The sequence below is a fragment of the Pseudomonas sp. PvP009 genome (assembly GCF_017832995.1).
GTDB lineage: Bacteria > Pseudomonadota > Gammaproteobacteria > Pseudomonadales > Pseudomonadaceae > Aquipseudomonas > Aquipseudomonas syringae.
In genome coordinates this window covers 4,402,879-4,460,335 of sequence record NZ_JAFIBG010000001.1, presented here as the reverse complement: position 1 = coordinate 4,460,335, position 57,457 = coordinate 4,402,879, and the positions used below count along the sequence as shown (strand labels likewise).

The 57,457-nt window shown below is 58.8% G+C and carries 54 protein-coding genes (1 of these 54 cut by a window edge); 33 read left to right on the top strand and 21 right to left on the bottom strand.

Annotation, left to right across the window (positions count from 1 at the left end; translation table 11 throughout):
- The 9 genes from gcvP to gap all read right to left on the bottom strand — a co-directional run.
- A protein-coding gene (gene gcvP, locus JOE29_RS19195; protein WP_103363033.1) for an aminomethyl-transferring glycine dehydrogenase crosses the window boundary here: on the bottom strand, positions 1-785 show its start. The gene continues 2,080 nt to the left of window position 1, outside the view; the window shows 785 of its 2,865 coding nt (coding positions 1-785); it begins with the start codon at positions 783-785; its stop codon lies beyond the left edge, outside the window.
- Positions 786-795: 10 nt separating this feature from the next.
- Positions 796-1,179, bottom strand: coding sequence for a glycine cleavage system protein GcvH (gene gcvH, locus JOE29_RS19190; RefSeq protein WP_003316893.1), 384 nt, complete (start codon positions 1,177-1,179; stop codon positions 796-798).
- Positions 1,180-1,505: 326 nt separating this feature from the next.
- Positions 1,506-3,623: an EAL domain-containing protein gene (locus tag JOE29_RS19185; RefSeq protein ID WP_137984200.1), complete on the bottom strand. Its 2,118-nt coding sequence runs from the start codon at positions 3,621-3,623 to the stop codon at positions 1,506-1,508.
- A 9-nt stretch (positions 3,624-3,632) separates the two neighbouring features.
- On the bottom strand, positions 3,633-4,022 hold the full coding sequence (locus JOE29_RS19180; RefSeq protein ID WP_003341793.1) for a response regulator: 390 nt from the start codon (positions 4,020-4,022) through the stop codon (positions 3,633-3,635).
- Positions 4,007-5,737: a PAS domain-containing sensor histidine kinase gene (locus tag JOE29_RS19175; RefSeq protein WP_024649678.1), complete on the bottom strand. Its 1,731-nt coding sequence runs from the start codon at positions 5,735-5,737 to the stop codon at positions 4,007-4,009. The genes JOE29_RS19180 and JOE29_RS19175 overlap by 16 nt, the downstream gene beginning before the upstream one ends.
- Positions 5,738-5,907: 170 nt before the next feature.
- Positions 5,908-7,416, bottom strand: coding sequence for a sigma-54-dependent transcriptional regulator (locus JOE29_RS19170; RefSeq protein ID WP_004402903.1), 1,509 nt, complete (start codon positions 7,414-7,416; stop codon positions 5,908-5,910).
- Positions 7,417-7,660: 244 nt separating this feature from the next.
- A complete protein-coding gene (locus JOE29_RS19165; RefSeq protein WP_003341799.1) occupies positions 7,661-8,017 on the bottom strand; it encodes a DUF5064 family protein in 357 nt (118 codons plus the stop codon).
- A 98-nt stretch (positions 8,018-8,115) separates the two neighbouring features.
- Positions 8,116-8,574: a YbaN family protein gene (locus JOE29_RS19160; RefSeq protein WP_003314041.1), complete on the bottom strand. Its 459-nt coding sequence runs from the start codon at positions 8,572-8,574 to the stop codon at positions 8,116-8,118.
- 101 nt (positions 8,575-8,675) lie between these two features.
- Positions 8,676-9,677: a type I glyceraldehyde-3-phosphate dehydrogenase gene (gene gap, locus JOE29_RS19155; protein ID WP_003408944.1), complete on the bottom strand. Its 1,002-nt coding sequence runs from the start codon at positions 9,675-9,677 to the stop codon at positions 8,676-8,678.
- 219 nt (positions 9,678-9,896) lie between these two features.
- Here gap and edd point away from each other — a divergent pair, with 219 nt between their 5' ends.
- The 10 genes from edd to JOE29_RS19105 all read left to right on the top strand — a co-directional run bounded on the left by edd (position 9,897) and on the right by JOE29_RS19105 (position 21,891).
- Positions 9,897-11,723 (top strand): phosphogluconate dehydratase, encoded by a 1,827-nt coding sequence (gene edd / locus JOE29_RS19150; protein ID WP_003415262.1) that lies wholly within the window; start codon positions 9,897-9,899, stop codon positions 11,721-11,723.
- A complete protein-coding gene (locus tag JOE29_RS19145) occupies positions 11,720-12,685 on the top strand; it encodes a glucokinase (RefSeq protein ID WP_210079771.1) in 966 nt (321 codons plus the stop codon). Before edd ends, JOE29_RS19145 begins: the two co-directional genes overlap by 4 nt.
- A gap of 50 nt (positions 12,686-12,735) precedes the next feature.
- Complete coding sequence (locus JOE29_RS19140) at positions 12,736-13,473, top strand: response regulator transcription factor (RefSeq protein ID WP_003341820.1); 738 nt, start codon at positions 12,736-12,738, stop codon at positions 13,471-13,473.
- A 61-nt stretch (positions 13,474-13,534) separates the two neighbouring features.
- On the top strand, positions 13,535-14,941 hold the full coding sequence (locus JOE29_RS19135; protein WP_044312035.1) for an ATP-binding protein: 1,407 nt from the start codon (positions 13,535-13,537) through the stop codon (positions 14,939-14,941).
- 169 nt (positions 14,942-15,110) lie between these two features.
- A complete protein-coding gene (locus JOE29_RS19130; RefSeq protein WP_029573163.1) occupies positions 15,111-16,397 on the top strand; it encodes an ABC transporter substrate-binding protein in 1,287 nt (428 codons plus the stop codon).
- Positions 16,398-16,501: 104 nt separating this feature from the next.
- Complete coding sequence (locus JOE29_RS19125) at positions 16,502-17,410, top strand: sugar ABC transporter permease (protein ID WP_003314048.1); 909 nt, start codon at positions 16,502-16,504, stop codon at positions 17,408-17,410.
- The gene (locus tag JOE29_RS19120; protein ID WP_003433593.1) at positions 17,403-18,248 is read left to right on the top strand and encodes a carbohydrate ABC transporter permease; all 846 of its coding nucleotides are present in this window, start codon (positions 17,403-17,405) and stop codon (positions 18,246-18,248) included. The genes JOE29_RS19125 and JOE29_RS19120 overlap by 8 nt, the downstream gene beginning before the upstream one ends.
- 2 nt (positions 18,249-18,250) lie before the next feature.
- Entirely contained in the window at positions 18,251-19,420 is a 1,170-nt protein-coding gene (locus tag JOE29_RS19115; protein ID WP_210079770.1) for an ABC transporter ATP-binding protein, read from the top strand.
- A gap of 125 nt (positions 19,421-19,545) precedes the next feature.
- Positions 19,546-20,907 carry a carbohydrate porin gene (locus tag JOE29_RS19110; protein WP_057406408.1) on the top strand — a complete coding sequence of 454 codons (1,362 nt, stop codon included), beginning with the start codon at positions 19,546-19,548 and terminating at the stop codon, positions 20,905-20,907.
- Positions 20,908-21,015: 108 nt separating this feature from the next.
- A complete protein-coding gene (locus JOE29_RS19105) occupies positions 21,016-21,891 on the top strand; it encodes a D-hexose-6-phosphate mutarotase (protein ID WP_017277796.1) in 876 nt (291 codons plus the stop codon).
- Positions 21,892-21,937: 46 nt separating this feature from the next.
- On the opposite strand, the gene JOE29_RS19100 is transcribed toward JOE29_RS19105, so the two are convergent.
- Positions 21,938-22,804 carry a MurR/RpiR family transcriptional regulator gene (locus JOE29_RS19100; protein WP_002552324.1) on the bottom strand — a complete coding sequence of 289 codons (867 nt, stop codon included), beginning with the start codon at positions 22,802-22,804 and terminating at the stop codon, positions 21,938-21,940.
- 218 nt (positions 22,805-23,022) lie between these two features.
- Between JOE29_RS19100 and zwf the strand changes: the two genes are divergently transcribed.
- From zwf to JOE29_RS19085, 3 genes are read left to right on the top strand one after another with little or no spacing between them, the layout of a single operon-like run.
- Complete coding sequence (gene zwf, locus JOE29_RS19095; RefSeq protein WP_003314055.1) at positions 23,023-24,492, top strand: glucose-6-phosphate dehydrogenase; 1,470 nt, start codon at positions 23,023-23,025, stop codon at positions 24,490-24,492.
- Entirely contained in the window at positions 24,479-25,192 is a 714-nt protein-coding gene (gene pgl / locus JOE29_RS19090) for a 6-phosphogluconolactonase (protein ID WP_003314056.1), read from the top strand. Before zwf ends, pgl begins: the two co-directional genes overlap by 14 nt.
- A gap of 36 nt (positions 25,193-25,228) precedes the next feature.
- Positions 25,229-25,903 (top strand): bifunctional 4-hydroxy-2-oxoglutarate aldolase/2-dehydro-3-deoxy-phosphogluconate aldolase, encoded by a 675-nt coding sequence (locus tag JOE29_RS19085; protein ID WP_003314057.1) that lies wholly within the window; start codon positions 25,229-25,231, stop codon positions 25,901-25,903.
- 127 nt (positions 25,904-26,030) lie between these two features.
- Here the strand turns inward: JOE29_RS19085 and JOE29_RS19080 are convergent, their stop codons facing one another.
- On the bottom strand, positions 26,031-26,270 hold the full coding sequence (locus JOE29_RS19080) for a DUF3820 family protein (RefSeq protein ID WP_003341842.1): 240 nt from the start codon (positions 26,268-26,270) through the stop codon (positions 26,031-26,033).
- Between the two features lie 218 nt (positions 26,271-26,488).
- On the opposite strand from JOE29_RS19080, the gene JOE29_RS19075 reads away from it, so the two are divergent.
- A complete protein-coding gene (locus JOE29_RS19075; protein ID WP_003314059.1) occupies positions 26,489-26,959 on the top strand; it encodes a PA2169 family four-helix-bundle protein in 471 nt (156 codons plus the stop codon).
- A 70-nt stretch (positions 26,960-27,029) separates the two neighbouring features.
- On the opposite strand, the gene JOE29_RS19070 is transcribed toward JOE29_RS19075, so the two are convergent.
- From JOE29_RS19070 to JOE29_RS19050, 5 genes are all read right to left on the bottom strand, one after another.
- Positions 27,030-28,559 carry a sensor domain-containing diguanylate cyclase gene (locus tag JOE29_RS19070; RefSeq protein ID WP_003408978.1) on the bottom strand — a complete coding sequence of 510 codons (1,530 nt, stop codon included), beginning with the start codon at positions 28,557-28,559 and terminating at the stop codon, positions 27,030-27,032.
- Between the two features lie 205 nt (positions 28,560-28,764).
- Positions 28,765-30,129, bottom strand: a complete 1,365-nt coding sequence (locus tag JOE29_RS19065) for a heavy metal sensor histidine kinase (protein WP_003408980.1) — start codon at positions 30,127-30,129, stop codon at positions 28,765-28,767.
- Entirely contained in the window at positions 30,119-30,796 is a 678-nt protein-coding gene (locus JOE29_RS19060) for a heavy metal response regulator transcription factor (RefSeq protein ID WP_003421813.1), read from the bottom strand. Before JOE29_RS19060 ends, JOE29_RS19065 begins: the two co-directional genes overlap by 11 nt.
- Positions 30,797-30,806: 10 nt before the next feature.
- Positions 30,807-33,911, bottom strand: a complete 3,105-nt coding sequence (locus JOE29_RS19055; RefSeq protein ID WP_003421814.1) for a multidrug efflux RND transporter permease subunit — start codon at positions 33,909-33,911, stop codon at positions 30,807-30,809.
- Positions 33,908-35,074 (bottom strand): efflux RND transporter periplasmic adaptor subunit, encoded by a 1,167-nt coding sequence (locus JOE29_RS19050; RefSeq protein WP_044311899.1) that lies wholly within the window; start codon positions 35,072-35,074, stop codon positions 33,908-33,910. Before JOE29_RS19050 ends, JOE29_RS19055 begins: the two co-directional genes overlap by 4 nt.
- Positions 35,075-35,354: 280 nt before the next feature.
- On the opposite strand from JOE29_RS19050, the gene JOE29_RS19045 reads away from it, so the two are divergent.
- From JOE29_RS19045 to JOE29_RS19015, 7 genes are all read left to right on the top strand, one after another.
- Complete coding sequence (locus tag JOE29_RS19045) at positions 35,355-35,747, top strand: hypothetical protein (RefSeq protein WP_161421190.1); 393 nt, start codon at positions 35,355-35,357, stop codon at positions 35,745-35,747.
- Positions 35,748-36,077: 330 nt separating this feature from the next.
- Complete coding sequence (locus JOE29_RS19040; protein ID WP_003314067.1) at positions 36,078-36,662, top strand: fimbrial protein; 585 nt, start codon at positions 36,078-36,080, stop codon at positions 36,660-36,662.
- A 63-nt stretch (positions 36,663-36,725) separates the two neighbouring features.
- Positions 36,726-37,478, top strand: coding sequence for a molecular chaperone (locus JOE29_RS19035; RefSeq protein WP_210079769.1), 753 nt, complete (start codon positions 36,726-36,728; stop codon positions 37,476-37,478).
- Positions 37,479-37,680: 202 nt separating this feature from the next.
- The gene (locus JOE29_RS19030) at positions 37,681-40,143 is read left to right on the top strand and encodes a fimbria/pilus outer membrane usher protein (RefSeq protein ID WP_210080025.1); all 2,463 of its coding nucleotides are present in this window, start codon (positions 37,681-37,683) and stop codon (positions 40,141-40,143) included.
- On the top strand, positions 40,140-40,925 hold the full coding sequence (locus JOE29_RS19025) for a molecular chaperone (protein WP_103364954.1): 786 nt from the start codon (positions 40,140-40,142) through the stop codon (positions 40,923-40,925). Before JOE29_RS19030 ends, JOE29_RS19025 begins: the two co-directional genes overlap by 4 nt.
- A gap of 1 nt (position 40,926) precedes the next feature.
- Entirely contained in the window at positions 40,927-41,925 is a 999-nt protein-coding gene (locus tag JOE29_RS19020) for a fimbrial protein (RefSeq protein ID WP_210079768.1), read from the top strand.
- Between the two features lie 93 nt (positions 41,926-42,018).
- Positions 42,019-42,243: a hypothetical protein gene (locus JOE29_RS19015; protein ID WP_003415292.1), complete on the top strand. Its 225-nt coding sequence runs from the start codon at positions 42,019-42,021 to the stop codon at positions 42,241-42,243.
- 18 nt (positions 42,244-42,261) lie between these two features.
- On the opposite strand, the gene JOE29_RS19010 is transcribed toward JOE29_RS19015, so the two are convergent.
- The 3 genes from JOE29_RS19010 to JOE29_RS19000 all read right to left on the bottom strand — a co-directional run bounded on the left by JOE29_RS19010 (position 42,262) and on the right by JOE29_RS19000 (position 44,558).
- Positions 42,262-43,017, bottom strand: coding sequence for a YkgJ family cysteine cluster protein (locus JOE29_RS19010; RefSeq protein WP_003341865.1), 756 nt, complete (start codon positions 43,015-43,017; stop codon positions 42,262-42,264).
- A gap of 117 nt (positions 43,018-43,134) precedes the next feature.
- Positions 43,135-43,596 carry a GNAT family N-acetyltransferase gene (locus JOE29_RS19005; protein WP_103363096.1) on the bottom strand — a complete coding sequence of 154 codons (462 nt, stop codon included), beginning with the start codon at positions 43,594-43,596 and terminating at the stop codon, positions 43,135-43,137.
- Positions 43,597-43,661: 65 nt separating this feature from the next.
- Positions 43,662-44,558 carry a chemotaxis protein gene (locus JOE29_RS19000; protein ID WP_003408993.1) on the bottom strand — a complete coding sequence of 299 codons (897 nt, stop codon included), beginning with the start codon at positions 44,556-44,558 and terminating at the stop codon, positions 43,662-43,664.
- Positions 44,559-45,165: 607 nt separating this feature from the next.
- Here JOE29_RS19000 and JOE29_RS18995 point away from each other — a divergent pair.
- The 10 genes from JOE29_RS18995 to JOE29_RS18950 all read left to right on the top strand — a co-directional run bounded on the left by JOE29_RS18995 (position 45,166) and on the right by JOE29_RS18950 (position 53,951).
- Complete coding sequence (locus JOE29_RS18995; RefSeq protein ID WP_003314076.1) at positions 45,166-45,675, top strand: disulfide bond formation protein B; 510 nt, start codon at positions 45,166-45,168, stop codon at positions 45,673-45,675.
- 251 nt (positions 45,676-45,926) lie between these two features.
- Positions 45,927-46,127, top strand: a complete 201-nt coding sequence (locus JOE29_RS18990; RefSeq protein WP_003314077.1) for a hypothetical protein — start codon at positions 45,927-45,929, stop codon at positions 46,125-46,127.
- Positions 46,128-46,137: 10 nt separating this feature from the next.
- Positions 46,138-47,079, top strand: coding sequence for a ubiquinol oxidase subunit II (gene cyoA / locus JOE29_RS18985; RefSeq protein WP_003421829.1), 942 nt, complete (start codon positions 46,138-46,140; stop codon positions 47,077-47,079).
- A 3-nt stretch (positions 47,080-47,082) separates the two neighbouring features.
- Positions 47,083-49,095 (top strand): cytochrome o ubiquinol oxidase subunit I, encoded by a 2,013-nt coding sequence (cyoB, locus tag JOE29_RS18980; RefSeq protein WP_003341876.1) that lies wholly within the window; start codon positions 47,083-47,085, stop codon positions 49,093-49,095.
- A 3-nt stretch (positions 49,096-49,098) separates the two neighbouring features.
- Entirely contained in the window at positions 49,099-49,731 is a 633-nt protein-coding gene (locus tag JOE29_RS18975; protein WP_003421830.1) for a cytochrome o ubiquinol oxidase subunit III, read from the top strand.
- A complete protein-coding gene (cyoD, locus tag JOE29_RS18970) occupies positions 49,731-50,063 on the top strand; it encodes a cytochrome o ubiquinol oxidase subunit IV (RefSeq protein ID WP_002552345.1) in 333 nt (110 codons plus the stop codon). The genes JOE29_RS18975 and cyoD overlap by 1 nt, the downstream gene beginning before the upstream one ends.
- Positions 50,064-50,073: 10 nt before the next feature.
- A complete protein-coding gene (cyoE, locus tag JOE29_RS18965; protein WP_003314082.1) occupies positions 50,074-50,961 on the top strand; it encodes a heme o synthase in 888 nt (295 codons plus the stop codon).
- Between the two features lie 255 nt (positions 50,962-51,216).
- The gene (locus JOE29_RS18960) at positions 51,217-52,101 is read left to right on the top strand and encodes a glycosyltransferase family 2 protein (protein WP_003341880.1); all 885 of its coding nucleotides are present in this window, start codon (positions 51,217-51,219) and stop codon (positions 52,099-52,101) included.
- A gap of 37 nt (positions 52,102-52,138) precedes the next feature.
- Positions 52,139-52,780, top strand: a complete 642-nt coding sequence (locus tag JOE29_RS18955; protein WP_003314084.1) for a CatB-related O-acetyltransferase — start codon at positions 52,139-52,141, stop codon at positions 52,778-52,780.
- A 151-nt stretch (positions 52,781-52,931) separates the two neighbouring features.
- Complete coding sequence (locus JOE29_RS18950; RefSeq protein ID WP_003314085.1) at positions 52,932-53,951, top strand: branched-chain amino acid aminotransferase; 1,020 nt, start codon at positions 52,932-52,934, stop codon at positions 53,949-53,951.
- Positions 53,952-54,007: 56 nt separating this feature from the next.
- Here JOE29_RS18950 and JOE29_RS18945 read toward each other — a convergent pair whose 3' ends face one another.
- Complete coding sequence (locus JOE29_RS18945; RefSeq protein WP_210079767.1) at positions 54,008-55,006, bottom strand: ATPase; 999 nt, start codon at positions 55,004-55,006, stop codon at positions 54,008-54,010.
- Positions 55,007-55,123: 117 nt separating this feature from the next.
- Positions 55,124-55,912, bottom strand: a complete 789-nt coding sequence (locus JOE29_RS18940; protein ID WP_210079766.1) for a transporter substrate-binding domain-containing protein — start codon at positions 55,910-55,912, stop codon at positions 55,124-55,126.
- Positions 55,913-56,058: 146 nt separating this feature from the next.
- Between JOE29_RS18940 and JOE29_RS18935 the strand changes: the two genes are divergently transcribed.
- Together JOE29_RS18935 and JOE29_RS18930 are read left to right on the top strand one after the other, a co-directional pair.
- Positions 56,059-56,367 carry a winged helix-turn-helix domain-containing protein gene (locus tag JOE29_RS18935; RefSeq protein ID WP_017277782.1) on the top strand — a complete coding sequence of 103 codons (309 nt, stop codon included), beginning with the start codon at positions 56,059-56,061 and terminating at the stop codon, positions 56,365-56,367.
- Between the two features lie 63 nt (positions 56,368-56,430).
- Positions 56,431-57,441, top strand: coding sequence for an NAD(P)-dependent alcohol dehydrogenase (locus JOE29_RS18930; protein WP_210079765.1), 1,011 nt, complete (start codon positions 56,431-56,433; stop codon positions 57,439-57,441).
- Positions 57,442-57,457: the final 16 nt, after the last annotated feature.

The window sequence follows — 57,457 nt, the reverse complement described above, 5'->3', positions numbered from 1 at the left end:
GCGCCGAACTCGCCTGGCGGGGTCAGCAGGGTCAGGGCCAGCAGGTCGGCAGCCACGGCGACCAGTGCATTGGCCGCGTGGAAGCGTTCGACCAGTTCGCGGTAATCGAACACGTCACCATTGCTGGCCGGGTATTGCAGCAGCGCGCCGAAGTAATCGCTGACATCGCCCAGCTCGTGCTCATCGGCCACGACCACGGTGATGCCCAACGGCTCGGCGCGAGTACGCAACACATCCAGGGTCTGCGGGTGGCAATGGCTGGACGCGAAAAACTGCTGGCTAGCCTTGTTTTTGCTCAAGCGTTTGCAAAAGGTCATTGCCTCCGCGGCTGCGGTGGCTTCGTCGAGCAGAGAGGCGTTGGCAATCGGCAGGCCGGTGAGGTCGCTGATCAGTGTCTGGAAATTGAGCAGTGATTCCAGGCGGCCCTGGGAAATCTCTGGCTGATAGGGTGTGTAAGCGGTGTACCAGGCCGGGTTTTCCAGCAGGTTGCGCAGGATCGGTGCTGGCGTATGGGTGTTGTAGTAACCCTGGCCGATGTAGGTCTTGAACAACTGGTTCTTGCTGGCGATCGCCTTGATGGACGCCAGCGCATCGGCTTCGCTCTGCCCGGCAGGCAGGTTCAGAACGCTGGTGCCCTTGATGCTTTCCGGAATGACACTTTCGCTCAGCGCATCAATGGAATCGAAACCCAGCGTTTGCAGCATGGCCTGCTCGTCGGCCGCACGCGGGCCAATGTGCCGGGCAATGAATTCGTTGGCAGTGGTCAGTTCAATACGGTCAGTCATGGCGTGCTCCTCAGGCTTCGGCGTTGGCTTTGATCAGGCGGTCGTAGGCGTCCTGATCCAGCAGGCCGTGAATGGCGTTGGCGTCTTGTGGAATGAAGCGAAAGAACCAGCCCGCACCGAGGGCATCTTCATTGACCAGCTCGGGCGTGGCGTCGAGGGCGGAATTGACCTCGACGACTTCACCGTCCAGCGGCATGTTGATGCTGCTGGCAGCTTTCACCGATTCCACCACCGACACTTCAGCGTGTTGAGTGTAGGCCTGTAATTCCGGGAGCTGCACGAAGACCACATCGCCCAGCGATTCCTGCGCGTAGGGCGTAATGCCGACCGTAACGCTGCCGTCGGTTTCGGCACGCAGCCATTCGTGGTCAACGGTGAATCGCAAATCGCTCATACAAACTCCTCGGAGAACAGGGCTCGCGCAGCACGCGAGCAATATGAGTTATGACTTAGCAATTTAGCGGCCATGTTTTATTTTTATAATTAAATCAAAGGGTTGTGTGTTTTCTAGATGTGCCTGTCGATTCTGGCTGTAGCGAAATCGCTACAGTCTTCGGGTATTCGAAAATACCTGACTGATCAGGGCCTTGATACGTAGGGAGTGAGGTGTTTTGGAGCGAAATCGTTACGGTGGAGCGTTTTCGTTACGTTCAGATCGGAGTGATTGCATCTGGCGGGCACTGGCTATCGCCGCTAAACACAGCGGTAGCGCGTCGGCAGTTAGCCGACGCGGCTTTCCGGTGAGCGTAAAAACGTTTCGAGCTCGTCAAGCGGCAGCGGCTTGCTGATCAGATAGCCCTGGATTTGATCGCAATGGTTTTCGCGCAGGAACGCCAGTTGCTCGGGGGTTTCCACGCCCTCGGCGATCACCAGCAGGTCGAGGCTGTGAGCCAGTTCGATGATGGCTCTGGCGATGGCCGCGTCCTGTGGGTTGCTGGTCACTTCGCGAATAAATGCGATGTCGATTTTAAGCTTGTCGATAGGGAAGCGGCGCAGGTACGCCAGGCTTGAATAACCGGTGCCGAAATCGTCGATGGAAATACTCACGCGACTGGCCCGCAGCGCCCCGAGAGTGGCGATGGTGTGCGCGGTGTTTTCCATCAACGAACTTTCTGTCAGCTCGACCTCAAGCCAGTGCGGCGCAACATTGTGTTTTTCGAGTGCCTGGCGGATGTCGGCGACCAGGCTGCTGTTGGAAATCTGTTGCCCTGAAATGTTGACCGCGACCTGAAACGAGCCTAACCCGGAGCGTTGCCAGCGCGCGATCTGGGCGCAGACACTGTCGACGACCCAGTTGCCGACTTCACCGATCAGGCCGAGGCTTTCCAGCACCGGGACAAATACGGCGGGCGAAACGCCTGGATGGCCAGGGCGTGGCCAGCGCAACAGCGCCTCAAGCCCGCATATGCGGTCATTGTTCAGGTCCAGCTTGGGTTGGTAGACGATTTCGAAGGCCTGGTTGCGCACTGCTTCGCGCAGCGCGGCCTCAAGGTCCAGGCGGGCGGAAACGTCGGCGTTCATCTGCGGCGTATAGAACCGGTAGTTGTCCGGCCCGATCTTTCGCGCGCTGTTCATGGCGGTGTAGGCGTGCCTGATCAGTTCGCGCGAGTCTTCGCCGTCCTCCGGGTAGAGGGCAATGCCGATGCTGGCGGTCATGACCAGGCTCTGGCCTTCTATGTGGAAAGGCACTCGCAATGCGTTGCGGATGCGCTCTAGCGTCTGCCGGGTACCCGCCTGTCCGTCACGCAGCATCAGAATCATGGCGAACTGATCGCCGTCCACGCGGCCAAGGGTATCGCTGGCATTCAGGCAGTTGGACAGTCGGCGGCTGACTTCCAGCAGCACCTCATCGCCCAGCACATGCCCCCAGGTTTCGTTGATATTCTTGAAATCGTCGAGATTGATCGTCAATGCCGCCAGCTTCCAGCGACTGATGGCCGCCTGGGTCATGCCCATTTGCAGGCTGATAAAAAACAGGTCCCGATTGGGCAGGCCGGTCAGCGTGTCGTAGTGGGCCATGGTCAGCAGGCGTTGGTCGCTTTCCTTGCGCCGGGTGATGTCGCGCACGATACCGACGATGACCCAGTCTTCGCCGGTCCGGTAAGCCTGACGATGGATTTCCACCTCGACATCGCGGCCGCTCTTGTCGCGAATCTGGGTTTCCAGGGGCTCGCTGGGGCCTTTGCCGGCAATGATCCGGTCGTACACGACCTCAAGCTTTTCCATGGACGTTTCGCCCAGTTCGGCAGGCGTCTTGTGTGACAGCTCTTCGGCGGTGTAGCCCAGCAACTGGCAGGCCCGGCGGTTGAATTCGATGAGGCTCATGGTATTGCGGTTGATCAGGAAGATCGCGTCTTCGGAAGCGTCCATCACCGTGCGGAAACGCTCGAGATCGATGGTGCGCTGCTGCAATTGATCTTCGAGGATCAGGCTGTGGTTCTTCAGGTAGTCGCCGAACGCCTTGAGGCGCAGCATATTACGCACGCGCAGCCACAGTTCGGCACTGTCCACAGGCTTGTTGAGGTATTCCTCGGCGCCCGCTTCCAGTCCTGAAAGACGCGAGCTTTGGTCGTCGAGGGCCGAGAGCATGATGATCGGTATATTGGCGGTGTTCTTTTCGGCCTTGAGCTGGCTGGCGACTTCATAGCCGTCCATGCCCGGCATCATGATGTCCAGCAGGATCAGGTCGGGTGCCTGTCGTTTGATCATGGCCAGCGCCAGCTCGCCTGATTCCGCGGTCAGTGTCCGATAACCCTGGTTCTGCAAGAGCACCTCCAGCAGGTCCCGGACATGGACGTCGTCATCGATAATCAGGATGGTCGCGGCGCTCTGGGTCATATCGAATGCTCAGGTAATGGGCTGTTGAGGCAGATTTTTTTCCAGCAGTGTGTCGATGACCCGGTACAACTCCTTGTAGCGCAACGGCTTGATGACATAAGCGTTGCAGCCTGCCAGGCGGATCTTCTCTTTGTCTTCCTTCATGGCCATCGCAGTCAGTGCGATCACCGGGATCGCAGCTGTGCTGGCGTCTTTCTTCAACAGCGATGTGGCGGTCAGGCCGTCCATTTCCGGCAGATGGATATCCATCAGGATCAGGTCGGGCTGGCGCTCGCGAGCCAGTTTCAGGCCGCTTTCGGCATCGACGGCCGACAGCACAGCGTGCCCGGCGCTGGTCAGCAACAGCTCTGCCAGACGCATGTTCGCCGCATTGTCTTCAATGATCAGGATTTGGGCCATCGTGCCTCCGCTGATTCAGGTGAGCGGATGGGCAGCCAGACCACGAAGCGTGCGCCGAGGTCCTTCACGCTGGCGACTGCGACGCAGCCGCCGTGCAGTTCGGTAAGCTGCTTGACCATCGCCAGACCCAGTCCGGTGCCCTCGAATTTGCGTGCCAGGCCACTGTCGATCTGGCTGAACGCCTTGAACAGCTTGTTCATGTCGCTCTGGGCGATGCCGATTCCGGTATCGCTGACACTCAGTTCCAGAAACTGCTCACAGTCACCGGATGGAAGCGCAAACCCGTAGGTCGGCCAGTCACCGTCGATAAGACCTGCTTGTGAAGCCGGTACCAGACGCACCGCCAGCGTCACCCAGCCACCGGGCTCGCTGAATTTCACGGCGTTGGCCAGCAGGTTGTAGACGATTTGCTTGGTCTTGCGCCGATCAAGCTCAAGCTCACCAAATTCGGCCTCTGTTTCCAGCTTCAGCTGAATATGTTGCAAGGCGGCTTGCTCGCGCACGATCAGCAGGCTGTTGCTCAGCAGTTCGTCCAGATCGACCGACTCGAGCTCCAGCGTCATCATGCCGGCCTCGACCTTGGACAGGTCAAGAATGTCGTTGATCAGCGACAGCAGGTGCTGGCCGCTGTTGAAGATATCGCCGATGTAGCGTCGCTGGGCATCGGTCATGTCGCCGACCATGCCGTCCCTGAGTGCCTCGGAAAAACCGATCACGGCATTGAGCGGCGTACGCAGCTCGTGGGACATGGTGGCAAGAAACTCGGACTTCATGTGGCTGGCGTGTTCCAGCTCGATATTCTTTTCTTCCAGCGTCCGCTCGAAACGCTTGCGCTCGGTCACGTCGCGGGCTGCGGCGAAGACACCCTTGAGCTTGCGGTCCCGGTCATGAAAGGTCGCAGCGTTGTAGGACACCACGGTTTCGGTGCCGTCATAGGCGCGCACGGTGAGTTCGTAATCACTGACCTTGTGCTCGCTGAGCACGCGCTTGATCGCGGCATCGGCGCTCGCCGGGTCGGTGAAGAAGTTCTTGCAGGGCGCACCGATCAACTCGTCGCGGGTGCGTCCGGTCAGCGCCATCATCTGCTTGTTGACGTCGGAAATGATGCCTTGCGGATCAGTCATCATCAGCGCATCGATGTTCGACTCGATCAGCGAGCGGGTATAGAACTGTTGGTCCCGCAAGCGCTGATCGAGCAAGGCCTGAGCCTCTTCCTCCTGCTTGCGTGCAGTGTTGTCGGTGCCGATCAGCAGATAACCGATGATGGTTTCGGCGCTGTCGCGCAGTGACGTGACCGAGACCATGGCCGACAGTCGGCTGCCATCCTTGCGGATGTAGGTCAGTTCGTAGATGTCTTCAATGCCGCGCGAAGCCTTGAACACCAGCGCCTCGAAGCCCGGCGTGATGGGCGTGTTGAGTTCATGGCTGAGGGCTGCTGCGCGGATGATGAGCTCGGCGGGGTCGGAGATGTCCGCAGGTGTGATTTTGTCGACCACGTCCTCGGAGTGATAACCGAGCATGCGTTCGGCGCCGACATTGAATATCTGGATAACGCCGTGTTCGTCGGTTGCGATGCTTGAGAAGTAAGCGCTGTTGAAAATTGCATCCTGCAGTGCGCCGGTCTTGAGGAGGATTTTCTGACGGCGAGTTTCGACGATTTTTTCAGCGCGAGACTGAGCGTCGACGAGCGGGCGGTCCACTGGCGAGGTTGGCATATGACTTCCCGGTACTACCTGACCTTTTTGCCATTACGGCCGTAATAACACTACGGACATCCATTCAAATGGATGATAAGAGGTTTATGGACGATACCAGATCGTTATCGGCAGATTAGTTATTAAATGAAACTTTTCGGAATATATTTTCGAGACACGACATTAAGCGACTAACGCTTGTCGGGAATTCCATATTTTCGAAGGCGATGAGCGATGGCGGTGTGCGAAGTATGCAGGCGATTGGCCAGTTGGCGAGTGGAAGGGTAGTCCGCGTAAAGCTTTTCCAGCAGATTCCGCTCAAAGGCTTCGACGGCATTTTCGAGGCTGTCTATCGAGCTGTCGTTCTGACGAGCCACGGCAGTGCCGGCGATATCCAGGTCACCTATATCCACTTGAGTGTGTTCGCAGATGGCGGCCGCGCGAAAAATCACGTTTTGCAATTGCCGCACATTGCCTGGCCAGCGGTTGCCGAGCAGCGCAGGGTAGGTGCCGGGTGCCAGCCTGCAAACCGGGCGCTGAATCTGTGCGCAGGCCTGCTCCATGAAGTATCTGGCCAGCAACAGAATGTCCTGACCGCGCTCGCGCAACGGCGGAACCTCCAGATTGAGGACATTAAGGCGGTAGAACAGGTCCTCACGGAAGGTGCCTTCGCTGACCATTTTTTCCAGATCGCGGTGGGTGGCGCTGAGAATACGCACATTGACCCGCACTTCGCGATCGCCCCCGACGCGCCGGAAGCTGCCATCGTTTAGGAAACGCAGCAGTTTGGCCTGCAGATAGGGTGACATTTCGCCGATTTCATCGAGAAATACGCTGCCCTGGTTGGCCAGTTCCATCAGCCCCGGTTTGCCGCCGCGTTGCGCTCCGGTAAAGGCCCCCGGGGCATAGCCGAACAGTTCGCTTTCGGCGAGGTTTTCCGGCAGCGCTGCGCAGTTCAGAGCCAGGAAGGGTTCGCCGTGGCGAGCGCTGCTGGCATGACAGGCCCGGGCGACCAACTCTTTGCCAGTGCCGGTCTCGCCCTGAATCAGCAGCGGGGCGTCCAGCGCCGCCACCCGTTGCGCTCGCGCCTTTAGGGTGCGGATAGCGGCTGATTCGCCGAGCAGGGCGTCGAAACCTTCGGCGTGATCATGGTGCAATGCCGACAGGCGTTCGCCGATTCGGCTGGGCAGGTACAGGGTAATCAGCGCGCCGGCTTCGGTGATGGGCGTGGCATCCAGCAGCAGCGCTTCACCGTTCAGGGTGATCTCGCGCAGCGGCAGGCGAAAGCCGTTTTCCAGCAACGCGACGTGCAGGCTAGGGTCGCTGAACAGCTCACCGATGGACTCGCCCGCCGGCTCCCGGCCAATCAGCGCGATGAGTGCCGGGTTGGCCAGCAGCACATGCCCGGCGCTGTCGAGTGCCAGTACCGGGTCGGTCATGGCGGCGAGCAACGCGTCCAGCTGCAGGTGGCGACGCTGCCCCGGAAGGATATCGACCACAGTGATCGCTTCCACGCCTCGGACCCGAAACAGCGCGTCCTTGAGCTCTTCGAGCATCTGATGGCTGAGCGTTGGCGCATCGATGTACACGTTGGGCGGCACCATCTCCACCGCATCCAGATTCAGATTGCGTCCACCCAGAATCGCCAGCACTTCCTGGGTGATACCGACGCGGTCGATGAAGCTGACATGGATGCGCATGAGGCGTTGACGGTTCGCGAATGAGAAGGCGGCAAGTATGCCTTGTGGCGACAGGTTTGGTGAAATCCGCTGGTGTTCTTGCGCACGGCTATCGTTCCTCACGCTCCAGCGTGGGAAAGCCGTTCGTGACGCTCCGCGTCATGGATTCACGACGCCCCGCACATTCAGGAGAGGACGCAGAGCGTCCAGAACGGCATACCCACGCGTGGGCACGATGATCTTCTCCGGCCTCGACAGCGCTGGCTTACTCCAGATGCTCCGGCTTCACCGGGTCGCCTGACTTGGCGTGGAGTTTGTCGCGAATGTCCGCGAACATTCGGTCGTAGTCCTTGTGCTGGGCGATGGGCAGTGCGGCCGAGTTGGGCAAGCCGTGCCTTATCGCGATGCGACTCGCGTCGTGGGCGAAGTTGAAGGCAAGGTCACGGGGAAGCTGGAATTGCTCTTCAAACGACTTGCCATTGATTTCGCCCTGCATGGTGAAGTGCATGGACGTGCCTTGTTTGGGATCTTCCTCCACGTTGTAGCGCAAGTGGATGTCATAGCTGATATCCGACGGTTGGAGCGCCACGTGGGTGAGGTGCAGATGGCCTGGCTCGTACATGAAGTGACTCCATCAAGGGGTGAGTGTGCTCAGTCAGACACTGACCGCGACCTTACGGTTCAGCCTTGCGCAGGGTGCCGCGCACCGCATGCCTGCGCTCAACGGTCGATCTTGTCCGGTTCCGGCCTCGACCAGATCCATAGATTGCCCAGCGCCATCCCCGTGAGTGCCAGGTACAGCCACCAGGCATGACCGATCAGGCTCAGCATCACCACGGCGCAGACAAGCATGCTGATGGTTGCGCTGATCTTGGCCTTGCGCGCGACCAGTCGGCCGTTACGCCAGTTGTGCAGTATCGGCCCGAACACCCGGTGGTTTTCCAGCCAGGCGTTCAGCCGCGGCGAACTGCGTGTTGCCGCCCAGGCAGCCAGCAGAATGAACTCGGTGGTTGGCAGGCCGGGAACGAAGATCGCAACGATGCCTATGCCCAACGCGGTATAGGCGAGGATGCCGTATAAAAGGCGTGAAAGTCTTGAACCGGGTGGTTTGTACGTCATGGTCTCTACAGGCAGGTTCGGGGAGCCCGGCCAGCTTAACAGCACCGGGCGCTTTTTCATGCCTGCACAGTTTTACCCACCGCAGTGCATCGATCTGCCATGCGCTGAGCATGTTCGCGAGCGACATCTCTCGCGCCACATGCTCCAGCGCAGTTTCGCCATTACTGCGCGTTATGCAGTGCCAGGCAGTTGTCGAGCATGCGATTGGAGAACGCCCATTCGTTGTCGTACCACGACAGTACCTTGAGCAGCTTGCCGCTGACCTTGGTGTGGTTGGCGTCGAAGATCGACGACAGCGGGTTGTGGTTGAAGTCGTGGGAGACCAGCGGCAGCGTGTTGTAACCGAGCACTTTGGAGTGCTGACTGGCTTCTTTCATCAGCGCGTTGACTTCATCGACGGTGGTTTCGCGCTTCAGGGTCACGGTCAGGTCGACCAGCGAAACGTTGATGACCGGTACACGCACAGCCATGCCGGTCAGTTTGCCTGCCAGCTCCGGCAGCACCAGACCTACGGCTTCTGCAGCGCCGGTCTTGCTCGGGATCATCGACTGCGTGGCCGAGCGGGCGCGGTACGGATCGGTGTGATAGACATCGATCAGGTTTTGGTCGTTGGTGTAGGCATGAATGGTGGTCATCAGGCCGTTTTCGATACCCAATTCGCGATGCAGCACTTGAGCGACCGGGGCCAGGCAGTTGGTGGTGCACGAGGCGCTGGAGATGATCTGGTGCGATTGGCGCAGCGTGTCGTGGTTGACACCATAGACGATGGTGGCATCGGCACCGCTGGCTGGCGCGGAGATAATCACCTTGCGGGCGCCGGCGGTGAGGTGCGCAGCAGCCTTGTCGCGGCTGGTGAACAGACCGGTGCATTCGAACACCACGTCGATGTCCTGCGCTTTCCACGGCAGCTCGGCCGGATTGCGGATGGCACTGACCGAAATACGGTCACCATTGACGGTCAGGCTGTCCTTGTCACACTCGACCGTGCCGCTGAAAGGGCCGTGTACGGTGTCGAAGCGCAGCAGGTGTGCGTTCATTTCGCTGTCGCCAAGATCGTTGATGGCGACGACCTGCAGGTCCTGACGGTAGCCTTGGGTATACAGTGCGCGTAGGACGTTGCGGCCGATTCGGCCAAAACCGTTGATTGCGATACGAAGAGTCATACAGCCGTCCTTCTGAATTTGTTGTTGGAATTACAAGATTATTCTCATAGAAATAGAAAACAAGCCTTTTTAGTGGCAATATTTTGTTTTATCTACAACTACAAGCCTGAAAGTCACTCCCAGTTGATCGAGATCAGGGTTTTGCTCCCTGACAGTCACTGCTCGAAAACCGGAGCCGTCTTTACGGGTGACCTTAGACGTTAGCCTGGAGTTCATCACATGCATCCCCGCGTCCTTGAAGTAACCGAGCGTCTCATCGCCCGCAGTCGCGATACCCGTCAGCGCTACCTTCAATTGATTCGCGGCGCAGCGAGCGATGGCCCGATGCGCGGCAAGCTCCAATGCGCCAACTTTGCCCACGGCGTCGCTGCCTGCGGCCCGGAAGACAAGCAAAGCCTGCGTCTGATGAACGCCGCCAACGTGGCCATCGTCTCTTCCTACAACGAGATGCTCTCGGCGCATCAGCCCTACGAACACTTCCCAAACCAGATCAAACAGGCTTTACGTGACATTGGTTCGGTCGGTCAGTTTGCCGGCGGTGTGCCGGCCATGTGCGATGGCGTGACCCAGGGCGAGCCGGGCATGGAGCTGGCCATTGCCAGCCGTGAAGTGATTGCCATGTCTACCGCGGTTGCCCTGTCGCACAACATGTTCGACGCCGCGATGATGCTGGGCATCTGCGACAAGATCGTGCCCGGCCTGATGATGGGCGCGTTGCGATTCGGTCATCTGCCGACCATTTTCGTGCCAGGCGGACCGATGGTTTCAGGCATCTCCAACAAGGAAAAAGCCGACGTACGGCAGCGGTATGCGGAAGGCAAGGCCACCCGTGAAGAGTTGCTCGACTCGGAAATGAAGTCGTATCACGGTCCGGGAACCTGCACGTTCTACGGCACCGCCAACACCAACCAGTTGGTGATGGAGGTGATGGGTATGCACCTTCCGGGTGCATCATTCGTCAATCCCTACACACCCTTGCGTGACGCACTGACCGTCGAAGCGGCTCGCCAGGTGACGCGTCTGACCATGCAGAGTGGCAGCTTCATGCCGATCGGCGAGATCGTCGACGAGCGCTCGCTGGTCAATTCCATCGTTGCGCTGCATGCGACAGGTGGCTCGACCAACCACACGCTGCACATGCCGGCCATTGCCCAGGCTGCGGGCATTCAACTGACCTGGCAGGACATGGCCGACCTGTCGGAAGTGGTGCCGACCCTGAGTCACGTCTATCCCAACGGCAAGGCCGATATCAACCACTTCCAGGCGGCAGGCGGCATGTCGTTCCTGATTCGCGAGCTGTTGGCTGCGGGTCTGCTGCACGAAAACGTCAACACCGTGGCCGGTTACGGCCTCAGCCGTTACACCAAGGAGCCGTTCCTGGAAGACGGCAAACTGGTCTGGCGTGAAGGACCGCTCGAAAGCCTCGATGAAAATATCCTGCGCCCGGTTGCCCGTCCGTTCTCGCCGGAAGGTGGTCTGCGGGTCATGGAAGGCAACCTGGGCCGTGGCGTGATGAAAGTGTCCGCCGTGGCTCCGGAGCATCAGATCGTCGAAGCGCCGGCCAAGGTGTTCCAGGATCAGAAAGAGCTGGCCGATGCCTTCAAGGCGGGCGAGCTGGAGTGCGATTTCGTCGCCGTGATGCGTTTCCAGGGGCCGCGCTGCAACGGCATGCCCGAGTTGCATAAGATGACGCCGTTTCTGGGTGTCCTTCAGGACCGCGGGTTCAAGGTCGCGCTGGTCACCGATGGACGCATGTCGGGCGCGTCGGGCAAGATCCCGGCGGCGATTCATGTCTGTCCGGAGGCGTTTGACGGTGGCCCATTGGCTCTTGTGCGTGATGGCGATGTGATTCGCGTGGATGGTGTAAAAGGCACGTTACAAGTTCTGGTCGAAGCGTCAGAATTGGCCGCCAGAGAACCGGCCATCAACCAGATCGACAACAGTGTCGGCTGCGGTCGCGAGCTTTTTGGATTCATGCGCATGGCCTTCAGCTCCGCAGAGCAAGGCGCCAGCGCCTTTACCTCTAGTCTGGAGACGCTTAAGTGAAGTTGGCCCTGGTCGGTGATATAGGCGGTACCAATGCACGTTTTGCCATTTGGGAAGACGACACGCTGCATTCTGTCCGGGTGTTCCCGACCATTGACTACGCCGGCCCGGAGAAGGCCATTGAAGTCTATCTGCAGGACCTGGAGCTGCAGCGCGGTGATATCGGCCATGTGTGCCTGGCGGTGGCCGGGCCGGTCGATGGCGATTTTTTCCAGTTCACCAATAGCCACTGGCAGTTGAGCCGCAAGGCGTTCTGCGCCGACCTGCAGGTCGATGAACTGCTGCTGATCAACGACTTCACCGCCATGGCGCTGGGCATGACCCGGCTCAAGGACGATGAATACCTGACGGTCTGCCACGGCGTCGGCAAGCCTGATCGGCCGCGCGTAGTGGTGGGGCCGGGGACCGGGCTGGGCGTCGGTACACTGATCAAACTCGAAGGCAATCGCTGGATGGCGTTGCCGGGTGAGGGCGGTCATGCCGATCTGCCCATCGGCACCGCACGTGAGGCGCTGCTGTGGACACGGCTGATGGCCGAGCACGAGCATGTCAGCGCCGAAGTCGTGCTCAGCGGTGCGGGCTTGCTGTTGCTGTATCAGGTCAGCTGCGCGCTGGACGACATCGAACCGGTGCTCAAATCACCTGCGGCGATCACCACGGCTGCGCTCTCGGGTGACCCGGTAGCTGCGGCGGTGCTTGAACAGTTCTGCGTGTTTCTCGGCAGAGTGGTCGGCAACCATGTGCTGGCCCTGGGCAGTCTCGGCGGGGTTTATATCGTTGGTGGCGTAGTTCCGCGATTCACTGAGTTCTTCATCAACAGCGGCTTCAAGCGCGCCATGGCCGAGAAGGGCGTCATGAGCGACTATTTCAAAGGCCTGCCGGTGTGGCTGGTCACGGCCGAATACCCGGGCCTCATGGGTTCGGGCGTGGCCCTGCAACAGGCGTTTGGTGCGCAGATCTGAGTGATATGGCATAACAACAAAAATTTACAGCCAGACAAGGACGCTTCAACTTGAGCCCAGTCAGTAAATCGATCCTGTTGGTGGACGACGATCAGGAAATTCGCGAGTTGCTGGACACCTACCTGAGCCGCGCCGGTTTTCAGGTGCGTACGGTGGGCGATGGCGCGGATTTTCGTCGGGCGTTCAATGACGAACCGAGCGATCTGCTGATCCTTGACGTCATGCTGCCCGATGAAGACGGTTTCAGCCTGTGTCGCTGGATCCGCCAGCATCCGCGTCAGCCGCATGTGCCGATCATCATGTTGACCGCCAGTTCGGACGAGGCCGACCGGGTCATCGGTCTGGAGCTGGGGGCCGATGATTACCTCGGCAAGCCATTCAGCCCGCGTGAGCTTCAGGCCCGCATCAAGGCGCTGTTGCGGCGTGCCCAGTTCGGTCAGGAGCGTCCGGGTGGCGACGTGATCCTGTTTGATGAGTGGCGACTGGACATGGTCAGCCACCGGCTGTTTCACAGTGACGGCGAGGAGGTGATTCTGTCCGGCGCCGACTTCGCACTGCTTAAACTGTTTCTCGACAACCCGCAGCAGATACTCGACCGTGACACCATTGGCAACGCCACGCGTGGGCGTGAGCTGATGCCGCTGGAGCGAATCGTCGACATGGCGGTCAGCCGCCTGCGCCAGCGTCTGCGCGACACCGGCAAGTCACCGCGTCTGATCCGTACCATTCGCGGCAGTGGTTACCTGCTGGCCGCAAACGTCAACTCGCAAGCGGGCAACGGCTATTAAACCGACAGGGGCAGTCGCGAAGAGAACCGGCCTGCCGCTGCCGCGCTCGTTGCTGGGGCGCATGTTGCTGCTGACCTTGCTGGCGGTTTCGCTGGCTCAGGCACTGTCCAGCGTGATCTGGCTGTCACAGCTGCGTGCCACGCAGATGGAAGGCCTGGTGACCAGTGCGCGCAGCCTGGCGTACTCGATGGCGGCCAGTGTCAGCTACTTTCGCTCATTGCCGCTGGCCTACCGGCCCATGGTGCTCGACCAGTTGCGCAGTATGGGCGGCACACGGTTCGTGGTGTCACTCAACGATCACCCGCTGGACATGCAGATCATGCAGCCCACCCCTCGCAAGCAGGCGGTGCTGGACGTGGTGGGCGAGGTGCTGCGCCAGCGTCTGGGTAGTGGGCCGGACATCACCGTATGGTTCGCGCGGCCCGAGGAGCTGAGGATTTTCAACAGCGGCCTCAAACTCGATGAGCTGCCGCGTTCGTGGGCGCATTACGCGCTGACACTCGAGCCGGTGAACCCGCCGGTGCTGGTCACGCAAATCGAAATGGCGCCTGGCGAGTGGTTCTACATCGCCTCGCTGCTGCCCGAGCCCTACACCTCGCTGGAGGAGCAGGAGCTGCCTCTTCAACAGGTCTCGTTCATTGTCCTGACCAGCGCATTTCTGCTGTTGTTCATCGGGTTGCTGGTGCACTGGCAGAGCAGGCCGCTCAAGCGTCTGGCGCGGGCCGCACGGGACATGTCGCTGGGCGCGGACGTCGAGCCTGTGGTCGAGGGCGGCGGCAGCGAAGTCATCGAGGTCAGCCGGGCGTTCAATGCCATGCGCACGCGGATCAGTCGCTACCTGACCGAGCGGGGGCAGTTGTTCAGTGCCATTTCCCATGATTTACGTACGCCCATCACCCGTTTGCGCTTGCGGGTCGAGCTGCTCGAGGATGAGCAACTGCAACGCAAATTCAGTCGTGATCTGGATGAACTGGAGCTGCTGGTCAAAGGCGCGCTGCAGTGCGTCAAGGACACTGATATTCATGAAAACATCGAGCCGGTAGACCTCAACGCGCTGCTGGAATGTCTGGTTGAACCTTGGCTGCTTGCTGATGGCAATGGGCGGGTTACGCAGCAGGGGGAGGCGCACGCTGCCTATTCAGGCAAACCGCTGGCGCTCAAGCGCTGCATCGGCAACCTGATCGATAACGCACTCAAATATGGCTACCGCGCGCACCTGAAGGTCGAGGACGATGCTCATGCGTTTGTGCTGCATGTCGATGACGAAGGCCCTGGCGTTCCCGAGCAGCGTCTCGAGCACGTGTTCGAACCGCATTTCCGCCTGGCAGGCAATCAACAGCAGGGCTATGGTCTCGGCCTGGGCATCGCTCGCAACATTGCCCACAGTCATGGCGGCGAAGTCAGCCTGCAGAACCTGCGTGACGGGGGGCTGCGGGTAACCTTGTACTTGCCGAGAACGGCGGAATGACGCGCTGGGCAGTGACTTTTGGCTAGAAATTGCACGGGGATTTCAATTGTCACCATCCTGTGACAATCGCGCGTCCCTTCGTTACTGTTGCCGCGTCAGGCTTGGTTAGACTCCCACGAAGCGCAAGCACCAGACTTGCTCATGCATAACAACAAGAAAGGTCAATTCGATGAATTCCATGTCACGTCTCGCTGTTGTCATCTCTCTCGCTTCGTTGTTCCCTCTGAGCGCTAACGCCGCTGACTCCAAAGGCACCGTAGAAGTCGTGCACTGGTGGACGTCGGGTGGCGAAAAGGCTGCAGTCGATGTTCTGAAAGCTCAGGTTGAAAAGGACGGCTTTACCTGGAAGGACGGCGCCGTTGCAGGCGGCGGCGGCTCCACGGCCATGACCGTGCTCAAGAGCCGTGCGGTTGCTGGCAATCCTCCCGGTGTGGCCCAGATCAAAGGCCCGGATATTCAGGAATGGGCCTCTACCGGCCTGCTCGATACCGATGCGCTGAAAGAGGTCGCCAAGTCCGAGAAGTGGGACTCCCTGCTGGACAAGAAAGTCTCCGACACCGTGAAGTACGACGGTGATTACGTAGCAGTACCGGTGAACATTCACCGCGTCAACTGGCTGTGGATCAACCCTGAAGTCTTCAAGAAAGCCGGTATCGACAAGGCGCCTACAACGCTCGAAGAGTTTTACGCGGCAGGCGACAAGCTGAAAAAAGCCGGCTTCATCCCGCTCGCCCACGGTGGCCAGCCTTGGCAGGACAGCACCGTCTTTGAAGCTGTCGTGCTCTCGGTGATGGGGGCTGACGGCTACAAGAAAGCTCTGGTCGATCTGGACAACGGCGCGTTGACCGGCCCAGAAATGGTCAAGTCGCTCACCGAACTCAAGAAAGTCGCGACCTACATGGATGCCGACGGCAAGGGCCAGGACTGGAACCTGGAAGCTGGCAAAGTCATCAATGGCAAGGCCGGCATGCAGATTATGGGTGACTGGGCCAAGAGTGAATGGACCGCAGCCAAAAAGGTCGCTGGCAAGGATTACCAGTGCGTAGCCTTCCCGGGCACCGAAAAGGCGTTTACCTACAACATCGACTCGCTGGCCGTCTTCAAGCAGAAAGACAAGGGCACGACTGCCGCACAGCAGGATCTGGCCAAGGTCGCCATGGGCGAGGACTTCCAGAAGGTCTTCAGCATCAACAAGGGTTCGATCCCGGTTCGTGAAGACATGCTGTCCGACATGAGCAAATACGGTTTCGACTCGTGTGCGCAAACCGCTGCGAAGGACTTCCTGGCTGATTCGAAAACCGGTGGTCTTCAGCCAAGCATGGCGCACAACATGGCAACTACGCTGGCAGTGCAGGGCGCGTTCTTCGATGTGGTGACCAACTACATCAATGACCCGAAAGCTGATCCGGCCGAAACAGCCAAAAAGCTGGGCGCTGCGATCAAGTCTGCCAAGTAATTCGTTCTGAACCGCCTTTAACCGTCGTCCGCAGTGTTGAAATCCCTGGTTGATTTCACCTGCGGCTGCGGCCTGGATTCGATACACCGCATGGGATACTCCCGATGAGCTCTGTCGCTGCGAACAGCAAAGCCTCGCCAATGGATGCGCTGCAACGCTGGCTACCAAAACTGGTGCTGGCCCCCAGCATGTTCATCGTGCTGGTGGGTTTCTATGGCTATATCCTCTGGACATTCGCACTGTCGTTCACCAACTCGACGTTCCTGCCTTCCTATAAATGGGTCGGTCTGGCGCAATACGCGCGTCTCATGGACAACGATCGCTGGTGGGTGGCAAGCAAGAACCTTGCGGTCTTTGGCGGGATGTTCATTGCAATCAGCCTGGTGATCGGGGTCCTGCTGGCCGTCCTGCTGGACCAGCGGATTCGTCGCGAGGGCATGATTCGTACTATCTACCTGTACCCGATGGCGCTGTCGATGATCGTCACCGGTACTGCCTGGAAGTGGTTGCTCAACCCAGGCCTGGGCCTGGACAAGATGTTGCGCGACTGGGGCTGGGAAGGTTTCCGTTTCGACTGGCTGATTGACCAGGACCGCGTGGTGTACTGCCTGGTCATCGCCGCGGTATGGCAGTCCTCCGGCTTCGTCATGGCGTTGTTTCTGGCAGGTCTGCGTGGCGTCGATCAGTCGATCATTCGCGCGGCCCAGATGGATGGCGCGAGTTTGCCGATGATCTACTGGCGCGTCGTGCTGCCAAGCCTGCGTCCGGTGTTCTTCAGTGCCGTGATGATTCTCGCGCACATTGCGATCAAGAGTTTCGACCTGGTAGCCGCGATGACCGCCGGTGGCCCCGGTTACTCATCCGACCTGCCGGCGATGTTCATGTATTCGTTCACCTTTAGCCGCGGCCAGATGGGCATGGGTTCTGCCAGTGCGATTCTGATGCTCGGCGCGATCCTGGCGATTCTGGTGCCGTATCTGTATTCCGAGCTGAGGACCAAACGCCATGACTAGTCATGTTGGCAAACCGGGCATCAGCTTCAGTCGTGTTCTGATTTACGCCGTGCTGATGCTGGCCTGTCTGATTTATCTGGTGCCGTTGGTAGTGATGCTGTTCACCAGCTTCAAGACACCCGAAGATATCGGCACCGGCAACCTGTTGAGCTGGCCGAGCGTAGTGACTGCAATCGGCTGGATAAAAGCCTGGGACCTGGTCGATGGTTATTTCTGGAACTCGATAAAAATCACTGTTCCGGCCGTGATCATCTCCACCGCAATCGGCGCGCTCAATGGCTATGTGCTGTCGATGTGGCGCTTCAAGGGCTCGCAGCTGTTCTTCGGTCTGTTGCTGTTCGGTTGCTTTCTGCCGTTTCAGACCGTCCTGCTGCCGGCATCCTTCACACTGGGCAAGATGGGCCTAGCCAACACGACCACCGGGCTGGTGTTTGTTCACGTGGTCTACGGACTGGCATTTACCACGCTATTCTTCCGTAACTACTACGTCAGCATTCCCGATGCGCTGGTCAAGGCTGCACGATTGGACGGTGCCGGCTTCTTCACCATCTTCGGGCGCATCATTCTACCAATGTCCACGCCTATCGTGATGGTTTGCCTGATCTGGCAGTTCACCCAGATCTGGAACGATTTCCTGTTCGGCGTTGTGTTCTCCAGCGGCGATTCTCAGCCGATCACTGTGGCTCTGAACAATCTGGTCAACACCAGCACAGGTGCCAAGGAATACAACGTTGACATGGCGGCGGCGATGATTGCCGGCCTGCCGACACTGCTGGTCTACGTACTGGCTGGCAAGTATTTCCTGCGTGGGCTCACGGCCGGCGCGGTCAAGGGGTAATCATGGCGACTCTCGAATTACGCAACGTCAACAAGACCTACGGCAGCAACCTGCCGGACACACTCAAGAACATCGATCTGTCGATCAAGGATGGCGAGTTCCTGATCCTGGTCGGTCCATCGGGCTGCGGTAAATCCACCCTGATGAACTGCATTGCCGGTCTGGAAAGCATCAGTGGCGGGGAGATTCTGATCGACGGCCAGGACGTCAGCGGCACCAGCCCCAAGGACCGTGACATTGCGATGGTCTTTCAGTCCTACGCCTTGTATCCGACCATGAGCGTGCGTGAAAACATCGCGTTCGGGCTGAAGATCCGCAAGATGCCGCAAGCCGACATCGACGCTGAAGTGGCGCGCGTTGCCAAGCTGCTGCAGATCGAGCACCTGCTCAATCGCAAGCCGGGTCAGATGTCCGGTGGCCAGCAACAGCGTGTCGCGATGGGGCGTGCCCTGGCACGTCGACCGAAGATCTACCTGTTCGATGAGCCGCTGTCCAACCTCGATGCCAAGTTGCGCGTCGAGATGCGTACCGAAATGAAGCTGATGCATCAGCGCCTCAAAACCACCACCGTTTATGTGACCCACGATCAGATCGAGGCCATGACGCTGGGTGACAAAGTGGCGGTGATGAAGGACGGTATCGTCCAGCAGTTCGGTACGCCCAAGCAGATCTACACCGATCCGGCCAACCTGTTCGTCGCCAGTTTCATCGGTTCGCCGCCGATGAACTTCATCCCGCTGCGCCTGCAACGCAAGGATGGCCAGTTGATCGCTGCGCTCGACAGTGGCCAGGCACGTTGCGAACTGCCGGTGGGCGTGTCCGATGCAGGCCTTGAAGATCGAGAAATCATTCTCGGTATTCGCCCTGAACAGATTATGCTGGCCAGCGCTGAATCGACCGGGCTGCCGACCATTCGTGCCGAGGTTCAGGTGACCGAACCGACCGGTCCGGATACGCTGGTGTTCGTCACGCTCAACCAGAGCAAGGTCTGCTGTCGCCTTGCCCCGGATGTCGCACCGCAGGTGGGCGAGAGCCTTACCTTGCAGTTCGACCCTGCCAGGGTGCTGATTTTCGATGCCCAGAGCGGCGAGCGTCTTGGCGTGCTGGGAGCGCGGCAGGCGGCCGAACGGGAAAACAATGTGTCACCGGTCGAGCCGCAAGTGATAAATTGATTCAGCAACGAGTATCGCTGGCTGGCCGTTGGCTGCCAAAACGCACGGTCGACCAGCGAACACAGGGCAGTGAATGAAGCAACACGTCTACCAAAGCTAATAACAATAAAACGAGGATTGATGGGATGAAGAAGATCAACAAAGGTAAATCGCTTTCCCGGCTCCAGTTGGTATGCAAGCTGTCGGCGTTGGGTGCGATGGGTCTGGCAGGCAGCGTTCACGCCGCCGAGCCATTTGCCGCAGATTCACCCTGGATGACGGGTGACTGGGGTGGCAAGCGCACCGAGTTGCTGGACAAGGGTTATGACTTCTCGCTGGAATACGTTTCCGAGATGGCCAGCAACCTCAAGGGCGGCTACAACGACGACACCACCGGTCGTTACAGCGACCAGTTCGCGCTGGGCATGAAAGTCGATTTGCAGAAGGCGTTTGGCTGGCAGGACGCGGAGTTCAAGTTGGCGATCACCGAACGTAGCGGTCGCAACATCTCCAATGACCGTATCGGCGATCCTCGCGCCGGTACACTCAGCTCCTCCCAGGAAGTCTGGGGCCGTGGTCAGACCTGGCGCCTGACCCAGATGTGGATCAAGCAGAAGTACTTCGACGGCGCGCTGGACGTCAAGGCCGGCCGTTTCGGTCCGGGCGAAGACTTCAACAGCTTCCCGTGCGACTTCCAGAACCTGTCGTTCTGCGGCTCGCAGGTCGGTAACTACGTAAGCACCTGGTACAACTGGCCAATCAGCCAGTGGGCGTTGCGCATCAAGTACAACATCACGCCTGAAGTCTATGCACAGGTCGGTGTCTACGAGCAGAACCCGTCCAATCTGGAAACAGGCAACGGCTTCAAGCTCAGTGGCAGTGGCACCGAAGGCATGATTCTGCCGGTCGAGCTGGTCTGGACTCCATCCTTCAACTCGTTGCCCGGTGAGTACCGCGTCGGTTACTACAAGAGCACGCCGAACGCCAATGACGTCTATGAAGACGTGAACGGTCAGCCGCAGGCTTTGACTGGCGCAGCGTTCAAGTCGCACAGCAGCAAGCATGGCTGGTGGGTCGTAGCTCAGCAACAGCTCACCACTCATGACGGCGATGCGTCGCGTGGTCTCAGCATCTTTGCCAACGCCACCGTGCATGACAAGGCGACCAACTTCGTCGACAACTACCAGCAGATCGGTTTCACGTACAAAGGTCCGTTCAACTCGCGTCCGAAAGATGACATCGGTATCGGTATCGCCCGTATCCACGTCAACGACGATGTGCAGGATCGCGTGCGTCTGGCCAACCAGATCAGCGGTATCAATGACTACGACAACCCTGGCTACCTGCCGGTCCAGAGCACCGAGTACAACTCTGAAATCTATTACGGCTTCCATGTCACCAACTGGCTGACCGTGCGTCCCAACCTGCAGTACATCAAGCATCCTGGTGGCGTAGATCAGGTTGATGATGCGCTGGTAGCGGGCATCAAGATCCAGTCGAAGTTCTGATTATTGACTGACGCGTAACGCGATCAAGGGTCGTGTGTGCTTTGCGGGCAGCCTGGCTGCCCGTTTTTTTTGGCTTGATCCTTTTATTTTTCAGGGACGCGATTGGCGATGACCACTCACGACGCGCAACTGCCTGAACATCCATTGCAACGCTTCTTCCGATCCCGACGTGCCAGACCGACTTTCGAGTGGGAGCGCCATCAGCTGCGCGATGTACTGGTCATCGACCACCCGCAGTGTCAGGCCGTGTTCAGTCGCCAGGGCGCGCAATTGCTGCATTTCCAGCCACAGGGCCAGAAACCCTGGCTATGGTGTGCCGCGCAGTGGCCACAGGTGGGGGCCATTCGTGGAGGCGTGCCGGTCTGTTGGCCTTGGTATGGCCGACATCCCGGCGAGAGCGGCTGGCCGGCGCACGGCTGGGGGCGTTTGCTGGACTGGAAGCTGATCGACAGCAGTGAATGCGAAGAAGGCGTGAGCCTGCACTGGCGCTTGCAACTGTGGGACTGGCAGGTCGATCTGCATGCCGAACTGGGGCAGGGCATGGAACTGCGTCTGAGCACGTGTCACGAGGACAGCGAACCGTGTCACTTCAGCCATGCGCTGCACGCGTATTGGCGGATCGGCGATGTGGCTGAAGTCGCACTGGAGGGGCTCGACGGCGCACAGGGTTACGACGAACTCAGCCGACAGGCGTGTCAGCAACAAGGCGAACTGCGCGTGGCAGGCGCCTGCCAGCGCGTATTCGAACACGCCGGTGCCGTACAGCTCCAGGACCCGATCTGGCAGCGCAGGCTGAACATCGACACCGGCGACAGCCCCAACACCGTCGTCTGGCATCCCGGCAGCAGACCGCTGCTCGGCGTATGCGGCAGCGAAACCACAGGCTTCGTCCGCGTCGAAGCCGCCTCAGGCTCCGGCGACACCTTCAGCCTACGGCCCGGAGAACAGGTGCAGCTCAAACTGCAAGCCAGCCTGGCAGGGTGAGTTGCAGATGACGCGGAGCGTCGGCACGATAGTCAACGACACCCAGTCAGCCCTGATCCTCGATCGGATAACGGCTGTCATTCAGACTTTCCTTGATCTTGCGCAAATGCGGCTGAAAATCGACGCCGCGGCGCAACGTCATACCCGTTGCCAACACATCGAGCACCGTCAACTGAATGATCCGCGACGTCATCGGCATATAAATATCCGTATCTTCCGGCAGAGGAATGTTCAGGCTCACCGTACTGGCCTGAGCCAGCGGCGAACCGGCTGCCGTCAGCCCCAGCACCGACGCGCCGTTGGCCCGCGCGATACGCGCCACCTCCACCAACTCACGGGTACGCCCCGTATACGAAATAATCACAAACAACTCGCCGGTATGCGCCACCGACGCAATCATCCGCTGCATCAGCACATCGGCATGCGCCGTCACCGCCAGATTGAAGCGGAAGAATTTATGCTGCGCATCCAGAGCCACCGGCGCAGAGGCGCCCAGCCCGAAAAAATGGATCTGCCGCGCCTGAATGAGCATGTCCACAGACTTGCTGATCAAGGCCGGGTCCAATTGCTGGCACGCGCTGTCCAGTGACGCGATGGCACTGCCGAAAATCTTCTGGGTATAGGCCTCAGGATTATCATCCGCTTCCACCGCACGGCTGACATAGGCTGCGCCGCTGGCCAGGCTCTGGGCCAGTTGCAGCTTCAATTCCGGATAGCCGCTGACACTGAACGAACGGCAGAAGCGATTGACCGTCGGCTCGCTGACCTTGGCGGCCTGGGCAAGCGCTGCAATGCTCAGCCGCGTTGCCATCTGCGGGTTGAGCAGGATGACCTCGGCCACTTTACGTTCGGCCTTGTTCAGCTCGTCGAGTCGGCCCTGGATTTGCTCCAGGAGGTTTCTTACGCGGTCCATTCAAAGTCCTTGTCGGGGCTGATTTACCAACGGTTTTGCCTTGAGCTTTTATTAGCCCTTTAGCCTGTAGCAAAGGTGGCCTATCGTACTGAGGGCCTGTGTTGATCACCACTGGAATATGCTTTTAGGCAGAATGTTGTGGTTATTACTACATATGGCCTTGAGTAACGCCTTTAAAAAAGGTATTTGTAGCCTAACTTGATAAAAGAACCAACATTATGCCCTTGATTACGGTTGAACCGTGCACATTTGCCCTGTTTGGTGCCCTGGGGGACCTGGCGGTACGCAAGCTGTTCCCGGCTCTTTATCAGCTTGATCGCGCTGGACTGCTGCATGAAGACACAAAAATTCTTGCCCTGGCGCGTGAACCGGGCGACGAAGAGTCGCATCTGGCGTACATCGAAAAATCCATGCGCCGTTTCATTCCCGAAACGGAACTGGAGCCGGACAACCTGGGCCGCTTTCTGGCGCGCCTCAGCTACCTGCATGTCGACTTCCTCAAGGCCGAGGATTACGTCGCACTTGCCGAGCGGGTCGGCACTGCCGAAACCCTGATCGCCTATTTCGCCACGCCGGCCTCGGTCTACGGTGCCATCTGCGAGAACCTCGCGTCGGTCAACCTCGCCGAGCGCACGCGTGCCGTACTGGAAAAACCCATCGGCCACGACCTGGCCTCTTCGCGCCGTGTCAATGACGCCGTCGCGCAGTTTTTCCCGGAAAACCGCGTTTATCGCATCGACCACTATCTGGGCAAGGACACGGTACAGAACCTCATCGCTCTGCGCTTTGCCAACAGCCTGTTCGAAACCCAGTGGAACCAGAACCATATTTCGCACGTAGAGATCACGGTGGCCGAGAAGGTCGGCATCGAGGGCCGTTGGGGCTACTTCGATCAGGCCGGCCAGCTGCGTGACATGATTCAGAACCACCTGCTGCAGCTGCTCTGTCTGATTGCCATGGACCCGCCCAGCGACCTGTCTGCCGACAGTATCCGTGACGAGAAGGTCAAGGTGCTCAAGGCACTGGCCCCGTTCACCCCCGAGCGTCTGGCGACCCAGGTGGTGCGCGGCCAGTACACCTCCGGCTACAGCGAAGGCAAGGCGGTGCCTGGCTATCTGGAGGAAGAAAACTCCAATACCCAGAGCGATACCGAAACCTTCGTCGCGTTGCGCGCCGACATCCGCAACTGGCGCTGGTCGGGTACGCCGTTCTATCTGCGCACCGGCAAACGCATGCCGCAGAAGCTGTCGCAGATCGTGATCCATTTCAAAGAGCCGCCGCACTACATCTTCGCGCCTGAACAGCGTTTGCAGATCAGCAACCGCCTGATCATCCGCCTGCAGCCTGACGAGGGCATTTCCTTGCAGGTGATGACCAAGGATCAGGGCCTGGACAAGGGCATGCAGCTGCGCAGCGGTCCCTTGCAACTGAATTTTTCCGACACCTACCGCAGCGCTCGTGTCCCCGACGCTTATGAGCGGTTGTTGCTGGAAGTCATGCGTGGCAATCAGAACCTGTTTGTCCGCAAAGATGAGATCGAGTACGCCTGGCAATGGTGTGATCAGTTGATCGCTGGCTGGAAGAAGGCGGGCGATGCGCCCAAGCCTTACCCGGCCGGAACCTGGGGGCCGATGAGCTCCATTGCCCTGATTACTCGCGACGGGAGATCCTGGTATGGCGACATGTGACCTCAAGCTGCCAGCAGGGCTGGTAGCACACGATTTCGACACAGCGCAGCAACTGGCCGATGCACTGGCTGAAACTGTCGCCGAGCGCCTCAAGCAGGCGATCAGCAAGAACGGTCTGGCGACGCTGGTGGTGTCCGGTGGACGCAGCCCGGTGGCCTTCTTCCAGCGTCTGGCGGCACAGCCGCTGGAGTGGTCGAAAGTCGTCATCAGTCTGGCGGACGAGCGCTTCGTGCCGACCGAACATGCCGACAGCAATGCCGGCCTGTTGCACCGCCACTTGTTGCAGGGGCCTGTGGCGAAGGCGAAGTTTCTCGGCCTGTACAGCGTGGCGAGCAGTGTCGAGGAAGCCGCGCAGGCTGCCGATCAGGCACTGGCCGAGCTGCCACCCATCGATGTACTGATTCTGGGCATGGGCGACGACGGGCATACCGCGTCGCTGTTCCCCAACAGCCCGAATCTGAGTGAAGCCCTCGACCTGCAAGGCGAGCGCCGCTGCCTGCCCATGCTCGCACCGAGCGTGCCGCACCAGCGCCTGACCCTGACCCGTCGCCTGCTGGCGTCGGCACGTTCGCCGATTTTGTCGGTATCCGGTCAGGCCAAACTCGACACCTTGCGCACCGCGCTGGCAGGCGATGACCTCGCCGAAATGCCGGTACGTGCCTTTCTCAACCCGTCTCTCGAGATTTACTGGTGCCCATAAGCCCCGATAAGCCCCACAAACAAAGGAACCGTCGCCATGACACAGAATGAAAATAATCAGCCGCTGACCAGCATGGCGAACAAGATTGTCCAGATCGACGAACTCTGCGCCAAGGCGAAGATTCTGCCGGTGATCACCATCGCCCGTGACCAGGACGTACTGCCGCTGGCCGATGCACTGGCCGCTGGCGGTATGACTGCGCTGGAAGTGACCCTGCGCTCGGCGTTCGGCCTGAGCGCCATTCGTATCCTGCGTGAACAGCGCCCCGAGTTGTGTGTAGGCGCGGGAACCATCCTGGACCGCAAGATGCTGGCTGACGCTGAGGCGGCCGGTTCGCAGTTCATCGTCACCCCTGGCAGTACGCAAGACCTGCTGCAAGCTGCGGTCGACAGCCCTTTGCCGCTGTTGCCGGGCGTCAGCAGCGCTTCGGAAATCATGATCGGTTACGCCATGGGCTATCGCCGCTTCAAGCTGTTTCCGGCTGAGATCAGTGGTGGTGTGGCAGCGATCAAAGCCCTGGGCGGGCCGTTCAATGAGGTGCGTTTCTGCCCAACGGGTGGCGTCAACGAGCAGAACCTCAAGAGCTACATGGCCCTGCCCAACGTTATGTGCGTGGGCGGCACCTGGATGATCGATAACGCCTGGGTCAAGAATGGTGACTGGGGCCGTATTCAGGAAGCGACTGCGCAGGCAATGGCGCTGTTTGACTGATTTTCAGGATTTCGGCGTCAGCCCATTGCGGCTGATTCCGACAAGGAAGTTGTTGTTGGTTGTATGGCTTTTCGGTGCTCCCTGGTCCGGAGCACCGTTTTTTTCTCCCCGGACCGTCTCTTCGCTTTTACCCTTTGTCCTTGAACGACTGACGTGGACGCGTACGCAGCGGGTCCAATAGCGCGCCAAGGCCGTTGTGATCGATTTCCTGCATGAGCGCCAACAAACCTCCCAGCTCTCCTTTGGGAAAGCCTTCCCGCGCAAACCAGTTCAGGTAATGCCCCGGTAAATCAGCGATTAGCCGGCCCTTGTATTTGCCGAACGGCATTTCCTGTGTCACGAGCAACTTGAGTTTTTCCGGATTCATTCGCGATAAGCCTGCGTTTCTCTCTCAGCCCGTACGATACGTGCATTCTGCATGCAGGCCAAACCGCCGATCATGCAGAAGTCACGAACGGTAAATTGTGAAAATTTCGTAAGATATTGATTTTAAACAATTATTTTCATATCAAAAACTGGCACGGTGCCTGCAATTACCTATACATCGAACACTTTCGTATCAACCTGCCATTAGGAAATTATCAAATGACTGATATCAACAAAGAAACGATCTCTATCCTGAATGACCTGATCGAAACCAGCAAAGACGGGGAAGAAGGTTTCCGTACCAGCGCAGAACACGCAAAAAGCGCTCAGGTAAAATCGTTCCTTGCAAACCGCTCTACTGAAGTGGCTGCAGCCGTCCGTGAACTGCAAGCTGAAGTAACCGCACTGGGTGGCAAGCCTGAAGATTCTTCCAGCGTATCTGGCGCACTACACCGCGCATGGGTCAACCTGAAGTCGATGGTTACTTCCGACGACGACAAGGCTGTACTGGAAGAAGTCGAGAAAGGTGAAGACGTTGCCAAGAAGGCTTATCGCGAAGCTCTGGAAAAAGCTCGTGCCAAGAACGTTTCCCCTAACGTGATTGCTTTGATTGAAAAGCAGCAGGCTGGCGTTCTGGCCAACCACGACAAAGTTAAAGCACTGCGTGATGCAGCCCGCGCCGCATCGTAATTCGATGCCTCAGCGGTAACTGAAAAAACGCCAGCCAGTCTGGCGTTTTTTTATGCCTGAAGGCAGCCCTTCAAACCTGATCCATCACCTTTCGGGCAACCGAACTGCGGTACTCGACCCGGTTACGTCCATTGTCCTTGGCCTGATACAGCGCCTTGTCGGCCACCCCGAAAAATGCCTCCAGTTTGTCGCCCTGGCGAACGACCTCCGAAGCGACCCCGATGCTCACAGTGATGGGATGCTCGGCATTCCTGAACAGAGGCAGTGACTCTGCGGCCTTGCGGATTTTTTCCGCGATCAACATGGCGCCCGGCAAGTCTGTTTCCGGCAGTACCACCACGAACTCTTCGCCGCCATAGCGTGCAATCCGGTCGCCTGGACGGCGGATGCAGTATGAGATGGTCTGCGCAATCAGCCGCAGCGCCTCGTCCCCGCCCTGATGGCCATGACGCTCATTGAATGCCTTGAAATGGTCTACGTCGATCATCAGCAATGACAGCTGTTTGCCAGAGCGTTGCGCTCGCGCCCACTCGATTTCCATGGCTTCGTCAAGCTGACGGCGGTTATCGAGCCCGGTCAGACCATCTGTCGCGGCCAGGCTGGCCAGTGCATCTTCGGCACGGTGGCGTCTTCTCAGTTCGCGACACAGCAGCCAGGTCAGCCACAGAATGCCCAGACACAAGACGCTGGTGGCCGAGCCGACCAGCCAGGCGTTGCGCTGCCAGACGGCATACACCTCATCCTCTGACTGCCCGATGACGACGATCAGCGGCAAGTTGCCGACTCTGGAGAAGGTATACAGCCGGCGAGCGTTCAACTGCGTCGACATCGCGGCAAAGCTGCCATCGCCTTCCTGAAGAATCCGCTGAAAGTTGGGGCTGTGGCTGTAATCTTTGCCGATCAGCTCCTGGCCTTCCATTTCCGGGTAGCGAACGACCAAAATGCCCGAGGTATTGATCAGGTTGATGCTGCTGTCAATGCCCAGATTCTGGCTCATGAACAGGTGCTTGAAATACACCAGACGCATCTCTGCGCTCACGATCCCCATGAACTCGCCGTTGGGCCCTGATAGACGGCGGCTGAAACTGATGCACCAATCCTTGTAGCCCCAGCGAGTCTTGTACGGCGCGCTGACATGTAGCGTCAAAGAGCGGTCTACGGCATGGTCCTTGAAATAGGCACGGTCAGAAAAGTTGTCGTGTCGAGGGGTGACAGACAAAGAATCAGCCAATAGTTCGCCGCGGTTATCGAGCAATACCAGATCGCCCTTGTAAGAGGCGGCAGTGGCGCGATCGAACAGAACAAGTTGGCGCAGTTCAGGTGACAGTTGCTGAAGGTCCGGACGCTGCCACGCGCTGATCATGCCTTGCAGTGAAGAGTCGTAAAGTTCTGCGTTACGCATGACGTCGGCATCGATCAAACGCACGATATTGGACGCTGCGCGTGCTGCTGTCTGTGCTGCGTCGTCGCGCTCCTGGGCCAGTAGAGACGCCACGATCGCCAGAATGGCGAGCATTGAAACCGAGCTGCCAAAAATCAATATCAGCTCCGGACGGGTCCATCTGAGCCGGGCTCGCCGAGAAAACGCAAACACCATCATCGGTTGTTCTACCTGCAGACGAATGATTCTTGATAACCGGTTAATAAAATTATCATTTATTTGGGGAACTTATTGGCGCGTGTATAACACGCTCCTTATAGCCTCATATGAATGGAATGTGAATAAAGCAAGTGTATTTAAAACGCTGCGGACAGGCGCACACTGAGGGCCGTGAAAATGGTCAGTGTAGTCAGTATTTTCGGTGTCAGCGGGGCAACTGGATGCCGAAGGTATTGGCGCCCTTGCCGCTGTTCACGAACACGGTGCCGCCGTGCATCAAGGCAATCGCCTTGACGATGGCCAGCCCCAGGCCGTGATTGGCGCCGCTGTTGCTGCGTGAGGCATCCACCCGATAAAAACGCTCGAACAGTCTGGGCAAATGTTCCTGAGCGATTTGTTCGCCCGGATTGGTCACGCTGACAGTGACATAGGCGTCGCGGGATTCGATGTTGACTTCAATGACTTCGCCAGCGCCAGTGTGCTGAACGGCGTTATGCAACAGGTTGATCAGCGCGCGGCGCAAGTGGGGCTTTTCAATCGGCGCGCTGGCGTCGCCGTTGACACGGACTTGCACGTGCGCGTCTTCCAGAATGAAGTCCAGGTAATCCAGCGTCGTAGCGACTTCTTCAGCCAGTGAGGTGCAGGTCTGTGCCTTGACCTTGGTGCCCTGATCGGCGCTCGCCAGAAACAGCATGTCGTTGATGATCGAGCGCAGGCGCTCCAGCTCTTCGAGGTTCGACTGCAGCACCTCGAAATAATGCTCGGCAGAGCGGCCACGGGTCAGCGCCACTTGGGTCTGACCGATCAGGTTGGTCAGCGGCGAGCGGAGCTCGTGCGCCACGTCGGCATTGAACGACTCCAGCCTTGAGTAGGCTTGCTCGACGCGTTCCAGCGTGGAGTTGAACGAGGCGACGAATTGTTCGAGCTCCGGTGGCAGCGGCGATAGCTGCAAGCGTCCGGACAGCCGCGGCGGGGCGAGCTTCTGGACTTCCTGCGAGAGGCTGGTCAGCGGTCGCAGGCCAATTCGCGCGACCCAGTAGCCCAGCGCCGACGCGAGCAGAATGCCCAGCGTGGCGAGGCTGATCAAGGCGACCAGCAGCGAGTGCTGCGTGTGCCAGAACGTCTCGGTGTCGATGGCGGTCAGAAAGCGCAGTGCCGGACGCTGTTCCTTGGCGGGAAACTCGCTGACCAGCACTTTAAACGAAAACGGGTGATCCGCCAGTTTCAGGTCGTGCATGCCCAGCGGCCCCTGCGCAAAACGACGAATGTCAGCGCCAGGGTTGCCGAACTCGTAGAGCGGATTGTCACTCACCACCCAGAAGCGCAGGCGTTTATCCTCTTCACTGAGCAAGGTGAGCTTGGTCTTGATCTTGCCCCAGTGCTCCGGGTTGCCGAAACGATTGACCGCCGATTCCAGCACGCTGTAGCGCGCATCCACTTCCGCGCGGGGCAGCAGGTCGAGGCTCTTGTCGACCTGAAGGTACAAGGCCCAGCCGATCAGCAGAAAGACCACCAGCGCCACCAGCGCGAACAGCCCGCTCAGGCGCAGGGCAATTGAATCAACCCGCACTGCGGTTCTCCAGCACATAGCCCATGCCGCGAATGGTGTGCAGCAGCTTGTGTTCGTAAGGACCGTCGAGCTTGGCCCGCAAGCGCTTGATCGCGACTTCGACCACATTGGTATCGCTGTCGAAGTTGATGTCCCAGACCATCTCGGCGATGGATGTCTTGGAGAGAATGTCGCCCTGACGCCGGGCCAGCACGCTGAGCAGCGAAAACTCCTTGGCGGTCAGGTCAAGGCGCAGGCCGGCGCGGGTCGCCTTGCGGCTGATCAGGTCTATCCACAGGTCGGCGATGGTGATCTGCACCGGTTCGTGGCCACCGCTGCGCCGGGTCAGGGCCTGCAGGCGGGCGACCAGTTCCAGAAAGGAAAACGGTTTGCCCAGGTAATCATCCGCGCCTTCGCGCAGGCCGCGAATGCGGTCGTCGACCTGCTCGCGCGCGGTCAGCATGATCACGGGTGTCTGTTTGCGCGCACGCAACGCACGCAACACACCAAAACCATCCAGGCCTGGGAGCATCACGTCGAGAATGACAATCGCGTGGTCATTCTCCAGCGCCAGGTGCAGGCCTTCGATCCCGTCTCGCGCCACGTCCACGGCATAGCCCTGTTCGGTCAGGCCCCGACGCAGGTAGTCGGCGGTTTTCTCTTCGTCTTCGATAATCAGCACGCGCATCGGGCGACTCTCACTTGTGCAGGGCCAGCGCCGGTGCGTCGGGCGCCGGGTGACGTCGATGAAACAACCGCTCCAGTTGCAGATAAATGACCGGCGTCGTGAACAACGTGAGCATCTGGCTCACCAGCAGGCCGCCGACCACGGCAATGCCCAGCGGCTGACGCAACTCGGAACCGACGCCGAAACCGAGCATCAGCGGCAGCGCGCCGAGCAGCGCGGCGAGGGTGGTCATGATAATCGGTCGGAAGCGGGTGATGCAGGCCTCATAAATGGCTTCGTGGGGCGTGAGGCCCTGCTCGCGCTGGGCCTGCAGGGCAAAGTCCACCAGCAGAATACCGTTCTTTTTGACGATACCGATCAGCAACACCACGCCGATCAAAGCCATGATCGAGAAGTCCTGGCCCATCATCCACAGCAGCAACAGTGCGCCGATACCTGCCGAGGGCAGGGTGGAGATGATGGTCAGCGGGTGCACGAAGCTTTCATAGAGCACGCCCAGAATGATGTACACCGCCACCAGCGCCGCAAGGATCAGCCAGGGCTGGTTGGCCAGCGAACTCTGGAACGCCTGTGCTGCGCCCTGGAAGCTGCCGATGATCGAGGCGGGCATGCCGATTTCGTTCTTGGCCTGATCGAGCATGCGCACAGCATCACCCAACGCGACCCCGGGAGCCAGGTTGAATGACAGGTTCGCCGCCGGGAACATCCCGTCATGGCTGATCGATAACGGCCCCATGCGCGGCGCACTGACTTTGGCCAGTGCCGACAGCGGCACCATTTCGCTGGTCAGCGGTGAGCGCAGGTAGAAGTACGCCAGGCTTTCGGCCTTGCCGCGCTGCTGGGCGTCCAGTTCAAGGATTACCTTGTACTGGTTGACCTCCGTCTGATACTCGCTGATCTGCCGCTGGCCGAACGCGTCGTACAGCGCCTGGTCGACATCGGCCGTGGTCAGGCCGAAGCGCGCGGCAGCACTGCGGTCGATGTCGATGTGCGTGACGCTGCCGCCCAGTTGCAAGTCGTTGGACATGTCACGAAACGCCGGGTTGCTGCGCAGCTTTTCAGTCAGCCGTTGTGTCCAGGTGTTGAGTAGTTCGCCGTCGTTGCTCTTGAGCACGTACTGGTACTGACTGCGGCTCGGCCCGGAACTGAGGTTGATGTCCTGCCCGGCGCGCAGATACAGAACGATGCCCGGGACTTTGGCCAGTTTGGGGCGCAGGCGGTCGATGAACTCGCTGACCGACACATCGCGTTCGGCGCGTGGTTTGAGCGAGATCCAGAAGCGGCCGTTGGCGATGGTCTGGTTGCTGCCCGAAACACCGACCGAATGCGAGAACGCCAGCACGGCAGGGTCTGCGCCGACGATCTTTGCCAGCTCCAGGTGTTTTTCCACCATGTCCGGGTAGGAGATGTCGGCAGCGGCCTCGGTGGTCCCGAGTGCAAAAGCGGTGTCCTGGACCGGGAAGAAGCCTTTGGGTATGAGGATGTAACCGACCACTGCCAGCGCCAGGGTCAGGCCGAACACGCCAAGCATCAGCCGCTGATGGGCCAGGGCCTTGCGCAAGCCACGCTCGTAGGAGGCGAGCAGGCGTTCACCGAATCCCGGTTTCTGATGCGGGTGATGGGTGGGGGCGCGCATGAACAGCGCGGCCAGGGTCGGCGCGAGGGTTAGGGAGACGACCACCGAAATAAGAATGGTCGCGGTTGCGGTCAGTGCGAATTCCTTGAACAGTCGCCCGACCACGCCGCCCATGAACAACAGTGGAATGAACGCCGCTACTAACGAGAAGCTGATCGACACCACGGTAAAGCCGATTTCCCCGGAGCCCTTTATCGCGGCTTCGCGCATGCCCTGGCCGGCTTCGAGATGACGGTGGATGTTCTCGACTACCACGATGGCGTCATCCACCACGAAACCGACCGCGACCACGATGGCCACCAGTGTCAGGTTGTTCAGGCTGAAGCCGAACAGGTACATCATCGCAAAGCTGGCAATCAGCGAGACCCCGAGTACCGCACTGACGATCAGGGTGGCTGACAGTTGGCGCAGGAACAGCGCCATGACCGCCACCACCAGCAGCACCGCGATCATCAGGGTCAGTTCCACCTCATGCAGCGAGGCACGGATGGTACGCGTACGGTCGTTGAGTACCGAGACATCGACGCTGGCCGGGAGCATTTCCTGCAGGCGTGGCAGCTCACCCTGGATACGGTCCACGGTGTCGACAATGTTGGCGCCCGGCTGGCGGAAGATGGCGATGTTGACGCCTTGCTGATCGCCGGACCACGCCTTGACGTAGGCGTTTTCCGAGCCCGCGACCACCCGAGCCACATCCTTGAGCTGGACGGGCGCGCCGTTCTTGTAGGAAACGATCAGTTGCGCGTAGTCCTGCGGCTTGAACAACTGGTCGTTGGAAGACAGGGTTGAAATACTGTCCTTGCCGTACAGGGCACCCTTGGCCAGGTTCAGGCTGGTCTGTTGCACCGCCTGGCGAATGTCCGCCAGAGTCAGCCCCAGCGCAGCCAGTTTCTCGGGAGCGGCCTGGACACGAATCGCCGGCCGCTGCTGACCGGTGATGAAGACCTGGCCCACCCCTTCGATCTGGCTGAGCTGGCGCGCCAGAATGGTTTCGGTGACGTCGCTCAGCTCGGTGCCGGGGATCAGGCTGGAGCTCACGCTGAGAATCAGCACCGGGCTGTCGGCCGGGTTGACCTTGCGCCAGGTTGGCAGACTGGGCAGATCGGCCGGCAGGCGTCCGGCTGCGGTATTGATGGCGGCCTGGACTTCCTGCGCCGCAGTGTCGATGCTTTTGTTGAGGGTGAACTGCAGCGTCAGGTTGGTGGAGCCCAGTGCGCTGCTGGAGGTCATCTGGGTCATGCCCGGTATCGCGCTGAACTGCACTTCCAGTGGCGTGGCAACCGAAGACGCCATCGTCTCGGGGCTGGCGCCGGGCAGCTGCGCTGTGACCTGGATGGTCGGGAATTCCGCTTCCGGCAACGGCGCGATTGGCAGCCGCGGAAAGGCAATGACCCCCAGCAGGACCAATGCAAAGGTCAACAACAAGGTGGCCACCGGGTGGTCGATGCACCACGCCGACACCGAGCCCCGGCCGTTCATCGTGCAGGCTCCGCTTGCGCGCTGGCGACATCCGCAGCAGGCGCAGTGATCACTTCGACCGTTGCTCCCGGGCGTAGCCGCGACTGGCCGTCGCTGACCAGTACATCGCCAGCACGTGGTCCGCTGATCAGTGTCTGTTCGCTGTCCTGATAGAGTACTTTGACGGGTACGACTTCCACCTTGTTGTCGGCAGTGAGCCGATAGACGAAGTGCAGGTCAACACCGCGCTGCACTACTTGTGGCGGCACTTTCAGCGAGTTGAGTTCGATACCGGTCTGGATCTTCACGGTCACCAGTTGCCCTGGCCAGAGTTGCTCGCCGGGGTTTTTGAACTGAGCCTTGGCGCGGATCGTACCGGTGCTTGCCGACACCTGATTGTCAATCAATGAAAGCGTACCTTCACCCAAAAGCAGTCCATTGGCCGCGCCGTCGCCCTGATACGCCTTGACGGTCGCAGCGTTGCGCTCGGCAATCAGCCCCTGCAGGGTCGGCAACATCTGCTGTGGCAGGGAAAATTCCACGGCAATCGGGTCGATCTGGGTCACTGAAAACAGCCCGGCAGCATCGCTGACGCGCAGGAAGTTGCCTTCATCGACATTGCGAATACCGACCCGTCCCGTCACCGGCGAGCGAATCTGGGTGTAAGACAGCTGCACCTGTGAGGCGTTGATGCTCGCTTCGTTGCCTTTCGCCGTGGCTTCGAGCTGCCTGACCAATGCCTGTTGCTGATCGAATGTCTGTCGCGAGATGCCATTTTCCTGGGTGAGCTGGCGATAGCGCTTGAGGTCCAGTTGCGCCACGTCCAACTGCGCCTTGCTCTGCGCCAACTGGGCGCGCGCCTGCTCCAGCGCGGCCCGGATAGAGCGGTCATCCAGCGTTGCCAGCAGGTCCCCGGCCTTGACCTGCTGACCCTCCTTGACCAGCACACGCGTCAGCACCCCATCCACCTGAGGGCGGATCACGACGCTTTGCAGCGACAGCACTGAACCTATCCCTGTGACGAAACGCGGCACGTCCTCAAGACTGACCGTGATCACTTTGACGGGCACAGCGACAGCGGCATGTTTGGGGAGTGTGGCCGGGCGGGTCAGTTTCCAGCCGGCAATTGCCGCACAGGCGATCACCAGGACGACGGCGGTGACGGTCAGGGTCTTTCTGCGCATATGAAGAAAACGCCAAGTGTCGGTACGGAAGTAATGTTTTTTACAGCTTCCTTATAGCCTGCAAACCCGGTCAACAAAATGACTTTCAGCTGTCAGGTTTGTCAGAAAGCCTCCAGCGGGTGTGGCGTGCAGTCAAGAAAAGTCGGAATTGGACGATACCTATGTTGAAGAGATAGTTGTCCAGATGTTTATAAAGTCCTAGGAGTTTTCCTACATTTTCCTAAGTAGGTTTCTGGCAGGTCATTCTCTCATCAACTTAAATTATCGTATGAGTCAGTGAATGGAGTACGCCATGAGCAGTCAGAAAATGAACGGAAAAGTGATGTGGAAGTTACGGACCCTTGATAAACGCTTGTGGGTCGTAATCCTGTCGGCGCTGTGGCTGACTGCTCCCGCTGTGTCATGGGCAAAGGACGGTGCAATAACGTTGCGTGGCAGTATCGTCAACAGCAGTTGCAAGGTTTCCAGTACAGAGATGATGGCGCCCGGTGTTCAGTCGAGAACGCTGGAAGTTGCACCCGGGGTCACTATTTATGTGAGCACCGAACGTAATGTCTGTGGTGAGCAGGCAATGCCCTTCTTGACGCAGTATCAGGTGTTGCCTGCAGCCGTGGTCATCGACGGAGAAGCCCTGCAGGCGCGCGCTGCGGTGGTCACGTTGAGCTATCAGTAAATACCGGTCTGTCGTGTTTTTTCGTCCGGACTGTCACGTTCTCAAGTGGCAGTCCAGTGCCAGTTAAGTTTGAGCGATAAATAATCTCGGCCACAGTGAAGGCGTCGGTAGTCTGTACCTGATTAAGGGCGCGCTTCTGTGTGGAAAAGGGTTTTTATCAGTGTGCCCGGCACACCTTATAATTATTCCTACAGACCTGTCCTGCGTGTCGTGTTGTGTTGTCTGCGGGGTGAAAGTTACCGAGCTGACAGCACTGAAATAGACCTGGCTCTATAGTGCTCACCGTCCGATAGCGGGCACACACGAAATAACACAAGGAAGGTCGTTAGCATGAAAAAGCTTTCTCTTACATTGGCAGTTCTGGGCGTAATGGGCGTTGGCATGGCAGGTACCGCCAGTGCGGCGAACAACGGCACAATGGTCTTCAACGGAACACTGACCAATATCTCCTGCGATGTGGGGCCGGGCACGGGTGTCAGTGCGGGGACCAACCCTGGCGAAATCAATATCGACCTGGGCAACGTGTCCTTCTCCGATATCGGTGTATCGAGCGAAAGCCGATTCGAGACGGCTGCCCCCATCCAGTTGCTGGTCAACTGCAGTGCAGGTGCAGACCAATACAACATGGTGAAGATGCGCCTTATTGCCCGTAACGGCAGTGGCCTGGACAACAACGACGCGAAACTCCTGCGCACCACCGGTGCGGCAGATGGCGTCGGTATCGGCCTGCTCAATGCGTCCAGTGTGCTGATGGATCTGAGTGGTGACGAAACCGTCGACACCACGCTGATCAAGGATGGCGCCAACGGTGCCACCGCTGAAATCAATTTTGGCGCGGTGTATGTGCTTAACGGCACGCCCACCAATCCTGGTAATGCCGACGGCTTCCTGCCGTTCGTGATGGATTACGAGTAATCGTGTCGGACAGGGCGGGCAGCGCTCGCTCTGTCCTTTACCGAATTCAAGGTGAACGTCAGCATGTTTCCCGATTTTTTCCTCTACACGGTGCTCGCCGCGTTGTTGTTCTGCGCATCCACTGCTCAGGCGGGCATCGTATTGAATACGACGCGAGTCATTTACCAGGGCACTGATAAAGAGGTCAGTCTGGGTGTTCACAACAGTGGCGGTGGAGAGATTCTCCTGCAGTCCTGGCTTGAATCGCCTGTGGCGGCGGCCGGCACTCACGAAAGTCTGCCGAACTTGCCGTTCATTGTCACACCCGCACTTACGCGTATGGCCGGGGGTGGCAGGCAACTATTGCGGATCATTCATTCCGGTACCGACATGCCCACCGATCGTGAGTCGGTGTTGTGGCTCAATGTTCAGGAAATACCCCAGACCGCAGCAGAAAACACGCTGCAGATCGCGGTACGTCAGCGCATAAAAGTCTTCTTCCGGCCTGATGGTTTGCAGGGTGATCCACAGCAGGCTCCGGAAAGACTGAACTGGCAGTGGATCGATGACACCGGTGTACAGGTCGAAAATCCCGGCCCCTACCATGTCTCCATGCTCCGGATTTCCATACGCCAACATGATACTGAGCTTGCCCTTCTAGACAGTCAGATGCTGGCGCCGCATCAGCGTCTGCGTATTCCGTTACAGCACACCCCGGCAAGTGCGCCGTTGCTGCTCAGTTTCGTCAGTCTCAATGACTACGGCGGACAAGTGCCTTATCAGGCAACCCTTACCCATAAACAACCGGTTAACGCCGGCAAGGCGTCGCCCCGATAAGCTGGCTTATCCACTGTCAGCGTTCACCATTCAAACCGTCGGGCCTCAGTGACAAGCAGCCCGGCAGACCTGCGTCTGTGTAAAAGGATTGCGCGGCGCGCGCGACAGCCGAAGTAGAGTGAAGACCGCTATGGAATGGCGCAAAGAAGTTAACAAGGGAGCCATTGCCCAGTGCGCGCTCCCTCACCCCCGACGCTGTGCGCTGGGTATCGGTTTCGGATTGACGTTGATGTTTGTACTCAACGCGTCAGCCGCCTCGTCGGGTAGCGACGGGGCAGCCAGATTCAATACGGCTTTTATCCAGGGAAGCGATCAGCCGGCTGACCTTCAGGAGTTTCTGCGCTCCAATAGCGTGCTGCCCGGTACTTACCGGGTTGATATCTACGTCAATCGCAAGCTGAGCGGCAGGCGGGACATCCGCTTTTTGAAAAATCCTCTGTCGGGCCTGATCGAGCCCTGCCTGTCGCTCGATATGCTACAAAGCTTTGGTCTGGACTTGAGTCGTCTGCCGTCAGGTGAGGTATCTGCCCAGGCCTGTTTCGACCTGCCTGCGCGTGTCGAATTTGCTCGCGTCGACTATCAGCCCGGTGCGTTGCGACTGACGATCAGTGTGCCGCAAGCGGTGATGTCGCGCGGTGCCCGTGGTTATGTATCGCCGGAGCTTTGGGATCAGGGCGAGACCGCAGGCTTTATCAATTACAACTTCAATGGCAGTCGGCGGCGTAACAAGGGCCTGGAAACGGATCAGTACTACGTAGGGCTGCGAAACGGCCTGAACGTCGGCGCCTGGCGTTTGCGCAACGAGTCCTCTCTGGTGGGCGGCAGTGACAGGCCATGGCGTTATCGCAGTAATCGTACGTTCGCGCAGCGCGACATCACTACCCTGAAAAGCCAGTTCACGCTGGGCGAGACGTTTACCGATTCGCAGGTCTTCGACAGTGTCCGCTTCAGGGGCGCGGCCCTGGCCTCTGACGATGGCATGCTATCTGACAGTGAGCGCGCCTATGCCCCGGTCATCCGCGGGATTGCCGAAACCAATGCGACCGTGGAAGTTCGCCAGAACGGTTTTCTGCTCTACAGCGGCAGTGTGTCGCCCGGGCCTTTCGAGATTGCCGATATCTATCCCAGTGGCTCCAATGGCGACTTGTCGGTGTCTGTCATCGAAGCCGACGGGCGCGTACGAACCTTCACCCAGGCCTATGCGTCGCTGCCGATCATGGTTCCCGCAGGCTCGTTGCGCTACAGCCTGGCCGGCGGGCAGGTCGACAACAACGACGACCAGCAGGCCTCTCCGGCGTTTGCCAGCGCAGCTCTGATCTATGGTCTTTCCGAACGGATTACCGGGTTCGCCGGGGCACAACTGGCCGAGGATTATCAGGCCGCGAATATAGGCACCGGGGTCAACACCGGGCTGGGCGCGGTGTCGATGGACCTCACCCGCTCGGTCAGCAAGGTGGATCGGCAGGCGCGCAGTGGGCAGAGCCTGCGGGTGCGTTATGCCAATACGCTGGACGTCACCGACACCACGCTGGCAGTGGCCGGTTATCGTTATTCGACCGAGCAATACCGGACCCTGAACCAGCACGTCAGCGACAGCGGCGCGCAGCGGCGAGTGTTGTCCTCCGGGCTGGCGCGGGATCGGCTGGAACTCAGTATCACTCAGATAGTGCCCGGCCAGTCGGCGTCGCTGAGCCTGACGGCGTCCGAGCAGCGCTACTGGAACCTGCCCGGCAAGACCCGGCAACTTTACCTGTCCTACAACGCGGCCTGGCGTTCGCTTAATTACAGCCTGTCCATGGAACGCAACGAGGATTTCGGGCGAGACGGTGACGCGAGCACCGACAATCGTATTGCCCTGAGCGTGACCCTGCCGCTCGGACCCAGCCCCGGCTCGTCGCGATTGTCTTTCAACGCGGTACGCGACAGCCGCGGCGAGTACAACGCGCAGGCCGGCCTCAATGGCCAGGTGCTGGGCGACCGCGACACGTTCTATTCGGTACAGGCTGGACGTGACAGCACCTCCGGCAGTTTCGGTGCCGGCAAGGTCAGCACCAGCACGGCATTCGGCCGTTTCGAGGCCGGTTATAGCCAGGGCCAGGACTACGATGCATTCAGCCTGTCCGCCGCGGGTTCGCTGGTGGCGCATGCCGGTGGTGTGAACCTGGGGCAGGCCTTGGGAGAAACCTTTGCGCTGGTTCAGGTGCCGGATGTCGGTGGCGCCCGCTTGAAATCGTTCAGTAACGTCGAGACCGCCGGCAACGGCTATGCGGTTCTGCCTTATGCGCAGGCCTACCGCACCAACTGGGTCAGCCTGGATACCCGGCAGCTGGGCGCTGATGTCGATCTGGAAAATGCCATCACCCAGATCGTGCCGCGCAGGGGCGCGATACCGGTGGTGCGCTTCAAGGCCAATGTGGGCCGCCGGGTCCAGTTCGAACTGGTCCGCACCGATGGCAGCAAGGTGCCGCTGGGCGCCAGTGTCGAAGATGAGCAGGGCAGGGCGCTGGCAGTGGTCGATCCAGGCAGCCAGGCGCTGGTGCTCAGCGAGCAGGATGCCGGCAGCCTGTGGGTGCGCTGGTCCGATCAGCGATGTCAGGCGACATACTCGCTACCGCCCAGAGATCCGTCGCGTGCCTACGAGCGGATCAGGGTGATATGCCGATGAGCGCTTTCGCTGGCGCATGCAAGGTGCTGTTGACGGCTGTGCTGTTGACGAGCGGCCTGGCGGCGCAGGGCGCTGTTTCGCTGAGTGGAACGCGGCTGATTTTCGACGGACAGTATCGCGAAGTCACGCTCGAAGTGCGCAATCGCGGCAAGTCCGAGGCACTTGTACAGGCCTGGCTCAGCGACGCCGCGGATGACGACGACACCCCGGGTGAGTTGCGCAAGGCGCTGTCATTCGTGGTCACACCACCACTTTCACGCTTGGCAGTGGGCGGCAGGCAGGCCTTGCGCGTGCTGTATCAGGGCACAGGCATGCCGCAGAACTACGAGTCGCTGCTGCATCTTTACGTGCTTGAGATACCCCGACGCCAGGACGGTGCGGGGCAGTTGAACATCGCCGTGCGCCAACGCATCAACGTGTTCTACCGGCCCCCCGGCCTTGACGGTGATCCGGCCGACACCCCCGCGCGGCTGCTGTGGACACTGACTCATGACCCGTCGCACGCCTTGGTGCTGACGGTCATTAACCCGACGCCCTATCACGCCGCTCTGCAAGCGCTGCGCATCGACGGTGTGCAGCTCGGCGATCATCTGCTGTTGGCGCCGGGCGCCCAGATTTCGATGGTTGTACCGGCGAGTGTCGAGCCCTCTGCCACGCATCGTTTTTCATACCAGGCGCTGACCGACTACGGCGGCCGACGGACCCATTGCGCACAGCTCACCGGGCAGACGGCCACTACCGCCAGGCTGCCGAAAAACAATTCCATTCAGGACGAATGCTGATATGAAACATCTCTCTGCCAGAGGCTGGCTGCGATCCCTTGCCGTGTTGCTGTTACTGCAGCCGGCTTCCACCTTCGCAGTGGTTTGTACCACTCAAGGGACGGGCGAGACCGAAATTCACGATGATCTGAGCAGTACGGTGGCAATCCCGGAGTCGATGCCTGACGGGGAAGTGGTATGGCGTTCCGAACCTCTGACTGTTCAGGTCGAGTGCGCCAGAGAGAGCTGGCAGTCCGAAGCGGAGGAAGTTTTTATCTACCTGAATCCGGACAATCGTTCGATCGGTCAGGGGATTCGTGCCGGAATGACGTTGCAGGGCATCGATCACCTGCAAGGCAGTGGTCGGGTCGGTACCGGTAGCTACGTGCCGGTGTGTCACGAGGGTGAGAGCACGCTCGAAAACTGCCCGAAAGTGCGCTTTAGCCTGGCGTTTTCGGTATTTATCCAGAAGTTCGGCGCTACACCGTCTTCCGGCGTGGCCAGTGATTTGCTCGATTACCGGTTTTTTCAGCTGGGCGGCGCGACAGACCCGAGTCTGCTGTCAGGGCGCAGCCTCAGTTATGTGATCAATAACCTACGGGGACTGAGGTTCGTGGCCTGCGATGCCGATCTGCAAGTGCTCCCGGAAACCGTGGAATTTGGCGACGTTGCGATACACCAGGTGGCCATTGGCAAAGTGACTGCCACCCAGACATTCTCCCTGCTGACCAGCCGCAGCTGTGATTCGCCGTTCAGCATCGATGCACGTTTCAGGCCGGTGACAGGCAATCTGTCTGGCGAGCTGCTGATCCCCGTCGGTAATGATTCATTGGGGATACGCATTACCAGTGCAGTCAACGGTCAGCTGCTACGTTACAACGAGCCATTCCATCTGGCGGAATTGCTCGGCGAAACCAACACGGCCAGGGCGGACTTCAATGCCGAACTGCTGTGGAACACCAACATGCCAAGGCCTGGACCGTTCAATGCCGAGGTGATGGTCGATCTGTTCTACAAATGACGGCGACAGGAGGCTCGGGCGGTTGTGCGGCGATTGATGTATGCTGCGCGGCCGCGGGCATCTGCCCGGCCAATTCGACTTTCTGGTGACACCATGACCACGCCTGAACAACCTCCTGTTCAAGACGCCGCAGCCGACTCCGTCGCAGACACTGAAAACAAGGCTGTCATTGCGCCTTTCAGCTTTCCGTTCAAGCCTTCGGAGTTTGCCCAGGCCAAAAAGGAGCCGGCGTGGCATCAGAAAAACAACAAGCACGGCCACCACAAGACCCCGGGCGTCGCGCCGGCTGGCACCCGCAGGTCGATGGGCAAGCGCTGATCGCCTGAATGATCCTGCTCAGGCCGCCTGCAAGGGGATGAACAGGTAGGAAACCGGCTGCCGGTCAGTCACCTCGGCACCTTCTTGTTGCAGGGTGTCCAGGACGTGCTGGCCGGCGACGTGAAACGCCCACTTCGAACCTTGGGTCCGCTCATCCTGCGCAGGATTTGCGACCTCTTCGATGGCAGCGGCAAACGCGCCCATGTCAGGCAGGTAAGCGACGAAACCATTGCCCTTGAGGGCGGTGGTACGAATGCCGAGCTTCTGGCAAATCAGCTGTTTGGTCTCTATCTCATCCCGGTCGGCCTGACGCGACTGTTCGATCAGGTCTATCAGTTGCGTATCAACCAGCCTGTCGTTGACGATAAGGTCAGGACCCTGCTCCCAGGACTCCGGCGGGCAGCCTTTGTTCTCCGGGCGTAACGGGATGTGCGGGTTGATCTCCATCGGATAGATTCGGCACACCAGTGGCCGGCGCTCGTAGATGCGACACAGGTTCTTCTCGTCAAGATTCCGGCAGCGCCCCACGTTGTAGGCCGCGAAGGTGATCGCCACAAAGGCTGTCGTGCTGCCAGTGCTGACCTCGGCCGAGCGACGGCTGGCATGGGTCAGCTGCGTCTCGGAAACCCCGTAGCCATTGCTCAGAAATGCCTCGGTCAGCACGATGACGTTGCCGCCATCGGCCGCCCACTGCGCGGCTTCGTCGAGCGTCAGCGGTACGTGATGGTCGGTGCAGCAGCCGCCACACCCTACGCAGGAAAACTTGGTGTCCATTATCTCGATGACCCGTCCAACAGGTAGGCGGCAAGCGACAACAATTGGTCACTCACTCGCTTGATGTGTCTCGGGAAGCAAGTTGCGCGCCAGACGTTGGCCGGGTCGGTCGCGGGTTCAGGCTGCAGGGATGTCGAAACGCTTGAGATAGACCATTGCGGATTTTTCATAAAGCCGCCGCGCCGCCAGGTTGTTTTCCATGACGTGAAGGTCGACCGATGCTTCATTACGCGTACGCAGATGGGTGAACAAATGATTGAGCAGGGCGTGGCCGATCCCGCTGTGTCGCACATCAGGGTGCACCACCAGATCCCTGATGAATGCGCTGGTCCAGCACACGATCACACCGACTACCGTTTCGCTACGCATGGCCAGAAAGCACAACGACGGATCGCATTCGGGATCGTGTTCGAATGCAGCCAGCCAGTCCGGATAATCCGCTACGCAGCCTGCCGCGCTGCCATACCCCAGGGTCAGCAGGCTGTGAATCTCTGCGGCTCGCTCAAGCGTAAGGGGATGTGGCTGGATGCCAGGCGGCCAGGCCGGGATGGGCACTGGCACTGCAAGATCCCGACGCATCAGCCAGTAATGCGCGGCGGATGCATCGGTCATGTTCGGACATTGTGTCGCTGTGCGCTCAGGGATCAGAGCCCTTGGGCGACCACCGTACGTGCGGCCTCGATCAGGCATTTGGTCAACTCGGGTGACGAGAACTTGGTCAGCACGGCATTGGCCCCGGCGATCTGCGACTTCTCGCTGTTCATCGCGCTGTCGAGCGAGGTGTGCAGCAGGATGTACAGGTCACTGAAGTCCGGGGTATCCCGAAGTGTGCGGGTCAGGGCGTAGCCGTCCATCTCTGACATCTCGATATCGGACACCACCACGTTGATCTGCCGCGCAGTACCCTGCAGATCGAGCAGAACATCGATGGCCTCTTTGGCACTGCGCGCCGTGTGGCATTCGAGACCGAGATTGCGCAAGGTGATGATCGATTGCTGCAGCGCAACCTGACTGTCATCGACGACCAGAATCCGCGCTTTGCTCAGCAGTTCCGCATCCTCTTTGGCCAGCTCTGTGGACTGCACGACGATCTGCGCAGGGGCGATACCGTGGATAACTTTCTCGATGTCCAGTACCTGCACCAGCACGCCGTCGACCTGGGTGACCCCGGTGATGAACGACTTGCTGCTCGACCCGTAGGGTGGCGGACGGATATCGGTGGTCAGGCAATGCACAATCTTGCTCACGGCCTGAACGTGCAGGCCCTGTTTCGAGCGGCTGACATCAGTGACGATCAGGCAGCCACCGTCGGGATCGGCCAGCGGCCGCTCGCCGATCGCACGACTCAGATCGATAACCGACAGCGACGAACCACGTAACGTCGCGATGCCTTTGACGTGTGGGTGCGATTCGGGAAGATGGGTCAGAGGCGGGCAGGGAATGATCTCGCTGACCTTGAGCAGGTTGATCGCCATCAGCTTGCCGCTGCGCAACGTGAAGAGGAGCAGCGAAAGTGAATCTGCTCGGACGTTCTTGGACATATGAACCTTCTGGCTGTAGGTGTTTCGTCGCCTGGTAGCGGCAAACAACTTTCTATGACAGGTTATCGACCTGAGGCGCGCTGGCTTGAGGATTTTTAACCGACAGCCGAGCGTGCCGTTCGCTTGCCATTGGAAGTCGTTGCACTGCACCGTGGCGCGCCCGACAAGCGGACTGCCCACGTGCCGATGGTGGCAGTCTGGCTTCGGTTGCGTCAAACCTGGGGAGGGCGGCAGATTGTCGCGCTCTGTATTCCGACAACCTGCGTAGCGGGTTCCCACGCCATAGTGCTTTGCCAGAAAGGCGCCCTGCGACAAAATACCGCAGCTATATATAGAAGAAGAGCTGCGACAAACTGACGCACCCTTCTATATATAGAAGGGCTTTGCATCCGGCCCCTGCAAAAAACGTCCTGGCGGTCGTGGATCTGCTGCCATGCAGACCACCTGGCCGGCAAATGCGTCCGTATGGCTGGCCAATGCTTGAGTTGCCGAATCAGACAGATGATCATCGCGCACGCCTCGGCCCAGTCAGGCCGTCCCTACCGTTGAGGCTGCGCAGGCTGCACGGCGCAGGCCAACCCTTTCATCAGTTCAGTAAGGTATGTGAATGAGCGACAACACGTTGTACCTGAGACGCGAAAAGCGCTTTCTGGTTTTGCTGGGCATCATCTGCCTGGCCCTGATCGGCGGCGCCCTGTACATGCAGATCGCCCTGGGCGAAGCGCCGTGCCCGCTGTGCATCCTGCAGCGTTACGCACTGTTGTTCATCGCCATTTTTGCGTTCATCGGCGCCGCCATGCCCGGACGCCGCAGCGTTACGGTGTTTGAAACCCTGGTCACCCTCAGCGCCCTTGGCGGCATTGCTGCTGCCGGCCGGCATGTCTGGATCCTCGCCCATCCGTCCGACAGCTGCGGCATCGATGTGCTGCAGCCGATTGTCGACGGCCTGCCATTGGCTACACTGTTCCCTACCGGGTTTCAGGTCAGCGGTTTCTGCACGACGCCATATCCGCCGGTTCTCGGATTGTCACTCGCGCAATGGGCGCTGACAGCGTTTGTCCTGACTGCAGTTCTGGTACCGGCGTGCATCATCCGCAACCGCCGCAACCCTTACTAACTACAGGGGCTTTCGCAAAAATGCCCCGTGAATGCGGGGCTTTTTTCGCGTGTAATGATGCGTTTGAAGAGCGATTGTTACGCATATAGAGAATAACTGTTACAAAATTAGGCATAGTCATTAAAAATTTACGTATCTACAATCCCCGTCAGTTGTCGTTCAGCTTGGCCGAACGATCAGCATTTTGAGGCTTGGAGCGTCCCCTGTGCACTCTGAACAGGCAGCGCAACGCTTGCCTCTGAGGGCGTATAATGGCCGCGTCGAAAGCGTCTGCCCGAAGTTTTGGGCAGTTCCAGCAACTCAAAAAACAAGAATCCATAGCTAAACCCGGACTTGTCGATACGCCGCTGTGCGTACTGGCGGCCCTTGTTCAATTCAAAAAAATTAGCCGGCACTGGCAGGGCGAAGTGTTGGCGGTCGAAACCCAACTGCACCGCGCAAGCTGCTTTTAGAGGTCGTGAAATGAGTAAAAAAAGGTACCCCAGGTTTTTTGGCTTCTTGGCCCTTTTCTGTATGCTTTTGCTCAGTGGATGCGATGGCGTACCTCTGCTCGATCCAAAAGGGCAGGTGGGTATCGAGCAGCGGAACCTGATCATAATCGCAACGCTGCTGATGCTGATTGTCGTGATCCCGGTCATCCTGATGACCCTGATCTTCGCCTGGAAGTATCGCGCATCGAACAAGGCCGCCAAGTACACGCCGGACTGGTCTCACTCCACCAAGATCGAAATCGCAGTCTGGGGCGTACCCATGTTGCTGCTGGTCTTTCTGGGGTACATCACTTACGTCTCGACGCACTCGCTGGACCCTTACCGTCCGCTTGATTCGGACGTCAAGCCGGTCACCATCCAGGCGATCTCGGTTGACTGGAAATGGGTATTCGTCTATCCGGACTACGGCATCGCTACGGTCAACAAGATCGTGTTCCCGGCCAAGACGCCGATCAATTTCCAGGTCACTTCGGACAGCGTGATGAACTCGTTCTTCATCCCGGGTCTGGGTGGTCAGATCTACGCGATGGCGGGCATGCACACCAAGCTGCATTTGATCGCCAACGAGAATCACGAATTCAACGGTATTTCGGCCAACTACAGTGGCGCAGGCTTTACCGGCATGAAGTTCAAGGCCATCGCTACCAGCCAGGCTGATTTCGACAGCTGGGTCAGCGAAGTCAAGAGCTCGCCCAAAAAGCTTGGCACGGCCGAATACGCCGAGTTGATCAAGCCGAGCGAACGCAACCCTGTCGAACTCTTTTCCTCGGTCACCCCGAACCTGTTCCAGATCGTCATCGACAAGTATGAAGGTATGAATCCAGGCAAGAAGGTTGTTGCTGGTGAGAAGGAAGTAGCCGGTGAGGCTGGTGCGGAAAAAGGCAAAAATTCAGCTGCTGGGGCAGAGGAGTAAACGATGTTTGGCAAATTAAGTCTGGAAGCGGTGCCGTTCCACGAGCCCATAGTCATGGTGACACTTGCCATGATCGCGCTCGGCGGCATTGCGGTTGTCGGGTTGATCACCTATTTCCGCAAGTGGACGTACTTGTGGTCTGAGTGGCTGACCTCTGTCGACCACAAGAAAATCGGCGTGATGTACATCGTCGTTGCCATGGTCATGCTGCTGCGCGGTTTTGCCGACGCGATCATGATGCGTACCCAACTGGCGATGGCCCAGAACGGTGCTGAAGGGTTCCTTCCGCCTGAGCACTATGACCAGATCTTCACCGCTCACGGTGTGATCATGATCATCTTCATGGCGATGCCGTTCTTCACGGGCCTGATGAACATCGTTCTGCCTCTGCAGATCGGCGCTCGCGACGTGGCGTTCCCGTTCCTGAACTCCCTGAGCTTCTGGTTGCTGGTAGCAGGCATGCTGCTCATCAACCTGTCTCTGGGTGTCGGTGAATTCGCCAAGACCGGCTGGGTTGCGTATCCGCCTCTCTCCGGGCTGCAATACAGTCCTGGTGTCGGGGTTGACTACTACATCTGGGCGCTACAGTTATCCGGGTTAGGTACGACGCTGACGGGGGTCAACTTCCTCGTGACCGTTCTGAAAATGCGTACGCCTGGCATGAAACTGATGGACATGCCGATCTTCACCTGGACCTGCACCTGGGCAAACATCCTGATCGTGGCTTCGTTCCCGATCCTGACCGCTACCCTGGCGTTCCTGACCCTTGACCGCTACCTGGACTTCCACATTTTCACGAACGAAATGGGCGGTAACCCCATGATGTACGTGAACCTGTTCTGGGCGTGGGGCCACCCTGAGGTGTACATCCTGATCCTGCCGGCATTCGGCGTGTTCTCGGAAGTCATCTCAACGTTCTCCGGCAAGCGTCTGTTCGGCCACAAGTCGATGATCTTCGCCTCCGGTGCGATCTGTATCCTGGGCTTCATGGTCTGGCTGCACCACTTCTTCACCATGGGTGCGGGTGCCAACGTCAACGCCTTCTTCGGCCTGGCGACGATGCTGATCGCGATCCCGACGGGTGTGAAGCTATTCAACTGGCTGTTCACCATGTATCAGGGCCGTCTGCGCTTCACTGCGCCGGTGCTCTGGACCCTGGGCTTCATGGTCACCTTCTCGATCGGCGGCATGACCGGCGTTCTGTTGGCGATCCCAGGTGCTGACTTCGTGCTGCACAACAGCCTGTTCGTAATCGCTCACTTCCACAACGTCATCATTGGCGGTGCGGTATTCGGTTACATCGCCGGCTTCGCGTTCTGGTTCCCTAAAGCGTTCGGTTTCACCCTGAACGAGAAGTGGGGCAAGGCAGCGTTCTGGTTCTGGATCGTCGGCTTCTTCGTCGCATTCATGCCGCTTTACGCGCTGGGCTTCCTGGGCATGACCCGTCGTCTGAACGCTACTGACATGCCAGAGTGGAACATCTACCTGGACGTCGCGCTGTTCGGCGCCGTGCTGATCGCCATGGGTATCGCTTCGCAGCTGATCCAGCTGTTCGTGAGTATCCGTGACCGCGACAACAACCGCGATCTGACCGGTGACCCATGGAATGGCCATACCCTGGAGTGGTCCACTTCATCGCCTCCACCGTTCTACAACTTTGCCGAGCTGCCAAAAGCTGACGACGTCGACCCGTTCACCGATGCGAAACGTGCCGGTACCGCTTACAAGGTTCCTGCCCGCTACTCGGCGATCCACATGCCTAACAACACGGCGACCGGCCTGTACATGGGTATGTTGCTGACGGTCTTCGGCTTTGCATTCATCTGGCACATCTGGTGGCTGGTAGGCGCAAGCCTGGTTGCGACCATTGCCGTCTTCGTTGCTCACGCCATGCGTGACGACCAGGGCTACATGGTGCCTGCTGAAGATGTAGCGCGTATTGAAGGTGAGCATCACAAGGTCCTGGCGGCCAACGGTGCATACACTCCTGTCAAGTCCTCGCTGGAACAGGTTTAAACAATGTCAAATATTGCAATCAACTCCGGAGCCCACGATCACGGTCACGACCATGATCATGGGCATGACGATCACCACGACAGCGGTGGCATGACGGTCTACGGCTTCTGGCTGTACCTGATGACCGACTGCGTGTTGTTCGCCTCGTTCTTCGCGGTGTACGCCGTGATGGTCAACAGCGTCGCGGGCGGCCCGTCGGGCCAGGACATCTTCCTGCTGCCATTCGTGGCTGTGGAAACCGCGTTCCTGTTGGTCAGTAGTATCACTTACGGCTTCGCCATGCTGGCACTGTACAAGGGCAATAAAAGCCAGGTACTGGGCTGGCTGGCACTGACCTTCCTGTGTGGTGCCGCGTTTATCGGTATGGAAGTCTATGAGTTCCATCACCTGATCGAAGAGGGCTTCGGTCCTAGCCGCAGCGGCTTCCTGTCAGCGTTCTTCGCGCTGGTAGGTCTGCACGGCGTGCACGTGACCAGCGGCCTGATCTGGATGGCGATCATGATGTTCCAGGTCCAGAAAAAGGGCCTGACCAACACCAACAAGACGCGCCTGAGCTGCCTGAGCCTGTTCTGGCACTTCCTGGACGTTGTCTGGATCGGCGTGTTCACCGTTGTCTATCTGATGGGAGCTTTGTAATGTCAAATTCGCATCACTCCGCTGAAGACAATAGTCACGGCTCAGTGAAGTCGTACATCATCGGTTTCGTACTGTCGATCATCCTGACAGCCATTCCGTTTGCCCTGGTGATGTCACCTTCGCTGCCGAAGGACATGACGATCGCGATCGTTCTGGTCTTCGCGATCATCCAGATTCTGGTGCACCTGCATTACTTCCTGCATCTGGACTTCACAAGCGTGCAGCGTAACAACGTGATGGCCTTCGCCTTTACCACGATGGTTATTGTCCTGCTGGTCGGCTTGTCGCTGTGGATCATCTTCAGCGTCCACCGCGAAATGATGGCGCATTGAGGAATACCAGATGTCACTGAAGCACTTTATCCAAATCACCAAGCCGGGGATCATTTTCGGTAACGTGCTTTCGGTGGCAGGTGGCTTTTTTCTGGCTTCCAAGGGAAATATCGATTTCGGCGTGTTCCTTGCGGCGGTCATCGGTACTTCCCTGGTCGTTGCGTCCGGTTGTGTGTTCAATAACTGCATCGATCGCGATATCGATCAGCGAATGGAAAGAACCCGTAACCGGGTTCTGGTGCAGGGTCTGGTTTCTCTGAAACTGGCGCTGCTCTACGCAACCCTGCTCGGTATCGCAGGCGTTGGCCTGCTGTACACCGAGGCCAATCCGTTGGCCGCACTGTTTGCAGTGATCGGGTTCGTGATCTACGTCGGCCTTTACAGCCTGTACCTGAAACGCAGATCCGTTCACGGCACGCTGGTGGGCAGTCTCTCGGGGGCCATGCCGCCGGTGATTGGCTACTGCGCAGTGAGCAACAGCTTCGACTTTGCGGCTCTCACGCTACTGGTGATGTTCAGCCTGTGGCAGATGCCGCATTCGTATGCGATCGCCATCTTCCGCTTCAATGATTACCGTGCTGCGAAGATTCCGGTTCTGCCGGTCAAGCGCGGCATTCTGGTTACCAAGCGCCACATCATGCTCTACATCCTGGCGTTCCTCGTAGCGACCCTGATGTTGACCGTGGGTGGCTATGCGGGCCTCAACTACCTGGCTGTTGCAGCGGGTATGGGTATGTACTGGCTGTACATGGCCTGGAAGGGCTACAAGGCCGTTGACGATACTGTCTGGGCTCGCAAGCTGTTCGTGTTTTCGATCTTCACCATCACTGCCTTGAGCGTGATGATGTCGGTCGACTTTCAGGTGACAAAAGAATTGCTGGTGACTTACGCTTTCTGATTCCACTTGATGCGCAACATGAAAACCCCGTTCTGCGAAGAACGGGGTTTTTTTTTGAGTGCCGATCTACACTGAATGAAAGACAGGGCATGTCGGCAGTTTTTCCGCGGCTATAAATGCCTGTTCACAGGACGTTTTTGACCTTTCATGGAAAATCAGGAGCGCTTGCCGCATGATGTGCCGTTTTCAAGCGACCTGTTACAGATATTCGGTTTCCGAGCCCGTCAGGGCTGATCATGATTATGGCTGCTACCCATGATGTCTTCAGAAAGTCAGAACCCCACGCCCAGCCCTTTGGTTTCCATCGTTGCCCCTTGCTACAACGCCGAGCGATTTCTCGAGGTCGCGATTCAGAGTATTTTTGCTCAGGACTACGAGAATTTCGAGGTGATCGTCGTTGACGATGGCTCGACCGACAACAGCATCGCGATGCTGGAGTCCCTGCAGCAACGCTATCCTTTCCAGCTCTATCGCCAGGCCAATCAGGGCGTCAGTGCTGCCCTCAACCATGGTCTGCGTTACGCCAAAGGCGTGTACCTCTCTACGCCGGATCTGGATGACATCATGCTTCCCTCATCGGTGCGGATTCGTGCCGAGTATCTGGACAATCATCCCGCGGTAGGCTGTGTCGGCGCACTGGTCAGCTACATGGATGGCGACGGCAAGGAAATCAAACGTCAGTCCCGCGATCACATCGAGCGGCTGACGTTCGATGACATATTGCGCGGAGCGGTGGTCGTTGGCGCGCCGGTCGCTCTGTACCGCATGAAGGCCATTAAGGATGCGAACGGCTATGACCCGCAGATAAGGGTGCAGGATTTTCAGGCAACACTGAAAATCGCTCATCTGGGCTATGAAATTCATGTGCTCCCCGAGATCGTCACGCGCTATCGACGTCACCCGAACAACCTTTCGCGCAAGTACAAGGTGTTGCTTGAGGCTGACCTGAAAAGCATCGAGCCCTATCGGGATCATCGCGAATACCAGAGCGGTCGTACTCAGGCCATCAACAAAGCCTTGAAATATGCCGCGGTCGCGGACAAGCGATATGCCTGGGGGCTTTTGTTTTCCATCCCATGGAGGCAGATCAACAGAACGACCTTGCGGCGCTGCAAGCGTTTACTCCTGAGCTATCGGTAAGTGCTGCCTGACTGTCCAAAAAAATGTGATTGAAGATATGAAATTTATCGAGCTGTTGAAAAATAGAAAAATACGCAAGCAGTTGCGCAAGATGGACAAGCTGGACAGGCACGCCGAAAAAATCAGATTGAAATACCCGCGTGCGGTCGTTGGCGTGGGGACTTATGGCATTCCGGATATTGTCGACTTTGGTGACGATTCGGTGTTCAGGGTCGGTGCTTATACCTCCATTGCCGAGGGTGTGAAAATTCTACTGGGCGGTGAGCATCGCACGGACTGGATTACAACGTACCCGTTCCCGGCGATGGTCGCGCAAGTCGCGGATATTCAGGATTACGCGCCGAGCAAGGGCGATGTGGTGATCGGCAGCGACTGCTGGATTTGCGCCAATGCAACCATTGTGTCGGGTGTCACCATCGGCCATGGCGCCATTGTCGCGGCAGGTGCGATGGTCGTTCGGGACGTGGCTCCCTATTCGGTGGTGGGAGGCAACCCCTGTAAATTCATCCGTTGGCGATTCGACGAAGACATTCGCCAGTTGCTGCTTCAGGCGGCCTGGTGGGACTGGCCTGTCGAAGAGGTCAAGTCCGTTGCACGAACGTTGTGCAGCTCGGATATGGACACGTTTATCGACTATATCCGCGAGCGCCAGGTAGCGCCTCCGCTCCCGGTCGGGTGAGCTCTGGACTCATGAGGCTCCTGCCCGCAAGCCTGCTTCAGAAATGCCATGTCGGTTTGCATTTATTTCGAGCCTCATGGCCCGAATGATCTGGCAGAATAAGGCATTGGCCTGACTCGACCAGGCAGTCGCTAAAATGATAGAGGGCGTTATGAGTCAAGAAAGCATCAACTGGGACACTCTGGGTTTTGATTACATCAAGACCGACAAGCGCTACCTTTCTCATTGGCGCGACGGTGCCTGGGATCAGGGCTCGCTGACCGAGGACAACACGCTGCATATCAGCGAAGGGTCGACCGCGCTGCATTATGGCCAGCAGTGCTTCGAGGGCCTCAAGGCTTACCGCTGCAAGGATGGCTCGATCAATCTGTTCCGTCCCGATCAGAACGCTCAGCGCATGCAGCGCAGCTGCTCCCGCCTGTTGATGCCCCACGTCCCGACCGATGTATTCATTGAAGCCTGCAAACAGGTGGTCAAGGCCAACGAACGTTTCATTCCGCCTTACGGTTCCGGCGGCGCGCTGTACCTGCGCCCGTTCGTCATCGGGGTGGGTGACAACATCGGCGTGCGCACGGCGCCTGAGTTCATCTTCTCGATTTTCTGCATTCCGGTGGGCGCCTATTTCAAAGGTGGCCTGAAGCCGAACAATTTCGTCATCTCCGGCTACGACCGCGCTGCGCCCAACGGCACAGGCGCGGCCAAGGTCGGCGGTAACTATGCTGCCAGCCTGATGCCCGGTTCCGAAGCCAAGAAGCACAGCTTTGCAGATTGCATCTATCTCGATCCGCAGACCCACTCCAAGATCGAGGAAGTGGGTTCGGCCAACTTCTTTGCCATCACCAAGGACGATGTGTTCCTGACGCCCAAGTCGCCATCGGTGCTGCCGGGGATCACCCGCCTGTCGTTGATCGAACTGGCGAAATCCCGTCTGGGCCTGACGGTCGAAGAGGGTGATGTGTTCATCGACCAGCTCGGCGAGTTCAAGGAGGCGGGCGCATGCGGTACGGCTGCTGTCATTACTCCGATCGGCGGAATTTCCTACAAGGACAACCTGCACGTGTTCTACAGCCAGACCGAAGTCGGTCCTGTGACTCAGCGTCTGTACAAGGAGCTGACCGGCGTTCAGTCCGGTGACATCGAGGCGCCAGCCGGCTGGATCGTCAAGGTCTGATGAGCTGACCCGGATCGTTCCAGCGTCGAACGCTGGAACGATCCTCGACCCAATGCTCAGGCTTCAGGTGTTTTCCCTTCCTCAAGCGGCTCCTTCGCCGGCCCCAGCACGATCGCCAGATGCCGCAAGTCGTCGACCTCCAGGCCATAGCTTTTGCCTGACGGGCTCTGTGTGACCGTTCCCAGCGCATACACCGTGAAAAACTTCACGTCATCCGCATGGCTCAGCAGCTCACTGATGTAGCGGCTGGAGCGATAGGCCTGCATCTGCGCGGGCGATACGTAGAGCGTCACCAGTTTGCCGTCCAGACGGTCGAAGAACCTGAACTTGAAACCCAACCCGTACCGCTGCTCGACCAGACCGCCTCCGAACAGCACCCGGCCGTTATCGCCTGATTGCGCGTATTTGATATGGCGAAAATACGAGCGCAACGAAACCTCGCCCTGGCCTGGAATTTTCAGCTTCAGCAGCTTGAAGTCTTCCAGTGACAGCTCGGCCTTGGCCTGCCGATAGCTGTCTACCAGCCGCTCTAGGTTATTGGTGCGCGTTTCGCTGTAGCGAGCAGTTGGTGGCTTGGCTGGTTCTGTGACTGGAAGCGTTGCAGCAGGGCGCTGGGCGCCAGCATCGGGTTTTTCCGGGCTGGACGCGTCTTTGGTCGGCGCCTTGATGACCGGGTCGAAGATATCGATGTAGTCGTCCAGCTTGCGTTTGGCCTTGCGCAGGCGTGTCTGTACATCGGTTTCTTCGGCCGGATCGTTCTGTTCTTCCTCTGCTTCTGTGCGCTCATCCACCCATTCGCAGCCCGAGTGATGGTCGTAATGCGGGTTGGCGCGAAAGTGCGCGGCGACGAAGGTCGGGTTGTCCTGTGGCTTCACGTCATAGCGAACCCCGGTAACCTTCGCCCCCATTGTCCTGCACGCCTCGGTCGAGCAGAGAAACTCGAAGCGTGCGCGTGGCGGCTCCTGAGAGAAGTATTCGCGTCGGGCAGCGGCGATCGACAGCTCCTGCTGCAGTTCGACACAGTACGCACGGGTGATGGGTTTGCTGGGCTTCATGCTCGTTTGGCTGCCTTCCAGTGAGAGTTGCCGTAACACGCTATTTCACCCGGACACGCCTTGCAACCATTGCACAGCAGGACGTCGAAGGCAGTGCCCGGCAAGACTGCTTCACACTCACTCGGCGGGCACTGCCAGCCATTCTCCCAGCGCTTGCTGATACTCGCCGGTGGCCTTGCTCAGGTGCAGCCATTGGTCCACGTAGCCTTTCCAGGTCACATCATCGCGTGGCAACAGGTAGGCCTTTTCGCCGTATTGCATGTACCGGGTCGGATTGACCGCACATAGGCCGGGCATGCGTTTCTGCTGGTAGAGCGCTTCGGAAGCATCGGTGATCATCACGTCAGCTTTCTTGTCCAGCAGCTCCTGGAAGATGGTCTTGTTGTCGTGAAATGCCAGGGACGCCTTTGGCAGATGAGCGCGAGCGAAGGCTTCATTGGTGCCACCGGCGGGTTCGATCAAACGCACAGAGGGCTGGTTGATCTGCTCGACAGTCTGATACAGGGCCTGATCGGCGCAGCGCACCAGCGGGATTTTGCCATCAACGTCCAGCGTGTTGCTGAAAAACGCTTTTTTCTGGCGTTCCAGACTCACCGAGATGCCGCCCATACCGATGTCGCATTTACCGGCGACCATGTCCGGCATCAGGTTTTTCCACGTCGTGGGCACCCACTGCACATTCACCCCCAGGCTCTTTGCCAGTGAACGGGCCATGGTGATATCAATGCCTTCGTACTCACCGTCTTCGCGCAGCAGGGTATAGGGCTTGTAGTCGCCAGTGGTGCAGACAGCCAACTGGCCAGTTTGCAGCACCTTGTCCAGATGCGAGGTGTAGTCCTGAGCCTGAGCCATGTCTGTGATGCCCAGCAGCAGGGCGGTCAGGGCGCTGTATTTAAGATTCATCATGAGTCTGGATGCTCTCAGCGGTGCGGTCGATTTTATTGGAGTCGACAGATTGCTTCATTTGTCAGGTCGATGTGAAGCTGTAATCAAAACATGCCGTTGGCCGGAGGAGGGTAAATCAGGGGTTGAACATTTCGTAAAAAAGCGTAATGTTGTGCCCCATGATTCTTGAGCAAATCAAAGCGGTCGGCAATGACACTCGCATGTTGATCATGGAGTGGCTGAAAAACCCGCAAGCCCATTTCCCTCCCCAGGACCACGGTGATCCGGCGATAGGCGTGTGTGTGTCGCACATTCAGGCCAAGGCCAACCTGTCGGCTTCTACCGCGTCTGCGCATCTGGCCATCCTGCAACGTGCCGGGCTGGTTCAGGCAACGAGGATTGGCAAGTGGACCTATTTTCGCCGTGATGAGCAGGCCATCGACCGGTTTGCCGACAGGCTCAAGAAAGAACTCTAGGCTTTGAGCGTTATTTACACATTTCGTCATTTTGCGTAATGTTGAATTGATAGGAGATTGACCATGAGCAATACAACCATCTACGTGCAGGCTGGCGGCGGCTACGATCAGGTCAGCGTTGGCGAAAGCGAAGTGCTTGCACCTAAAGCCGGTGAGATCACTGTGCGTCTGCACGCCAACTCGCTCAACTATCACGACTTCGCGGTCGTCACCGGCATGTGGGCACCGACGGAAAAACGCATTCCCATGGCCGATGGTGCAGGCGTCGTCACGGCAGTAGGCGAGGGCGTCAGCGAGTTCGCGGTTGGCGACTCCGTGGTCAGCACGTTCTTCCCGGAATGGATCAGCGGCGAGCCACTGGTTGAAGGTTTTGTCACGGTGCCGGGTGATGGCGTCGACGGTTATGCCCGCGAGCAGGTCACTGCCCGTGCCACCTCGTTCACCCTTGCGCCAAAGGGCTACAGCCATGCCGAAGCGTCCACGCTGACCACCGCTGGCCTGACCGCGTGGCGTGCGCTGATGGTCGATGACGCGTTGAAAGCCGGCGATACCGTTCTGGTGCAGGGCACTGGCGGTGTATCGGTTTTCGCGCTGCAGTTCGCCAAGATGGTCGGTGCGACCGTTATCGCCACGTCGTCGAGTGATGAAAAGCTGGAGCGTCTGCAAGCCATGGGCGCCGACCACCTGATCAACTACCGCAAGGACAGCAACTGGGGCGAGACTGCCCGCAAGCTGACCGGCGGCCGTGGTGTGGATCACATCATCGATGTGGGCGGTCCATCGACCCTGCAGCACTCCATGAATGCGGCACGGGTCGCTGGCCACATCTCGGTCATCGGCATCCTGAGCGGTGTTGCCGGTCAACTGGAGTTCGTCCCGGCGCTGGTCAAACAACTGCGCATGCAGGGCGTGCTGGTCGGCAGTCGCACCCAGCAACAGGATATGATCCGCGCCATTGATGCCAACGGCATGCGTCCGGTCATGGACCGTTCCTTCCCGATGACCGACATCGTCGAAGCGTTCCGTTATCAGGAAACCAATCAGCATTTCGGCAAGATCTGCCTGGATATCTGATCCGCACCACTGTGCT

Coding starts and splice junctions, on each gene's coding strand:
- gcvH (WP_003316893.1), bottom strand. CDS start 1,179: ATGAGCGATTTGCGATTCACCGTTGACCACGAATGGCTGCGTGCCGAA.
- JOE29_RS19185 (WP_137984200.1), bottom strand. CDS start 3,623: ATGACCCAGAGCGCCGCGACCATCCTGATTATCGATGACGACGTCCAT.
- JOE29_RS19180 (WP_003341793.1), bottom strand. CDS start 4,022: ATGGCCCAAATCCTGATCATTGAAGACAATGCGGCGAACATGCGTCTG.
- JOE29_RS19175 (WP_024649678.1), bottom strand. CDS start 5,737: ATGCCAACCTCGCCAGTGGACCGCCCGCTCGTCGACGCTCAGTCTCGC.
- JOE29_RS19170 (WP_004402903.1), bottom strand. CDS start 7,416: ATGCGCATCCATGTCAGCTTCATCGACCGCGTCGGTATCACCCAGGAA.
- JOE29_RS19165 (WP_003341799.1), bottom strand. CDS start 8,017: ATGTACGAGCCAGGCCATCTGCACCTCACCCACGTGGCGCTCCAACCG.
- JOE29_RS19160 (WP_003314041.1), bottom strand. CDS start 8,574: ATGAAAAAGCGCCCGGTGCTGTTAAGCTGGCCGGGCTCCCCGAACCTG.
- gap (WP_003408944.1), bottom strand. CDS start 9,677: ATGACTCTTCGTATCGCAATCAACGGTTTTGGCCGAATCGGCCGCAAC.
- edd (WP_003415262.1), top strand. CDS start 9,897: ATGCATCCCCGCGTCCTTGAAGTAACCGAGCGTCTCATCGCCCGCAGT.
- JOE29_RS19135 (WP_044312035.1), top strand. CDS start 13,535: ATGTTGCTGCTGACCTTGCTGGCGGTTTCGCTGGCTCAGGCACTGTCC.
- JOE29_RS19130 (WP_029573163.1), top strand. CDS start 15,111: ATGAATTCCATGTCACGTCTCGCTGTTGTCATCTCTCTCGCTTCGTTG.
- JOE29_RS19125 (WP_003314048.1), top strand. CDS start 16,502: ATGAGCTCTGTCGCTGCGAACAGCAAAGCCTCGCCAATGGATGCGCTG.
- JOE29_RS19120 (WP_003433593.1), top strand. CDS start 17,403: ATGACTAGTCATGTTGGCAAACCGGGCATCAGCTTCAGTCGTGTTCTG.
- JOE29_RS19115 (WP_210079770.1), top strand. CDS start 18,251: ATGGCGACTCTCGAATTACGCAACGTCAACAAGACCTACGGCAGCAAC.
- JOE29_RS19110 (WP_057406408.1), top strand. CDS start 19,546: ATGAAGAAGATCAACAAAGGTAAATCGCTTTCCCGGCTCCAGTTGGTA.
- JOE29_RS19105 (WP_017277796.1), top strand. CDS start 21,016: ATGACCACTCACGACGCGCAACTGCCTGAACATCCATTGCAACGCTTC.
- JOE29_RS19100 (WP_002552324.1), bottom strand. CDS start 22,804: ATGGACCGCGTAAGAAACCTCCTGGAGCAAATCCAGGGCCGACTCGAC.
- zwf (WP_003314055.1), top strand. CDS start 23,023: ATGCCCTTGATTACGGTTGAACCGTGCACATTTGCCCTGTTTGGTGCC.
- pgl (WP_003314056.1), top strand. CDS start 24,479: ATGGCGACATGTGACCTCAAGCTGCCAGCAGGGCTGGTAGCACACGAT.
- JOE29_RS19085 (WP_003314057.1), top strand. CDS start 25,229: ATGACACAGAATGAAAATAATCAGCCGCTGACCAGCATGGCGAACAAG.
- JOE29_RS19080 (WP_003341842.1), bottom strand. CDS start 26,270: ATGAATCCGGAAAAACTCAAGTTGCTCGTGACACAGGAAATGCCGTTC.
- JOE29_RS19075 (WP_003314059.1), top strand. CDS start 26,489: ATGACTGATATCAACAAAGAAACGATCTCTATCCTGAATGACCTGATC.
- JOE29_RS19070 (WP_003408978.1), bottom strand. CDS start 28,559: ATGATGGTGTTTGCGTTTTCTCGGCGAGCCCGGCTCAGATGGACCCGT.
- JOE29_RS19060 (WP_003421813.1), bottom strand. CDS start 30,796: ATGCGCGTGCTGATTATCGAAGACGAAGAGAAAACCGCCGACTACCTG.
- JOE29_RS19055 (WP_003421814.1), bottom strand. CDS start 33,911: ATGAACGGCCGGGGCTCGGTGTCGGCGTGGTGCATCGACCACCCGGTG.
- JOE29_RS19050 (WP_044311899.1), bottom strand. CDS start 35,074: ATGCGCAGAAAGACCCTGACCGTCACCGCCGTCGTCCTGGTGATCGCC.
- JOE29_RS19045 (WP_161421190.1), top strand. CDS start 35,355: ATGGAGTACGCCATGAGCAGTCAGAAAATGAACGGAAAAGTGATGTGG.
- JOE29_RS19040 (WP_003314067.1), top strand. CDS start 36,078: ATGAAAAAGCTTTCTCTTACATTGGCAGTTCTGGGCGTAATGGGCGTT.
- JOE29_RS19035 (WP_210079769.1), top strand. CDS start 36,726: ATGTTTCCCGATTTTTTCCTCTACACGGTGCTCGCCGCGTTGTTGTTC.
- JOE29_RS19025 (WP_103364954.1), top strand. CDS start 40,140: ATGAGCGCTTTCGCTGGCGCATGCAAGGTGCTGTTGACGGCTGTGCTG.
- JOE29_RS19020 (WP_210079768.1), top strand. CDS start 40,927: ATGAAACATCTCTCTGCCAGAGGCTGGCTGCGATCCCTTGCCGTGTTG.
- JOE29_RS19015 (WP_003415292.1), top strand. CDS start 42,019: ATGACCACGCCTGAACAACCTCCTGTTCAAGACGCCGCAGCCGACTCC.
- JOE29_RS19010 (WP_003341865.1), bottom strand. CDS start 43,017: ATGGACACCAAGTTTTCCTGCGTAGGGTGTGGCGGCTGCTGCACCGAC.
- JOE29_RS19005 (WP_103363096.1), bottom strand. CDS start 43,596: ATGCGTCGGGATCTTGCAGTGCCAGTGCCCATCCCGGCCTGGCCGCCT.
- JOE29_RS19000 (WP_003408993.1), bottom strand. CDS start 44,558: ATGTCCAAGAACGTCCGAGCAGATTCACTTTCGCTGCTCCTCTTCACG.
- JOE29_RS18995 (WP_003314076.1), top strand. CDS start 45,166: ATGAGCGACAACACGTTGTACCTGAGACGCGAAAAGCGCTTTCTGGTT.
- JOE29_RS18990 (WP_003314077.1), top strand. CDS start 45,927: ATGGCCGCGTCGAAAGCGTCTGCCCGAAGTTTTGGGCAGTTCCAGCAA.
- cyoA (WP_003421829.1), top strand. CDS start 46,138: ATGAGTAAAAAAAGGTACCCCAGGTTTTTTGGCTTCTTGGCCCTTTTC.
- cyoB (WP_003341876.1), top strand. CDS start 47,083: ATGTTTGGCAAATTAAGTCTGGAAGCGGTGCCGTTCCACGAGCCCATA.
- JOE29_RS18975 (WP_003421830.1), top strand. CDS start 49,099: ATGTCAAATATTGCAATCAACTCCGGAGCCCACGATCACGGTCACGAC.
- cyoD (WP_002552345.1), top strand. CDS start 49,731: ATGTCAAATTCGCATCACTCCGCTGAAGACAATAGTCACGGCTCAGTG.
- cyoE (WP_003314082.1), top strand. CDS start 50,074: ATGTCACTGAAGCACTTTATCCAAATCACCAAGCCGGGGATCATTTTC.
- JOE29_RS18960 (WP_003341880.1), top strand. CDS start 51,217: ATGATGTCTTCAGAAAGTCAGAACCCCACGCCCAGCCCTTTGGTTTCC.
- JOE29_RS18955 (WP_003314084.1), top strand. CDS start 52,139: ATGAAATTTATCGAGCTGTTGAAAAATAGAAAAATACGCAAGCAGTTG.
- JOE29_RS18950 (WP_003314085.1), top strand. CDS start 52,932: ATGAGTCAAGAAAGCATCAACTGGGACACTCTGGGTTTTGATTACATC.
- JOE29_RS18945 (WP_210079767.1), bottom strand. CDS start 55,006: ATGAAGCCCAGCAAACCCATCACCCGTGCGTACTGTGTCGAACTGCAG.
- JOE29_RS18940 (WP_210079766.1), bottom strand. CDS start 55,912: ATGATGAATCTTAAATACAGCGCCCTGACCGCCCTGCTGCTGGGCATC.
- JOE29_RS18935 (WP_017277782.1), top strand. CDS start 56,059: ATGTTGTGCCCCATGATTCTTGAGCAAATCAAAGCGGTCGGCAATGAC.
- JOE29_RS18930 (WP_210079765.1), top strand. CDS start 56,431: ATGAGCAATACAACCATCTACGTGCAGGCTGGCGGCGGCTACGATCAG.